Below are 55,287 nucleotides of genomic sequence, written 5' to 3' on the forward strand. Positions count from 1 at the left end.
CGTCGTGTTCGTCGGGCCGCCGTCCTGGAACGACACGTTCCAGTCGACGCGTTCGCGCAACACCGTCGTCCGCGGAGTACAGAACTTCTTCTCGTTCTTCGGCATCGTGCCGCCGGACGAGAACGACTTGGTCAAGCGCGTGGTCGCGGTCGGCGGTCAGACCGTGCAGTGCTGCGACCCGCAGGGTCGAGTCCTGGTCGACGGCAAGCCGCTGGACGAGCCGTACGCCCGCTACACCCTCCCGTACAAGCCGGGCCAGCCCTTCGGCGCCGGCGGCGGTCGCGAGTTCGCGCCGGTCAAGGTACCAGAGGGTTCGCTGTGGGTGATGGGCGACAACCGCAACAACTCGCGCGACTCGCGCGCACACATCACCGACGAGCTGCACGGCACCGTCCCGGCCGACAACGTCCGGGGCAAAGCGGTGTTCAAGATCTGGCCGCCGAACCGGATCGGGCCGGTGCGATCGCAGGACCCGCAATCGAAATAGTGTGACGCCGATCGCCTGGCGTCAGCCGAGTCTCAGGGTGCCGGGCTAATCTGTTCGGCGTGGCAGACGAAAGTGGGTCGGTGTCGGTGTCCGATTCGGACGACGAGCGGGTGCGGCGCAGCAGGCGGCGCCGCGAGAAGAAGCAGCGGCCGTTCTGGCAGGAGCTGCCGATTCTCGTCGTCATCGCGGCGGTGATCGCCGCGCTGATGGTCACCTTCGTCGGACGCCCCTACGTGATTCCGTCGCAGTCGATGGAAACCACGCTGCACGGCTGCGCCGGGTGCACGGGCGACCGCATCTACGTGCAGAAACTCAGCTACTACTGGGGTGATCCCAAGCCCGGTGACGTGGTCGTGTTCGTCGGCCCGCCGTCCTGGAACACGCACTACCAGTCGATCCGTTCGGACAACGCCGTCGCCCGCGGCGTGCAGAACTTCTTCTCCTTCTTCGGCCTGGTGCCGCCCGACGAGAACGATCTGGTGAAGCGGGTGATCGCGGTCGGCGGTCAGACGGTGCAATGCTGCGACGCGCAGGGCCGGGTGCTGGTCGACGGCAAACCGCTGGACGAGCCGTACGCGCGCTACCTGCTCCCGTACGTCCCCGGTCAGCCCTACGGCCCCGGCGGCGGACGCGAGTTCAAGCCGGTCAAGGTGCCCGAGGGGCATCTGTGGGTGATGGGCGACAACCGCAACGAGTCCGCCGATTCGCGCGCCCACATCACCGATGAGCTGCAAGGCACGGTCCCGGTGGACAACGTCCGCGGCAAGGCCGTGTTCAAGATCTGGCCGCCCAGCCGGATCGGTCCGGTCCGCTCAGAGAACGCCCAAGCGAACTGATCATCAGCGGCCGCAGCATAATTGGACGGTGGGGCAGAGCCGAGTGGTACAGAGCAATGGGTGGCCGCCGCGCGTGGTGATGCGAAAGGCGGGTGGATTACGCACGCTCGAAGCGGCGTTGATCCGCAGCGGGCTCGGCCCGGTCGCCGGCGTCGACGAGGCGGGCCGCGGACCGTGCGCGGGGCCCCTGGTCGTCGCGGCCTGCCTGCTCGCGCCCAAGGCCTACGACAAGCTGGCCGGGCTCGACGACTCCAAGAAGCTCACCGAGGCGGTCCGGGAAGAGCTGTACCCGGTGATCATCCGGTTGTCGCTGGCCTGGAACGTCGTGGTGATCCCGGCCTGGGAGATCGACTCGATCGGCATCCACGTCGCCAATATCGAGGGCATGCGCCGCGCGGTCGCCGGGCTCGGCGAGACGCCGGGATACGTACTGACCGACGGCTTCCGGGTGCCCGGCATCCCCGCGCCGTCGCTGCCGGTGATCGGCGGTGACGCGGCCGCGGCCTGCATTGCCGCCGCCAGCATCCTGGCGAAGGTCACCAGGGACCGGATGATGGTCGATCTCGACGAACGGTTCCCCGGTTACGGTTTCGCCGGCCACAAGGGCTACAACACGCCCGACCACCTCGCCGCCTTGCGCCGGCTCGGGCCCAGCGACGAGCACCGCCGCTCCTGGCGCAACGTGCGCGAGGTCGAGGGCCTGCGACCGGTCTCGGCGGTGGCCGAAGCGGCGGATGCGATGCTCTCCGGCGAGGAGACCCCGATGATGTCCGATGAGTTCCAAGACGGGCGTCCGGATAGCCGAGTGGCTACCGGCGCTACCCATGCGCGATGATGTCAGCACACGACGCAGCGCGGCGAGAAGGAGGACGTCCCACCCGATGAGTGCCGAGGACCTCGAGAAGTACGAAACCGAGATGGAGCTCTCGCTGTACCGGGAGTACAAAGACATCGTCGGTCAGTTCTCGTACGTGGTGGAGACCGAGCGCCGCTTCTACCTGGCCAACTCCGTGGAGTTGCGCCCGCAGAACGCCGACGGTGAGGTGTATTTCGAGGTTCGGATGAGCGATGCCTGGGTGTGGGACATGTACCGTCCGGCCCGGTTCGTCAAGCACGTCCGCGTGATCACCTTCAAGGACGTCAACATCGAAGAGCTGGAGAAGCCGGACCTGCGCCTGCCGGAGTAGTAGCACGGTCCACCGACAGTTCGGTGGTTTCGGCTAGCTGCGTCCCCGGGTTCTCCACAGCGACCCGGTTATCCCCAGGGCCGGTATTCGCCCAGTTCGGCGGCCGAGGCCGAGGTGCGCCGCCGGGCACATTGGCCGGGTGACGGATAAAAGGGCGCTCGGCGCGCGTGGGGAAGAACTGGCGGCACAGTTCCTCGAGACAGCGGGGATCGAGATCGTCAGCAGGAACTGGCGATGCAAATACGGTGAACTGGACATGATCGTCCGGGACGCCGGGGTCACCGCGTTCGTGGAGGTCAAAACCCGGTCGGGGCTCGGGTTCGGGATACCGGCCGAGTCGGTCACCTTCATCAAACAGCAGCGGATCCGGCGGCTCTCGCTGCTGTGGCTGGCCGAGCAAGACGGTCCGTGGCGGCAGATCCGGTTCGACGTCGTCTCCGTGCTGCTGGCCCGCGGGCACGAGCCGGTCATCGATCACCTCAAGGCGGTGTTCTGATGGCCCTCGGCCGGGCGCATTCGGTCGCGGTCACCGGGGTGGACGGGCTGATGGTCGAGATCGAGGCCGACATCGGGCAGGGGTTACCCGCGGTGCACCTGGTCGGGTTGCCGGATACGGCACTGCAGGAATCGCGGAATCGGGTTCGCTCGGCGGTGGCGAACTCGGGGGAGAAGTGGCCGGACGGGCGGGTGATTCTGGCGCTCTCGCCGGCGACGTTGCCCAAGATCGGCAGCGTTTACGATCTGGCCCTGGCGATTTCGGTACTCGACGCGTCGGGTGCGGTTCCGTCCGAGCGGCTCGCGAAGACGGTGTTGCTCGGTGAACTCGCGTTGGACGGGCGGGTTCGTCGGGTGCGCGGCATCTTGCCCGCGGTGATCGCTGCCCGTAATGCGGGATGGCCTGCGGTCGTGGTGCCGGAATCGGCGCTGGCCGAGGCCGGATTGGTCGATGGGATAGATGTTTTCGGCGCGCCGAGCCTGCGCACGGTGGTGGCCTGGTTGCGTGGGGAAGGCTCGCTTCCCGAACCGACCGGGCGGATGCCGGAACCGGTGCGGTCCGGCGGTGATCTGAGTGAGGTGGTCGGGCAGGACGAGGCGCGCTGGGCGTTGGAGGTCGCCGCGGCGGGTGGGCATCATCTGCTGCTCACCGGTCCGCCCGGGATCGGGAAAACGATGTTGGCGCAACGGCTTCCGGGGCTGTTGCCGCCGCTGTCGGAGTCCGAGTCACTGGAGGTGACCGCCATCCACTCGATGGCGGGCGTGTTGTCCGGTGACCACCCGCTGATCACGATGCCCCCGTTCGTCGCGCCGCATCATTCGACGTCGGTGACCGCCATGGTCGGCGGCGGCTCGGGCACCGCACGACCGGGTGCGGTGAGCCGGGCGCATCGCGGTGTGCTGTTTCTCGACGAATGTGCGGAGATCGGCACCAAGGTGCTGGAGGCGATGCGAACTCCGTTGGAGGAGGGCGAAGTTCGCATCGCGCGCCGTGACGGCGTGGCCCGGTATCCGGCGCGATTTCAACTCGTCCTGGCGGCCAATCCGTGCCCGTGCGCGCCGGCCCGGGACGTCGACTGCATCTGCGCGCCGCTTGCCCGGCGGCGCTATCTCGGGAAACTGTCCGGGCCGCTGATGGATCGCATCGACATCTGGGTGCGGATGCACGGTCAGTCCGGGGCCGCGTTCAACACCGACAAGGCCGAAAGCAGTGCGGTGGTGCGCGATCGGGTCGCGGTGGCGCGGCAGGCGGCGGTGCGGCGCTGGCAGGAGTACGGCTGGCTGACCAATGCCGAAGTGCCGGGCCATATTCTGCGTCAGAAGTTCCGGCTGCCGCACGAGGCGATCGCGCCGGTCGAGACGGCGTTGCGGCTCGGGCGGATGTCCGCGCGCGGTGCGGACCGGGCCATCCGAGTCGCGTGGACGATCACTGATCTGCGCGGCGCGGAGTTGCCGACCGCGCAGGATGTGCTGGCGGCGTTGAACTTTCGGCAGCGAGGTGCGCAATGAGCGCGGGCGTCGACGCGGAGTCCGTGCCATCTCCTACGGACGACGGGGACATCGAGCTCCCAGTGCTATCGGCTGGAAGCTGCTCCGAGGCCTTCGATCTCGACGCCTACGAGCGACGGCTGGCGTGGGTGTATCTGTCCCGGGTGGTGGCGGGGCCGTGTGCGGCGCTCTCGGCCTTGATCGAGTCGGTGGGAGTGATCGAGGCGGCGCGCGCGGTACGCGAGTGTGAGCTGCCGCAGTCGCTTCGCGGACCGACCGAGCAGCGGCGCGGAACGGACTCGGCGGCACGGGATCTGGAGCTGATCGAGCGGATCGGTGGACGGGTGGTGACGCCCGACGATCCGGAGTGGCCCGCGTGGCGACTGCTGGGTCTCACTCAGCTCGACGCGGGTCGTGACCGGGACGGTGCGGTACCGCTGGTGCTGTGGGTGCGCGGTCCGCGGTCGCTGCTGGAATCGAGCGACCGCGCGCTCGCGGTCGTCGGCGCGCGGTGCAGCACCGGGTACGGGAACCAGGTCACCGGTGAGATCGCGAGCGATCTCGCGGCCCAGGGCTGGACGATCGTGTCCGGCGCGGCCTTCGGGATCGACGGGATGGCGCATCGCGCGGCGTTGGCCGTCGGCGGCTCCACCATCGCGGTGCTGGCCTGCGGCGTCGACCGTCCGTATCCGGCAGAGCACGATCGGCTGCTGGCCGAGATCGCCGAAACCGGGCTGGTGGTCAGCGAATACCCGCCCGGCACCACCGCGCACAAACACCAGTTCCTGGCGCGGAACCGGCTCGTCGCCGCCCTGGCCGACGGCGTGCTGGTCGTCGAGGCGGGATTGCGCAGCGGGGCGCGCAACACGGTGAAATGGGCACGGCGCCTCGGCCGTCCGGCGCTGGCCGTCCCCGGCCCGGTCACCTCGGCGGCCTCCGTCGGCTGTCACCGGATGATTCGCGAAGGCGAGGCATTGCTCGTCACGCGAGCAGCGGAGGTCATCGACGAGGCCGGGCCGCTGCGTTTGCCGCTGCCCGATTCGGCCGGCGGCCCCGAGGATTCGCTGTCCGGTGACGAAGCCCTCGTCTTCGCTGCTCTCCCGAAGATCGGTTCGCGCACGCCCCGTGAACTGGCCCAGCAGTCCGGCCTGACCCTGCACGCCGTTCGCGCGGCCCTGCCCGCCCTCGAGCTCGCGGAGTTCGTCGGCACGAACGAAGGCGGCTGGTACCGGAAACCGACCACCCGCCGCCACCCCGAGGACACCTGACCGATGCCACCCACCCCCCAAAAGAAAGCTGACACAAATGTATGGTGCAGGTACCATAACCCCCATGCTGAAAAAGACGACAGTAATGGTCGACGAAGAGGACTTGGCCCTCATCAAGGCGGCCGCCGCGCGGGAGGGCAGGCCCGAGTCCGAGATTTTCCGCGAGGCATTCCACATCGCCGCACTGCGCACAAAACGCTGGACCGACAACTGGGACATCCCGACGATCAGCTCCGGCAGGTCGCGGACAGCCGAGGAAATGAATCAGGTGGTCCACGAGGAGATCGTGCGGCGGAACAGTTGATCGTCATCGGCGACACTTCCGCCCTGGTCGCCGCCTTCGACACCGATCACTCGGAACACGAAGGCGCCCGCGCCGCACTGGCCGCAGCGTCGCTGACGGTCGTCTGCCCGCTAGTACTGCTCGAGATCGAACACATCGTGACCCGGGACTTCGACCGGCAGACGGTAGGCGTCCTCAACGATTGGCTGCTCGCCCAGGAACCGCTCGGCCGCGTCGCGGTACCGGCGCTGCCGAGCGACCACCTGCGCAAGGCGCGCAGAGTGCAAGACCGATACGCCGATCTACGACTCGACCTCACCGACGCGGTAAACGTCGTGCTGGCAGCCGAATACGAGACCGACGTGATCCTGACCCTAGACCGCAAGGATTTTCGCGCGATCCGGCCACTGACCGGTGCCGAGGCCTTCCGAGTGCTGCCCGACGACCTGTGAGCGGCGCGGTGGCTTGCCAACCGAGACAACGGTAAGGACGGTGGTGAGATGGAAGAACTGCCCGAGGACCTGGAAGCGCTGCTGGCCGAGTACAGCAGGCACCTGCGGCTCGGCCGGAACCGGTCGGCGCACACGGTGCGCGCCTACCTCGGCGACGCGCGTTCGCTGCTGGCCCACCTGTACGCCAGGTCGGCGGATTCCGCGGTGCGCGAACTGGATCTGCTGCTGCTGCGCTCCTGGCTCGCCCAGCAGTCCCAGGCCGGCGTGGCGCGGACCACGATGGCGCGGCGGGCCTCCTCGGCCCGCACCTTCACCGCCTGGCTCACCCAGACCGGACGGCTGACCGTCGATCCAGGACTGCGGCTCGGTTCCCCCAAGGCGCACCGGGTGCTACCGGCCGTGCTCGGCCGCCAGCAGGCGCTCGGCGCCATGGACGCCGCCGAATCCGGCGCCGCACAGCATGATCCGATGGCACTGCGGGACCGGTTGATCGTGGAGCTGTTGTACTCCACCGGAATTCGAGTCAGCGAGCTGTGCGGCCTCGACATCGACGATGTCGACCGCGAACGCCGAGTGGTCCGCGTGCTCGGCAAAGGCAACAAGGAACGCTCGGCCCCCTTCGGCATCCCCGCCGACGAGGCGATCGGTAACTGGCTCCAGCACGGCCGCGCCGCCTTCGCCACGGCGGACTCCGGCCGCGCCCTGCTACTCGGCCGCCGCGGCAAACGCCTCGACCAACGCCAAGCCAGAACCGTTGTGCACGAAGTGGTCTCCTCCATCCCCGGCGCCCCCGACATGGGCCCGCACGGCCTACGCCACACCGCCGCCACCCACCTCCTGGAGGGCGGCGCCGACCTCCGCGTCGTCCAAGAACTCCTCGGCCACGCCAGCATGGCCACCACCCAGCTCTACACCCACGTGTCGATCGAACGGCTCAAGAAGGTCCACGACCAGGCACATCCCCGCGCTTGAGGCAAGCAGGGGCCGCGCACGAAGCGGTCCGCCCTCGACTCGCCGCGCGTCCGATGTCTAACCCGCAAAAGGTCTCGGCGGCAACCGTCTACGGGTTCGCCCCTCCGGTGCCTGCGCGGTACTGCGGTCAGTCATGTCCCGCCTTCCGACGAACAACCAGTCGCAGCATTCCGGGCGTCGCCAGGACGAATCGTTGTTCGTCTGCGCGACAAAGGCGATCCGCAGCCTGAGCTTCGAAGCAATCGGGCCGGAACAGTGAGTTACGCCCAGTGACGCCGCCTCTCCGACCGCATGGAGAGACGACGCCTCCGTTCCCTAGCCGACCTCGACCACAGGCTCCTGCGGCTGATCAGCCGCAGGTGTCCGCCGCGCCCGAAGCAGCGTCACACCGAGCAACGCGGCCGCGACGCAGAACCCGGCGCTGATCCACGAACCCGTCGACATGGCCGCGGTGAACGCCACCTTCGCCGGCTCGGCGAACCCGAGTTGGAATGCGGCGCCGATGGATTCGCGCGCCGCCTCGGGGACATCCGCCGGCATCTGCTCGGTGAACACGCCAGCCAGCACGCTGCCCAGGATGGCGATGCTGATCGCCATGCCGACCTGCTGCAACGTGTCGTTCATCGCCGAACCGACGCCGGCATGTTCGAGCGGAATGGCGCTCATGATCGCGGCATACGCGGCCGGGCCGGCCAACCCGCCGCCGACGCCCATGACCAGCATGCTGACCAGGATCCACAGGTAACTCTCGCTGACGGCAAGAATCGCGAACGCCCCACCCATGATCAGCAGACCCGACACGATGAGCGTCTTGTTGGTGAGCTTCTTGCCCAAGGTCGCGCCGAGCCCGTTGCACACCGCGGCGGCCACGGCATAGGGGAGCAGCGCCAACCCGGCCTTCATCGGCCCATAACCGAGCACGAACTGCAGGTACTGGGTGAGCATCAGCATCACCGCGCCCATCCCGAACACCATCAGCAGCAGCGTGAGCGCAGTGCCGGTGAAGTCCCGGTTGCGGAACACCGCCAGCGGCAGCATCGGATGCGCGGACCGGCTCTCCCACACCACGAACCCGATCGCGGTCAGCACGGCCAGCGCGATCATGCCGATGTTCCACTCGCGCTCGATGATCACGTAGACCGTGGAGACGAGCGCGACGATGGACAACAGCACGCCGACCAGGTCGACCGGCCGCTGCTCGCCGGTGGTTTCCGGCATCAGCACCAGTGCCGCGACGATGGCGAGCGCCGCGACCGGGATGTTCAGCAGGAACACTGATCCCCACCAATAGTGCTGCAGCAGTAGACCACCCAGCGTCGGCCCGGCGACGATGCCCACCATCGAGACGGTGGACCAGGCGGCCATCGCCTTGCGCCGTTCGTCCTCGGCGAAGGTGGTCATCAGGATGGAGATGGTCGAGGGCATCAGCAGCGAACCGCCGACGCCCATCAGCACCCGCGCGGCGACGACGTGCCACGGCTCGGTGGCCAGCACCGCGGCCAGCGAGGCCACGCCGAACACGGCCAGGCCGTAGATCAGCATCCGCCGCCTGCCGAATCGGTCGGACAGGCTGCCCGCGGTGAGCAGCAGTCCGGCGAAGACCAGCACGTAGCCGTCCAGGATCCACTGCACGTCCGACGGCGTGGCCCCGAGCTCACGAATCAGCGACGGGATAGCGAGGTTGAGCACAGTGCTGTCGAGCATCAGCACCAGCAAGGACAGGCAAAGGACCCCCAGAATCCACCAGCGGCGAGGGTCTCGTACAACGTTCGATTCCACTCGAACAGCGTACGATGAACTCGCACAGTGTGCGAACCAATATAAGATTGGCCCGTGACCAAGCAGTTCGACTCGGTATGGCTCCGCGAACCCCGGCAACCGAAGGCGTCGGGGTTACGCCTGGACCACATCGTCGGCGCGGCCGTCGATCTCCTCGACGCCGAGGGGCTCGATGCGCTGAGCATGCGCAAGATCGGCGCCAAGCTCGACGCGGGCGCCACCAGCCTCTACTGGTATGTCGCCAACAAGGACGAGCTACTGGAATTGGTGCTCGACGAGTTCTGGGGCATGGTCGAGGTCCCGGAGTCGGACGACGCGTCCTGGCGGGAAGTGCTGACGACGTTCGCCTACAACTTCCGCGACACGCTGCGCGCGCACGGTTGGAGCGCCTCGCTGATCGGTCAATTGCCCAGCATGGGGCCGAATGCGTTGCGGCTCACCGATCGGCTGCGCCGCGCCTACATCTGCGCGGGCTTCCGTGGCATCGATATCTATCTCGCCAGCGGCACGGTGATGTCCTACGTGCTCGGGATCGTGACCCCGGAGATCGCGTGGGCCAAGACGTATGGCGATGTCGATATCAACCGGGAGTCCATCGTGCAGATGATGGAAGAGGTGGCCGGGGACTATCCGGACATGTTGTCGGACTATCGGGCGCTCTCGCCGGTCACCCCCGACGCGGCGCGGGCGATGGCGTTCGATTTCGGCTTGCTGTGCCTGCTGGACGGTCTGGAGCACCGGCTGCCCGAGGGGGCGGGGGAACGATCGGAGGATAGGGACGCCGACGCCGACCTGTCTTGATAAACTGAAACGAGTTCTAGTTTGTCGACGGAGCATGCATGGCCCGGAGACGTGGTGTACCTCAACGATTCCGGCGTGGGTGCACGGGAAGGCGTTCGCGTGAGCACCCACACCGTCCTCGGCCAGGAAGTTCGCATGCCGGTTCGCATCCGGCTCGCGCACGCGTTCATGGCGAGCTATCTGGTTCCCGCCGGTGCCGCGCAGGAACTCATCGACTACTCCGGACTACATGTTCTGCGACTTCCGGGCGGCCGCGCGATGTGTTCGCTCGTTTTCGTCGAGTACGTCGACGGTGATCTCGGCCCGTACAACGAGTTCGGCGTCTCGTTCATGGTCCGGCACCACACCGCCGACCCGGCCGTTCGTTTCGGCGACCTCCGTGCCTTGGCGACGAACCGGGCCGGAGTCTTCATCCATCGCCTGCCGGTGGACGGCGACTTCACCCTCGCCGCCGGTCGCGGAATCTGGGGATTCCCCAAGGAACTTGCCGATTTCACCGTGCGCCACGACGCCGGACCGCGCCACGGCGCGCTGCGTCAGGACGGCAAGCTCATCGTCGATCTGACTGTTCAACAGGGCATTTCCACACCGCAACGCCGAAACACCGCCTCCTCGTTCGACGCCTACTCGCACATCGACGGCGTCACCCGATGCACGCCATGGCGAATGGAACCATCCGGCATGCGGGCCCGCCCCGGCGGCGCCACCCTCGCCCTCGGCGAGCACCCCATCGCCGACGAACTGCGCTCGCTGCGCCTCCCGCGCCGCGCCGTCATGACCTCCACCATCTCCCGTCTGACGATGACCTTCGAAGACGCAATCACCGTGTAGTTACAGCTACAACCAGCGGGAACACCTCCTCGAGTAACCGCATGATCACGGCCCGCGCGGTTCGTGGACGCCCCCAGGATGGCCGGTTAGGGTGACGTAGCGGGCTGTTTGCTCGCGACACGAAGCCGACCTGTATGGGAGAGGTGCCCGTGAATTCCGACGACCAGCGCCGGCAGCTGGATCCAGGCGACGGCCTGGCGGAATCACGCGGTGTGGTCGCGGAGATGTGGGGGAAGTTCCGTGCGATGCACGGACCGCAGCACCTGCTCGATGGAGCCGCTCCCGCGATCGGCTTTCTGATCGCCTATTCCGTGGCCGGCGCCGAGGTCGGTGTCTTCGTCGCGATCCTGATCGCCGTCGCGCTGGGCGCGGTGCGGCTGATACGCGGCGATTCGGTGCGGGTGGTGGCGGGCGCGGTGCTGGTGATCCTGGTGTTCTCGCTGTTCGTCGAGATCACCGGCGAGGGGCGCGGTTTCTATCTGCCGGAAGTAGCGTTGAGCGTCGTGATGACCGTGCTGTTCGGTGCGACACTGCTCACCGGCAAGCCGCTGAGCTACACCGTGACCCGCAAGATCCGGCTCGAGCCTGCCGAGCCCGCCGACCGCGCGGCCCGGCTGCGGCTGCATCGCCGAATCACCCTCGCTTGGTTCGTGTTCTGGGCGGCGCACGTGGCGGTGATGGTTCCGCTCTATCTGGCCGACAAGGTCGTCCTGCTCGGCACCTTCGCCCTGGTCTTCGGCAAGCCCGCGCTGGTCGTCCTGCTCGCGCTGACCTGGCTGTGGGTGCGCGAGAAATCCACCGCCCGAGCCGGGGCGGCATGACGCTGCCGAGCCCCGACGCCGAGTCGGAGGACGGGGAAGAAGAGGTCGACTACCGGTTCACGCTGGCCAATGAGCGCACGTTCCTCGCGTGGATGCGTACGTCGCTCGGCCTGCTCGCCGGTGGTGTCGCGGTGCACACGTTGGTGCAGCCGTTCCGGATGGGCGGCGTTCGGCGGGTGCTCGCGCTGAGTTGTCTCGTGCTCGCGGTGGTCATCGCGGTTGGTGCGTACGCGCATTGGCGGCGGGTGGGGGTGGCGATGCGGCAGGGGCGGCCGCTGCCCGACACCGTGCTGGTGCCGATCCTGTCCGCGGGCATCGCCGTCGTTTCGGTGCTGGCCGGTGTCGCGGTGTTGCTGCGATGAGCCGCGCCGGGCTCGCCGCGGAGCGCACCGCCCTGGCGTGGCGGCGCACGGCGGTCGCCTCGATGATCACCGGCGCACTGTTCCTGAACCATGCCGTGACCAGCGGGTGGCGTCCCGCGTTGATCGCGCCGATCGGCGCGGCGATCGCCATGGCGGCGCTGGCCGGCCTGAGTTACCTGCGCAACCGCAGCCTGCGCGAGGGCCGCCACGGCCACGGCGGATTCGTCGTCGGCGCGGCGGCTGTGGTGGTGGTGGCCGTCGCGAGTCTCGCGGCCGTTATCGAGCTCACCGATCCGTGGCCCTAGATCCCCACCGGCACAGCAACTTTGCACCGACTCCTAGGAGGATGACATGAGCGAACGATCAGTGCATGCCGGAGTCGAGCGCCAGCGCGGCGCGGGCATGAGCACAGCGACCGAGCCGAGCGATTTCATCGTCGCGGAGCAGCAGCGTTCCGCCGCCGCGCTGCCGTTCGCCGACACTGCCGATCTCGCGGACGCCGAGCGCGGGTTCATCGCCGCGCTGGAGCCCGGTGTGGTGACCGCCGCCGACGGAACCGTGGTGTGGGACAACGACTCCTACGACTTTCTGCGCGAATCCTGTCCCGCCTCGGTCAATCCCAGTCTGTGGCGGCAGGCCGGGCTGGTCACCAAGCAGGGGCTGTTCGAGGTCACCGAGGGGATCTATCAGATTCGCGGGCTCGACCTGTCCAACATGACGCTGGTCGAGGGCAAAACCGGTGTGCTGGTGATCGATCCGCTGATTTCCGCGGAGACCGCCGCCGCCGGGCTCGCGCTGTATCGGGCGCATCGCGGGGATCGTCCGGTGATCGGGCTCATCTATACCCATTCGCACGTCGACCATTTCGGTGGCGCGATGGGGGTGACCACCACCGAAGACGTTGCGGCAGGACGTTGTCCGGTGATCGCACCGGCCGGGTTCCTGGAACACGCTGTGGCCGAGAACGTGTACGCGGGCACCGCGATGTCGCGCCGGGCCGGGTACATGTACGGCGCCGTGCTGCCGCGCGGGCCGCTCGGCGCGGTGGGTGCGGGGCTAGGCCAGACCACCTCGGTCGGCACCGTGACTCTGATTCCGCCGACGGTCGACATCACCGAGACCGGGCAGGAGGAGACGGTCGACGGGATCCGGATCGTCTTCCAGGTCACCCCCGGCACTGAGGCACCCGCCGAGATGAACTTCTACTTCCCGGACCACCGCGCCCTGTGTATGGCCGAGAACGCCACGCACACACTGCACAACCTGCTCACCCTGCGCGGAGCACTGGTGCGCGATCCGCACGTCTGGGCGAAGTACCTGACCGAGGCGATCAACCTGTACGCGCGCCGGTCCGATGTGGTGTTCGCCTCCCACCACTGGCCCACCTGGGGGACCGACCGGCTGGTGGAATTCCTTGCGCTGCAACGTGACCTATACGGATACCTGAACGATCAGACCTTGCGCCTGCTGAACCAGGGCTACGTCGGCGCGGAGATCGCCGAGATGATCACCCTGCCGTCGGCCGTCGAGGGTAGCTGGCACACGCACGGGTATTACGGGTCGGTCAGCCACAACGTCAAGGCTATCTATCAGCGGTACATGGGCTGGTTCGACGGCAATCCGGCGCACCTGTGGGAGCATCCGCCGGTCGAATCCGCCATGCGGCATGTGGAGTTCATGGGCGGCGCCGAGGAAGTGCTGCGCAAGGCGCGCAAGTCCTACGACGCGGGCGACTACCGGTGGGTGGCCCAGGTACTCAACTACGTGATCTACGCCGATCCCACCAACGACGCGGCGAAAGCGTTGCAGGCCAGCACATTCGAGCAACTCGGCTACGGCGCGGAGAACGCCACCTGGCGCAACTTCTATCTCAGCGGCGCCTACGAACTGCGCTACGGCTCGTTCGGTACGCCGACCAAGGCCAACGCGCCCACCATGCTGGCCGCGCTGACCGTGGAGCAGGTCTTCGATGCCATGGCGTTGCGCGTCGACGGTCCGAAGGCGTGGAATCAGCGGGTCGTCGCGGATTGGCAGATCAGCGACGAGGATCGCGTGCACCGCCTCGAACTGCGCAACGGACGGCTGACCCACTACGACCGGCCGGACGGGGTGCCGCTGCCGGAACCGGACGCGGTCTTCACGCTGAGCAAGGCGACGCTCATGCGGGTGCTGCTGGCGGGTGAGGATTTCGGGGTCGCGGCCGCCGCGGGCGACATCCTGATCGACGGCGACGTCACCAAGCTGGCCGAGCTCGTCGGCGTATTCGATTCGCCGGACCCGGATTTCACCATCGTCACGCCGCGCGGAACGCTCGGATAGTCCGCCGCCCGACGAAAACTGTTCGACTCCGAAACCGACCCTCCCTACGGTGGTGCACATGTCAACCGAACCCTCGACCGATCGGCTACCCCTGCGCGAGCGCATGCGCGCCGCGCTGACCGTTGCGATGAAGTCCCGCGACCGGCAGGCGATCACGGCCCTGCGGTCCACCTTGGGCGCCGTCGACAACGCGGAGGCGGTCGACGTCGGTGAGCAGCGGGCGGGTGCGGTGGAGAGCAGCGCGGTCGGCCTCGGGGTCGCCGAGGTCGCGCGCCGCGAGCTGACCGAGGGCGACATCGAACAGATCGTGCGCGCCGAAATCGCCGAACGCCACACCGTCGCCGACGAGTACGACGGGCACGGGCGCACGGAACATGCCGAGGACTTGCGCGCGCAGGCCAAGGCGCTGACCGACCTGCTCTAGGTCGAAGGAAGTAGCGATCCGACGGTGTCCGTCGAGTGCCGTATCCGCTTGACGGACACCGCTATTCAGAACGCCCGATTTACACCGACGTGGGCAGCGTCTTGATGTACCGCCCGGCGATGAATCGCTGGATGACGCGCACCACCGGCCCGCCGAGCTTGGTGTACCAGGTCCCGGGCCGCGAGAACGCGGTCACGAGGCCGTACACCGACTCGTCGGCCGGGTCGTACTCGACCGCGAACAGTTCCTCACCGATCTCCGGATGCCCCGGCAATGTCCCGTAGGCGAACCCGCGCTGGTTCGGCGCGGCGAGCACGTACACCACTCGGCACGGCGCGATGATCGCCAACGGCCCGACTCCGAGCCGCACCGTCAAACGCGTACCGGGCTCGGCCTGCACGGTCGACGCATCGTGAAAGATCCCGGTGCCCTTCTGCATCCGATAGTCCAGAATCGCCGCCCCGGCATGCTCGAACAACGCCCGCCCATGCCCGATCCGGCGGCGAAGCCGAAACCGGTGATACCCCTCCGGCAATTCACTGGTCGTCGCCCCGACTTCCGAATACGTGAACGGCGGATCGCCCGGCGCTTGCTCCATCTCCCGATCTTCACCCGCGCCCGGCGCCATTGGGAAGCAATCCGCAGCGTCTGTTTCGACACTCCGCGCGCCGCGCGCGGACCGCCACTCGTCTCGGCGTGATCCGTGTCGAGGCGGCGCGCAGCGCCGGTGAACAGCGAAGAGCCGCAGGCGACTCAGGGCGGTGCGACCGGCTTCAGCCGTAGCGGAGCAAGGTGCAGTAACCGCAACGGATCCAGGTACTCCCGGCGTCGCCGGCCACCGCCCTCGCTCCGCAGTCCCCAGTGCAGGCACGTCCCGCAACCCTCGTGCCCGGCTTCCAGCGTGCCGATCCTGGTGCCCCGCGCGACCCGCCGCCCGACCGAAACCTCGGCGTGCACCGGCTCGTAGGTCGTCCGCAGCCCACCCGGATGATCGATCGACACCACCTGCTTGTCGGCCACCGTCCCCGCGAACACCACGATCCCGTCTCCGGCTGCCAGCACCGCCTGCCCGGACGTGCCGGCCAGATCGACCCCCCGATGCCCCGGCAGCCAATCCTGCGCGGGCTTGTCGAACCGTCGCACCACCGTCGGCCGCGGCTGCAACGGCCAGCCGAAGTCGCCGGCGGGCGCGGCCATCGCTACTGGTTCCGAACCGGTCAGCACCAGTGCGAATCCGACGAGAACGGCCCAGAGATTCGAACGTGCGCCGAGCATCACAAGGCATCACCGGATCGCCACCGACGGCAACGCCAGCGGAGCCGGCGAAACGAGCCCGCAGAACTCGGAATCGCTCGGCGACATGAAAAACGGTGCGGGACCGACATATTCACAGAACTCGGGATCGAGCGGAGAAACTCCGGCTGGCACCCGCAACGGCGCCGGACGCACCAACCCGCAGAACGAACCCGTGCACGCCCCGAGCACGGGTTCGCTCCGCAGCCCGCCGATCGAACCCGCGGGCTCCGGCCCCACCGCCGATTGCGCATCCGCCGCGACCGGCGGCGCCGTCAACACGGCAAGCGCGAAGAAAAGCGGTATGACCAGCGTCATCATCGATGAAATCGGATTCGAAGGCATGCCATGAAGCCTCATCCGCCCGGCCCGCCCGCGGAACCCCCACCACCCCGATTGTGGACAACTTTCTCGACTGTGGACATCCCTCGTTCCACCTGCCGCAACCACCCTCGCGTACCCCCTGACAGGCCGATTTAGAAGCTGAGCCCCCTACCCCGTAGACTGATCGAGCGGTCTGTGCGTGCATGGACCGACTTCGCGCGCCACCCCGTGCTTGTTCGCAACGGCGCTGTTCGAATCGAGTTCATCGTTTTTCGGTTCGCGGCAGAGCCTGTGCGGAGCAGGGAGTCGTCGGCTGGTCCCCACCCTCGCGGTCGGGTCCGACGATTCGGAGGCGCCAGGGCAACGAGTCACCGATTCGTTGCGTCAACCGGCAAATGAAAGAGAGATACGGGAGCTATGGCTGTCGTAACAATGAAGCAGCTGCTTGACAGCGGCGCGCACTTCGGGCACCAGACACGGCGCTGGAACCCGAAGATGAAGCGGTTCATCTTCACCGACCGCAACGGCATCTACATCATCGACCTGCAGCAGACGCTGACCTACATCGACAAGGCCTACGAGTTCGTCAAGGAGACTGTCGCCCACGGTGGCACCGTTCTCTTCGTCGGCACCAAGAAGCAGGCCCAGGAGTCGATCGCGGCCGAGGCGACTCGCGTCGGGATGCCCTACGTCAACCAGCGCTGGCTGGGTGGCATGCTCACCAACTTCTCCACCGTGCACAAGCGCCTGCAGCGCCTCAAGGAGCTCGAGGCCATGGAGCAGACCGGTGGCTTCGAGGGTCGCACCAAGAAGGAAATCCTCATGCTCACGCGTGAGATGAACAAGCTGGACCGCACCCTCGGCGGTATCCGCGACATGGCCAAGGTGCCCTCGGCCATCTGGGTCGTCGACACCAACAAGGAGCACATCGCCGTCGGCGAGGCGCGCAAGCTGAACATCCCGGTCATCGCGATCCTGGATACCAACTGCGACCCCGACCTGGTCGACTACCCGATCCCGGGTAACGACGACGCGATCCGTTCCGCCGCGCTGCTGACCAAGGTCGTCGCCTCCGCGGTGGCCGAGGGTGTGCAGGCGCGGGCCGGCCTGTCCTCCGGTGACGACAAGCCGGAAGCCGGCGCGGGCGAGCCGCTGGCCGAGTGGGAGCAGGAGCTGCTCGCTTCGGCCGCACCCGCCGCCGACGCCCCGGCCGAGACCCCGGCTGAAGCCCCCGTCGAGGCTGCCGCCGAGGCCGCTCCGGTGGAGACCCCGGCCGAGGCCTGAGTCTCGTAACTCGCTGTTCCAGCGGTGATCACCAACGCGTGCGATGGTGATCACCGCTGCCCAGTACTCAAGCACTTTCTCCGAAGGAGGCTCGCCACCGATGGCGAACTACACCGCCGCCGACGTGAAGCGGCTCCGGGAGCTCACCGGCTCCGGGATGATGGACTGTAAGAACGCGCTGGCCGAGACCGACGGCGATTTCGAGAAGGCCGTCGAGATCCTGCGCATCAAGGGCGCCAAGGACGTCGGCAAGCGTGCCGAGCGCACCACCGCCGAGGGCCTGGTCACCGCCAAGGGCGGCGTCATGGTCGAGATCAACTCCGAGACCGACTTCGTCGCGAAGAACGCGGAGTTCCAGGCGCTGGCCGACCAGATCGTGGCTGCCGCCGCGGCTGCCAAGCCCGCCGACCTGGACGCGCTCAAGGCCATCGACCTCGGCGGCCAGACCGCCGACGAGGCCGTGCAGGCGCTCGCCGCGAAGATCGGCGAGAAGCTCGAGCTGCGTCGCGTCATCTCGCTCGACGGCCCGGTCGCCACCTACCTGCACAAGCGTGCCTCGGATCTGCCGCCGGCTGTCGGCGTGCTGATCGAGTACCAGGGCGAGGGTGACGCGGCGGCCGACGCCGCGCGTGCCGCCGCCATGCAGGTTGCCGCGCTCAAGGCGAAGTACGTGACCCGCGACGAGGTTCCGGCCGACATCGTGGAGAACGAGCGCCGCATCGCCGAGCAGACCGCGCGCGAAGAGGGCAAGCCCGAAGCCGCGCTGCCGAAGATCACCGAGGGCCGGGTCAACGGCTTCTTCAAGGACGTCGTGCTGCTCGAGCAGTCGTCGGTCACTGATTCGAAGAAGACCGTCAAGGCCCTGCTGGACGAGGCCGGGGTCACCGTGACCCGCTTCGCCCGCTTCGAGGTCGGCGCCAACTGATCGCGCCCCGCGAGCGCTCCGGCCGAGGCCGGTGCGCACCCGCGGGACCGGGTCTAGCCGCACTCACAGCACCATAGCGAGCAGACCCCCTGTCGACCGATTTGCCGGTTGACGGGGGGTCTTCTTATGCCGCAGAACACGCATAGGGCAGGATAGGGGCCGCTCCGTGTTGAGGAGCCTTTCCGAGCTGCCGAATTCTGTGACGCACTTGCCTGCCGAGAACAACGTTGACCGCCGAAGGAGAAGAACACCCATGACGGACCCGGGGATCGATCGCCCAGGATATCGCCGGGTGCTTCTCAAGCTAGGTGGCGAGATGTTCGGCGGCGGCCGTGTCGGGCTCGACCCCGACGTGGTGGAGACGGTCGCCGAGCAGATCGCCGAGGTCGTCGCGACCGGCGTGCAGGTGGCCGTGGTGATCGGCGGCGGCAACTTCTTCCGCGGCGCCGAGCTGGAGGAGCGCGGCATGGAACGCGCCCGCTCGGACTACATGGGCATGCTCGGCACCGTGATGAACAGCCTTGCGCTGCAAGACTTTTTGCAGAAGCAGGGGATCGAGACCCGGGTGCAGACCGCGATCACCATGGGTCAGGTCGCCGAGCCGTACCTGCCGCTGCGCGCCAAGCGTCACCTGGAGAAGGGCCGCGTGGTCATCTTCGGGGCCGGCATGGGCATGCCCTACTTCTCCACCGACACCACGGCCGCCCAGCGCGCCCTGGAGATCGGCGCCGAGGTGGTGCTGATGGCCAAGGCGGTCGACGGCGTGTTCACCGCCGATCCCAAGGTCGACGAAGACGCCACCATGTACTCCGAGATCACCCACAAAGAGGTCATCGAGAAGGGGCTCAAGGTCGCCGACGCGACGGCCTTCAGCCTCTGTATGGACAACCAGATGCCGATGCTGGTGTTCAATTTGTTGACCAAGGGCAATATCGCCCGAGCGGTCGCCGGTGAGAAGATCGGCACATTGGTTCGGTCCTGACCCCGCGACCCGCGGATCATGACGATGACGACGCTGTGGAGGAAACGGTCGTGATTGAAGAAGCGCTCTTCGACGCCGAGGAGAAGATGGAAAAGGCTGTCACGGTAGCGAAGGACGATCTCGCGGGCATCCGCACCGGACGCGCCAACCCGGGGATGTTCACTCGGATCGTCGTGGACTACTACGGCTCGCTGACCCCCATTACCCAGATGTCCAGCATCACGGTGCCGGAGCCGCGCATGGTCGTGATCAAGCCGTACGAGCAGGCGCAGCTCGGCGCGATCGAAACCGCGATCCGCAACTCCGATCTCGGCGTCAACCCCACCAACAACGGTGACATCATTCGCATTTCGGTGCCGCAGCTGACCGAGGAGCGTCGCCGCGAGCTGGCCAAGCAGGCCAAGGGCAAGGGGGAGGACGCCAAGGTGTCGATCCGCAATGTCCGCCGCAAAGCCATGGACGAACTCTCGCGCATCCAGAAGGATGGAGAGGCGGGTGAGGACGAGGTCGGGCGTGCCGAGAAGGACCTCGACAAGACCACCGCCAGATATGTCGGCCAGATCGACGAACTGGTCAAACACAAAGAAGCTGAACTGCTCGAGGTCTGACGCCGCCGGCGGCGCGCCGCCGATCGACGCAGCAGGCCCGCCCGGGCGGGGGACGAACGGAACGACGAGTTGAGCGACGGGACAATCGTGGCCGAGAACGCCGCCGCGACCGGTGCGGCTGAGGAGCCGAGGCCGGTGAACGGCACAGCTGATACGAGGCAGGAGCACGTGCGCGATGCGGGAGCATCGGGTCACGAGCCGTTAGCCTCGGCTGCGGCGTCCGTGCACGACGCTCCGGCCGCCGACGGTGCCGCGTGGGCGTCGGCCGCGACCGCGCAGACGGTTCCGGCCGTCTCGGCGGCCGAGCACGACCCGGAGGCGCACGGTCCGAACGCGGTGCTCGCCGCGACCCCGCCGACCGGTTCGCGTGCGGGACGGAACCTGCCCGCTGCGCTCGCCGTCGGGTTCGGGCTCGGGTTGTCCCTGATCGCGATTCTGCTGTTCGTGCCGAAGGTGTTCATCGGTGTTGTCGGCGTCGCGGTGGGCGTCGCCACCTGGGAGGTCGCCAAGCGGCTTCGCGAGGCCGACGTCCTGGTGCCCCGGATTCCGCTCATTGTCGGTGGTCAGGCCGTGTTCTGGCTCGGCTGGCCGTACGGCGCGAGCGGTGTCGCGGGCGCGTTCGCCGCGACCGCGCTGACCTGCATGGTGTGGCGGCTCTTCGACCACGGGCTGCAAACCGCGCCGCGAAACTTCCTGCGCGACACCGCCATTGCCATCTTCACCCTGGCCTGGATCCCGCTGCTCGCCTCGTTCGCGACGCTGCTGCTGCTCGAACCCGACGGCAACCTGCGGGTGCTGACCTTCATGATCCTGGTCGTCTGCTCCGACGTCGGCGGTTATGTCGCCGGGGTGTTGTTCGGCAGGCATCCGATGGTGCCGTCGATCAGCCCGAAGAAGTCCTGGGAGGGTTTCGGCGGCTCGCTCGTCTTCAGCGTCATCGGCGGCCTGCTCACCGTCACTTTGCTGCTCGACGCCAACTCGATGATCGGCGTCGTCCTCGGCGTCGGCCTCGTCCTCGTCGCCACCTGCGGCGACCTGATCGAATCCCAGATCAAGCGCGAACTCGGCATCAAGGACATGGGCACCCTGCTCCCCGGCCACGGCGGCATCATGGACCGCCTCGACTCCATGCTCCCCTCCGCCTTCGTCTCCTGGCTGGTCCTCTCCACCCTCCTCTGACCAGCCCACACCCCGGCTACTCGGCGCGAATTCGGACCTCGCTACGCCTACTTCTTCGCGGCGCGGCGCAGTTGGAGGATGCGGACGCCGCCGACGAGGGCCATTACCAGTGCGCCGCCGATCACCGACAGCAGGACTGCGACGCCGAGGGGCAGGGAGAAGTGCCAGAAGAAGAGGCCGACCTGGACCTGGTCGAGGTTCTGCAGGATGAAGACCAGCAGGACGATCAGGATCAGTGCGCCCGCGATCAGCCCGACCCAGGTGTTGCCGGCCCGGGAGGACAGTGACTGGCGATGCTTGGCGGCGGGGGCGGCAGGCGGGGCGGTGGCGGCGGGCGGGTTGGTCGCCGGGGGAGTCTTGGTCATCGGCTCGTCCGGGAAGGCTGGATCGGGATCCGACAGGTGGTCAGCATTGGTGGACATATCCCGATCATTGCCCACTGCTATGGCAGTTACACGTATTTCCTTGCAACGAACTGGTCATGTCGGGCCCCCGGAGCACGGGCGGGTGTGCGGCACATTCGCCCAGATGGGAGAATGGCGGAACTATGACCGTCTCCCTGCCCCTCGTTTTCGATGCTCCGCGCCGTGGCATGCCGCCCCGGCACCTCGCCGACCTCGACGCCGAGGGCAGGCGGGCGGCCGTCGAGGAGCTGGGACTGCCCAAGTTCCGCGCCGACCAAATCGCCCGCCAGTACTACGGCAGGCTGCAGGCCGACCCGGAACTGATGACGGATCTGCCCGCGCCGGTGCGCGAAAAGATCGGCGAGGCGCTGTTCCCGCCGCTCATGTCGGTGGTCAAGCACGTCGCGTGCGATGCGGGCGAGACGCGGAAGACGTTGTGGCGTGCGGGTGACGGCACCCTGCTGGAGAGCGTGCTCATGCGCTACCCGGACCGCGCTACCCTCTGCATCTCCAGCCAGGCGGGTTGCGGGATGGCGTGCCCGTTCTGTGCGACCGGCCAGGGTGGGTTGAACCGTAACCTGTCTACCGCTGAGATCGTTGATCAGGTGCGCGCCGCGGCGGCTGCGATGCGCGATGGTGAGGTCGCCGGCGGCCCCGGCCGACTGTCCAACATCGTCTTCATGGGCATGGGTGAACCCCTGGCCAACTACAAGCGGGTGGTCGCCGCGGTTCGCCGCATCACCTCCCCGTCGCCGGACGGTTTCGGTATCTCCCAGCGCAACGTCGTCGTCTCCACCGTCGGCTTGGCTCCTGCGATCCGCAAACTGGCCGACGAAGACCTCTCCGTCACCCTCGCCGTCTCCCTGCACACCCCCGACGACGAACTCCGTGACACCTTGGTCCCGGTCAACAACCGCTGGCCGATCGCCGAAGTCCTCGACGCCGCCCGCTACTACGCCGACAAATCCGGTCGCCGCGTGTCCATCGAGTACGCGCTGATCCGCGACATCAACGACCAGCCTTGGCGCGCGGACATGCTCGGCCAGAAACTGCACAAGGCGCTGGGTTCGCGCGTGCATGTCAACGTGATTCCGCTGAACCCCACTCCTGGCAGCAAGTGGGACGCCAGCCCGAAACCCGTTGAGGCGGAGTTCGTCCGGCGCGTCAATGCGCAGGGTGTTCCGTGCACCGTCCGCGACACCCGCGGCCAAGAAATCGCCGCCGCCTGCGGACAGTTGGCAGCCGAAGGGTAGTTCCCGGTTCGGGGTTTAGTAGGGCGACGATCAGCCTGATAGGCGCAGATTCGCGATACCGATGATCATCCCGTGGCGCGGAACAGTTTCTGCTACAGCCGGATTCACTACGCGTCGCCAGCGGCCGCGTGGAGCTCGCTGGAATCGAACAGGGTTGTCCAGAACTCGTGCTGCACGGCGTTCCACAAGTCTTGATGCTGCGGCAGCTTCTCGCGCGCGTCGGCGAGATCCAGCGAGGATGTGTCGCTGTCGAAGACGATCGTTCCGGGCTGGGCCAGCGGCAGCGGCTTGTCCGGCCATTCGACGGCGGGGCCGGGGTCACTGAACAGCGTTATCCGCAGAATCCAGGGTCGGCGCCGAATCAGCTGCCAGTCAGCGGCTTTGCGGCCATCGGCCGTTGTGGTCGTGCGTAGCCCTCTGCGTCTCATCGCAATTCCCCTCGGCGGTGATGCTTCCCGATGCCGGGGGAAACGCCACCCCGGCATCGGGAAGATTCGTGCGCCGACCTGCGGGGCGCCAGCGCGCAGGCACTCGACCGGCCGGTCGAGGCCTTCGTGTTTGTCGATGCGGAATCCGAATTCGCTTGTCCGCCAGCATAAGTGGCGCAGTTCTCGCGCTCGGAGTGGCTCGGCCACGCTCGGGGATGCGCCGGCACTACCACTCGGCGGCAGCGCACCAGCGGATCGACATCGGTCTCCGGGGCAGGAGGCGATTCGGCCGCCTGTTCGTCGAGACGATCCATGCGTGTCCTTCTGTGGTGCAACAGCGTTCGGCTGCTCACGCTGCATGCCCCGAACGGGGCTATTGGGCGATCACAGTGTTTCAGACCTGGCGCGCAGATGCAACGGCACCTGCGCCTGCAGCTGCGAACGCACGTACATCTGCACGTGCGTTGGCGTGTACATTGATTGGTGAGCGGCGTTAACCAGAAAGTCGAGAGTGTCATGTCGGAGAGAATTGCGGCGCACGAGCTACCTTCGAGCGAAATCGTCTGGCGGAAGAGTTCATACAGTGGCCCGCACGGCAATTGCGTTGAGGTGGCACAGCTTTCGGCAGATCGGATCGGAGTGCGCAATTCGCGGCACCCACGGGGAGCGGTGCTGACGTTCGCCCGTGCGGAGTTCGATGCGTTCGTCGGGGCGATCAAGAACGGGTGCTTCGATGGCCTGATGCGGTAAAGTATTTCGTTGGTGTGGCTACTGGGACGTGGCTCCCCACGCACATCGGCGGCGATACAACATCGGAGACGACTTGATGGCAGTCAGGCCGGAACATGCAAATCCTGCGGTAGCGGAACTTTCAGCTGCAAGGGGCCCAACGGTTTTGCGGATCGCGCTCGGCGGCCAACTGCGCAAGCTTCGGGAAGAGCGCAATATCAGTCGGCGCGTCGCCGGCGAGGCGTTGCGGGCGTCCGAAACCAAGATCACGCGGATGGAGCTGGGGCAGACCGGGTTCAAAGAACGCGACATGGGGGACTTGCTCACCTTGTACGGCGTGCTCGACCTGGACGAGCGTGAGCGCTTTCTGGACTTGGCCCAGCAGGCGAACCAGCCCGGCTGGTGGCACCGCTACAGTGACGTGCTCCCCTCATGGTTCGAGACCTACGTCGGCCTGGAGCAGGCCGCCCAGCGGATCCGAATCTACGAAACCCATTACATCCCAGGCCTTTTCCAGACTGCCGACTACGCCCGATACATCTTCGGTCTCGACTCGGCGCAGGAAGCGCAGCGCCTGGTCGACATGCGGATGCGACGGCAGCGGATCCTGACTCGCGAACCGGACGCACCGTCGGTGTGGGCGGTCGTCGACGAGCACGTGCTGCGCCGGCAACCTCCGGATCCGCGAATTGCCCGCGATCAGCTGGAGCATCTGCTCGAACTGATCGAGCGGCCGAACATCACGCTGCAGGTGTTGCCGGAGACGGCAGGTCCGACTCCGGCCGAAGGCGGCTCGTTCAGCATGCTTCGCTTCCCCGAATCCGAGCTGCCCGACATCGTCTACCTCGAACAGCTCACCGGCGCACTCTATCTGGACAAGAGATCGGATCTGCAGCACTACCGGCAGCTGATGGATGTCCTGAGTGCGGCCTATGCCCGGCCGCCGGAGGAGACGGCGACCGTGCTGAACAAACTCCTCGAAGCCCTGCCGTAACTCCGGCGTCGACGATCGGTGGCACGCACCGCGTGTTGGACGCGCGGTGCGCTGGGTAACGCGGCCGGAGTCAGGGTTTGCGAGCGATTGCGCCGATCATGAGGCGTTCGGCGATGGTCAGCTTATCGCGGACGATGCGGTCCGGGCGCCACTGCGGCAGGTAAACCAAGCCGGGGTCGACCATTTCGAGGCCGGCGAACAACGCTGCGACTTCGTCGTGCGTGCGGAAGCGGCCGGTGCCGAGGAAGGTGAGGAACGTCTTCTCGAGCTCGCGGGCCTCGGGACCCGAATCGCAGAAATGGGTCAGGAACAGGTAGCTTCCCGACGGCACCGCACTCATGTACGCGTCGACGATGCCCTTCGGGTCCTCGTCGTCGTGCAGGTGATGCAGCATGCCCACCAGCATCACCGCCACCGGCTCGGTGAAGTCGATCAGTTTCCGGACGCGGGGTGCGCCCAGCACCGCCGCCGAGTCGCGCAGATCAGCAGTTTCCACGTCGGTGAGTCCATTGGTGGCCAGCAGAGCTCGCCCGTGCGCCAACACGATCGGGTCGATGTCGACATAGACCACCCGTGCTTGCGGGTCGACGCGCTGGGCGACCTGGTGGGTGTTCTCCATGGTCGGCAATCCCGCACCGAGATCCAGGAACTGCCGGATCCCGGCCTCGCCGGTCAGGTACCGCACACCGCGGCCGAGGATTGCCCGGTTGTACCAAGCGAGTTCGCCGATCTGGGGCATGGTCTCCCGAAGTCGATCAGCCACTTCTTGATCGACGTCGTAGTTGTCCTTGCCGCCCAACACTGCGTCGTAGGCCCGCGCGATGCTGGGCCTGCCCAGGTCGATCCCTTCGGGCACTTCGGGATTGGCCACAATCCACCTCTCTCGACGTATGACCCAGCGGTTCGCGATCGGGCACCACAGTTGGTAGTCCGCAACCGATCATGCTGCTGCTCAACAACATTAGCAAGGGATTGGATGCCTGCCGCGAATTTTTCGGGTGCAGGCGGTACGTCTGATCCCATGCACGGTGCGCGCGGTCGGGAGTTGGTACCTGACAATCCGTGATTGCCTGCCGGCGGTGCCGACGGAGAGGGGAGTGCGACGCGTCAGCGCACAAGCTGGAAGAACGCCCGAACATGACGTGGGATTCATGACCTTTCGGCCCAGGGGCGGGACCTGACAAGAGTGGTCGCTTGGTTGGTGGACAGGGTTCGGTGTGCGTGGAATGCTGTCGCGATCGCGGGGGACGCGACGGGAACCGAGGGGGATATGACGTGGATAGCTTTGTGGCGCCACCGGCAGCGCCGAGTACCGAAACTGCAGGGGCTGCTCTTCGGCAATGTGCGGGGGTGGCCTCGTCTGCGAGTTGGCCGTCCGGCGATCATCGACCGGCACTGCGCGACGAGCAGTCTCGGCGGTCAGGAAGATCAGGTCCGCGTCGCCTGCTGCACGCTGGGTACATCGGGTCACCGTCGATCGCCGAACCAGACAGCGCGGCAAGGGAATTCGCTCACGGAGCGTTACGAATCGCCCTTGAGGTTCTCGATCACCGCCGACCGATCGCCCACCTCGACGCCATAGCAGAACCGCCGGTGGTCTCAGCGATTCGCACCTTGGTCGCGGGCGATTACGTGCCCGGCCGCGCATTAGGCACCGCAGTACTGACCCGAGTCAACGTAGTGATGGTCAACAGTGACGCCGCGGAACTGTGCGCCGCGTACGACCGAGGCCACCGCCATTTCGCCCTCGCCGCACACATCGCCCGCACCCGCGCCGATCACTGGCGCATGACCGCCCTCCGAGTGCTGTGACCGCATTTCACCATGCATCGAACCGCAGTCCGGCCGCCGTCCCGATGCTCCCGTTTAGAACAGGTTCATTCGCAACTGGATTGAGTGGCTGGGCGCTTAGTGTGCTCGCATGGGGTCGCGAGCTGAGATCGTAGTCATCGACGCAGGGACACAACGGAAGTTCTATACCCATTGGGGTGCTCGAGCGTTACACCTGGATCTTTTGCCGGGAGCGCTGAGCGCATTGCGGTTCGCTACTGCGCAGGAAGAGGTCGAGAACTGGATTTACGACCTCGAAGCGGTGGCGGTGATCGATGTCGACAGCCGGATGTTGTTGTGGCACTCCAGCGCGTGTAAGGAAGACGCGATTCGCTGCGCTGTCTTCGAGACGATGCGGGAAACCTGGCCGAATTGGTCTATCCAATGGGCAGAATTCCAAGAACGGGACCTGATCGACTATTGCACCGGGCGTTGGCCGCAATGCATTGTCACGGTTGTTGCTCCCGGCAAGCCCCGGTTGTACACGCCCGCCATCGATTTGATGCATTTACTGGAGCAGGGACCTGCACTGGTCGAGGTCATCGCGGGTTGGAAGCGGGCCGACCGTTTGCCCACCCTGCCGCCCTACGGCCTCCATCTCGACCCCGCGCAGAAGTGCGGTGCCTGGTGGGCATTCGACAACAATTCCAGTGTCCTGGATGCGATCGCCGAGCACTGGCGCGATTGGCGCTGGGAAAACTGGAACAACCGGATGGCCAAGATACTGACCATGACCGACCCGGGTCCACCCGCAGACGTGATGAAGGCGTTCCAGTCCCTCTCCGAAAGTTTCGAGCAGCACCAGCTGCTAGACGCGGGCACCGAAGCCTCAGCGGCCCTGCTGAACATGACGGACTGGCTCCAAGATCTCACCCGCTCGGCGGGCCAAGCACCGACCACCATCGAAGACAACGCCTTCACCCACCGCCCCATCGAACTCTCACCAACCGAGTTGAACGACACCCGCGAAGCAATCGCCAGAGCCGCCCTCCGCTCGGCACCCTGAGCACGGGATCGCAATCAGTCCCCTCACCTGGCTGTTTTCGATTTATTCGAAAATAGGGCACAATGGATACCTACGAGGGAGGCTGTTGTGACCGATACGCTGAGTGAGCGCACGCTCTTGCCTGAGCACCCGGACCAGCTTGCCGAGGTTCGGCGGTTCCTTGACTCGACGCCGGCACCTGTCGAAGCAACCATCCTGCGGTCGGCGCAGGGCGAGGTAGTGGCCTTGCCCGCCGAGCTCTTCGAGGGCCTTCGGCTGTTGGCGCTGGCCCTCGCCGAAGGTAAAGCAGTAACGGTCGCCCCGCTGCACACCACGCTGACGACGCAGGAAGCGGCCGAACTTCTGGGAATGAGCAGGCCAACCTTTGTGAAACTGCTGGATGCCGAGGAAATCCCGTTCACCCGCCCGGGTCGGCATCGTCGTGTTCGCCTCTCTGACGTGCTGGCGTTTCGTGAGTATCGGCGCGCCGAGCGAGCTGCCGGTCTGTCCGAGTTGACGAGGATCTCTGAGGACCTAGAACTCTATGACGATGTTCCGTCGGAACCGCTGCGACGGCATGACTGATGCAACGAGTCTTTCTCGACACCTGCGTTCTGTATCCGGGCCATTTGCGCGACTGCGTGCTGCGTCTGGCGGAGGCCGATCTGGTTCAGCCGCTATGGTCTGCTGAGATTCTGGCGGAACTCAGACGGAATCTCGCAGTCCGAAACGGTAATGATGAGACCACGTCGATGCAGGTCGATCGCTTGATCGGCACTCTGACGGGATTCTTCCCGGATGCAATGGTCAGCGGGTACGAAGAGCTCGTCGAGAGGATGGAGAATCATCCGAAGGACCGGCACGTCCTGGCTGCGGCATTGCAAGGGAACGCGGATGTGCTGCTCACTTTCAATCTCAGAGACTTCAAGGTGCGGCCTATCGGTGACGGCTTTCCGGAGTTGTTGCACCCCGACGAATTCCTGTTGGACGTATTGGACTTGGCTCCTGGGCAGGTAATCCGGCTGCTGCGTAAACAAGTGGCCGAGCACAAGCGGCCACCCAAGCACATCGAGGGACTTCTCGATGTGCTTGATCGCTCCGGCGTCTCGGGCTTCGCAGCGGAGGTTCGTCGCCGTCTCGACTGATCGGTCTGCCAACCTGTCAGCGGCCGCCCACGCACGCATCACACGTCGCAATGATCGACGATTCCGCAATAGAGCTCTTCGCCGCTTACGCCCGAGGCCACCGTCGTTTCGCGCTCGCCGCCCGCATCGCCCGCATCGCGCCGATGGCTGGCGTATTACCGCCTTACGAGTGCGATGACCGTGAGCCGCATTCGGTTTCTGCGTGCCCGAGCTGGCTTAACCGGCCAATGCTCCACCGAGGAAGATCCCGCCGATGATGATTGCGGGGACGCCGAAGACGATGGTGCCGACGATTGCGCCTAGGGCGGCGCCGGGGATGGCGGTGACTATGCAGCCGCCGAGGAAGCCGGGGATGGTGAGGGCGCCGAAGGTGGGGATGGTGGCGGCGCCGCCGACGAGGAGGCCGCCGAGCAGGCAGCCGAGGGTGGCGCCGACGAGGGTGCCGATGATCGTGCCCAGTGCGGTGCCGATGCCGACGATGGTGGAGAAGGTCGACAGTGCGGCGCCGAAGGCGGGGGACATCGGGTCCAGGGCGATGTCGTTCAACTGGTCGGTGGTGCCGGGCGCCGGTGTCGCGCTGGCGGGGTCCACGCTCGGCGTCAATGTCGCGGTGTTGCCGTCGATTCGGGCGGCGATCGGAAAACGCTGGTTGTCCCGGTAGTAGCCGAGCGGGAACGCCGCCATCAGGTTACCGCTGTCGTCGCGGATCTCGAGCTTGTCGTCGGCGGTGTCGAGGGAGCCGGAGTCGGTGGAGAAGACCATCGAGCCGCCGAGGGCCTGCGCGGTGTAGTGCAGGCCGGCCGGCTCGGGGTCGGCCTGTGCCGTGCTCAGCGAACCTGCCACGATCGCTGCCGTCAACACTGACACGGCAACGAATTTGGTCGAAACATTCATGCGCACACTGCCTTCGATTCGGCCTGCTGGCACGGCGGCACCGCGCATCAGAACGGGGTTGTCGGACAAGTCGCGGGACGTCATGGACGCCTCGCGGTCCCGCTGACGATAGCTATCCCGCATGAAGATATGCCTCAAAGGTAAGTCGGCGAGTCGCGCGAGGCAAGACTAGCTGAGTGTTAGCTGAGGCACATCAAGGCTGCTGAGCGGGCATGCCGGCGTGTCCAACTCGGTCTGTTCAGCGCGACTCCGATCCGGAATGGCGCTCGTAGCGGGAACGGGCGCGGTCGTAGGCCGTGTGGAGCAGCTCACGTGTCGTTGTCCCGGTACGGGTGCCGGGATCGACCACGGCGAGCCAGCCGGCGGAGCTGTAGGTGGGGTGCGGGAGGACGGTGTCGGTGACGCTGTAGTCCACGTCGATGGCCTGCTGTCGTGGTGGGTGGCCGGTCCATTCGATGAACGCTTCTTTCCCGGCGGCGATGTTGACTCGGAAAGCGTTGGGGCGGTTCAGATCCGAGCTCGGTTCACCGGGGTAGTCCTTCGTGACGATCGTCGCGAAGGGCTGGGTCTTGGTGGGGACCACTCCATCGGGGGAGTAGTAGAAGAAGGTGTCGCCCCAGCTGATCTCCGGCCATTCGGTTCCCGCGGTTGGGCTGAGGGTGAGAACGCCGTCGAGGCCGGCCACGAAGTCGATGATCTCGTCTATGGTCATAGGTTCCAGCGTCTCATTCAAGTGCTTGTGTGGACTTGGCATGCATTCACGAGGAGATTTGATTGACAAACCTCAAATCGCAGATGAAGCGCACGGTCGACATCGCACGATCCGCGGGCTACTCGGTCCAGCAGGTACGCAATCTCGAACGGGCCGGCGTGTTGCCGCCAGCGACGCGCACCGCGACCGGTCACCGGATCTACGGGGACATCCACCTGCACTCGGCGCTGGCCTATCGAGCACTCGCGGCCGGCGCGGGCCCGACCGAGGCCAAGCGGATCCTTCGAGCGTTCCACAACGGCCCGATCCCCGACGCTCTGGCCTTACTCGACGCGGCACACGCACGGTTGCACACCGAGCGAATCGAACTCGGACACGCCAAGCAGGCCGCAGCGTCGATCTCCCTCGAACCGATCGATGACGTGCACAGCTCCGACTCGATGAGCATCGCCGAACTGGCCGACGCGCTCGGCATCCGCCCCTCGACGTTGCGGCATTGGGACGCAGAAGGTTTGGTCATCCCGGAGCGCAACCACACGCAACAGGGAGCCCGGCACTACCCGCCGAATCAGGTCCGCGACGCCCGCATCGTCCATCAACTCCGAAAAGCGGGCTACCCGATCGCGCACCTACGCACTGTGATGCCGGACTTGCGGAGCGTAAACCGATCCGAAGACCTGCACTCCGCCCTCGCCGCCCGCGACGCCAGTATCGCCACCCGCTCCGCCGCGTTCCTCGACGCCGCTGCGGAACTGCGCGCGGTAGTTTCGCTCGCCGCGAAAATCGAATCGACGCAATAAGATCCACGGCTCGGGGCATGGAGCGTCCGCCAACGGTGCCTGCCCCGCGGCAACTTCGGGCCCGCCCGCGCAGTCGGTGCTCCGTAGCTGAAAAGAGTTGAAAATTCACGGAATTCGATCGACACCGGCGATATCGCGCTCCCACAACTTGCGGTCGCTCAACGGCAGTGGCACGATTCGCACGTTCGGGGGGGCCGTTCGGCAGCGCCGAACTCTGTGTTCGACAAAAACGTTGATGGGGGAAATCCGTGAATCTCGACTTCGACGCCGACCCGCAGTTCTCGTGGTACGTGGTCCTACTGCTGGTGAGCGGCTTGGCGATGCTCGCCTTGTCCTTCGCTAAATCCCAGGGCAATGTGGGCCAAATCCTCAACGCCGTCTTCGGCACCCTGTTCGTGGGCTACGGCATCTATCTCGCCTTCCTCTTCGAAGGCGGCTCGTACTGGATGTTCTTCCAGGCGTTCATCCTGCCGGTGCTGCTGGTGTTCCAGTGGGCCAAGTCGCTGGGCGGTTCCGGTAATCGCTCCGCGTAGCGCGCGATTGTCAGCTCCGGCCGCTGACCGCTAGCTGAACGGATGCGGTAAGCGTCACAATTCGCCTCTGACCAGCGTGAACAGCCATCACGCCGAGAAAAGTAGTTTCGCGAAGCAGCATGTGGCTACCCCTTGGAGAACGCCGATACTGGTCGTCGGCGCGGATATCGCGCAGACGGCCGGTCGGCGGAACCGCAGCTCGCCAGCACTTGGCGGGCTGCCACGACAGCGGGAAGGAACGAATACATGCTGATGCTCACCCCCACCGCCATCGAGGTCGTCCGCAACATCACGTCCGCGGAAGGCGCGCCGGATGAGGCCGGTCTACGCATCTCCACCGCGGACGGCGCCGAAACCCTACAGCTCGAAGTGGCCGCCATTCCGGCCGAGCAAGACCAGGTCCTAACCGCCGAGGGCTCGCGAATCTTCCTGGATCGGGAGGCCGCCGCGTTCCTGGACGACAAGGTCCTCGACACCGGAACGGACGCCAACGGCGCCGGCGGCTTCGTAATTGCGTTGCAGGGCAAGTACTCCTAGACCCGAACGTCTAACGGACGCGTGGCCACAGCTGTGGCCACGCGTCCGTTCTATGCGACGAGCGTGAGGTGGGCGACCCGGCGCTGACCGGTACCACCCGCGCGCGTCAGCAGACGAGCGACAGCCTCGGCCACCCGCCCGGGCTGCTCCATGATCACCGAATGCCCTGCGCCCTCGACCATGACGAAATCCGCGTACTCGACCGCGGCAGCCATCGCGACGGAATGCGAAGCCGGCGTCATCAGGTCGGCGGAACCGCACAGCACCAGCGTCGGGATCTTCGACAGCACCGCGAGCGCGTCGGTCCGGTCGTAGCTCATGAAGCCGCTCAAGAAACTCGCCATGGTGACGATCGGCGTCTCGTTGTGCATCGCGTTGGCCAGCGCGAGCACCCGCGGACTGACCTTGCGATCGCCGAACTCCGCCATCCGGATGACCGGGGCGAAAACCTTGCAGGCCAACAGCTTCGCGTGCTGCATCAGCACCGGAGCCCGCCGCACCGCCGCCTGGAACACCGAAACGACCGGGTTACGCAGCAGCCGTCCGAACCCCGCGTCGGCCAGCCCGCTCGCCGCCGTCGCGATGAGCCCGACACCGACTATCCGCGAACCGATTTCGTGCGGCCGCTGACCGACGTAGGTGAGCACGGCCATGCCGCCCATCGAGTGACCGACGAGAATAACCGGACCTCTGGGGGCGACGGAATCGAGCACGTCGCGCAGATCGTGGCCGAGCTGCTCGAGATTGTAGGTCTGCCGAGCTGCCGCGGCCGAATCGCCATGACCCCGATGGTCGTAGCAGACCACCCGAGCCCCGCTGTACTGGCGAAGCAGCGCGTCCCGCACGTAGGTCCAGGACTCGGTGCGCAAGCAATGTCCGTGCAGGAGGACGACAGTGAGCTCCGCGTTGCGCGGCCCGTATTCGCGAACCGCCAGCGCCACACCGTCTTCGGTCGAAACCGTGGCACGGCGTTCGGCCGAGGTGACGAGGGTGCTGGAGTTCGGCATCGGAGGCTCCGGATTCGCTGGCGGTGACACGTCCAACTTTCCGGCATCCCGGCCGCCGACATCAGGACCCCGAGTGCTGAGCCCCGGCCACCGAGGTGGAGCAGATCACCACCCAGGGTGGCGTCACGAGCGTTCCACCTGCGGTCGCAGGAGTCGTTCGTTGAGGTGTCTGCGCACTCCGTCGACGTCGATCGGCTCGCCCGAGGCCATGATCCGGTCCAGGTCGGCGCAGGCCTGGGCGGCCGCGGTGGAGCGGGGCAGCATGACGGATTCGTACGCGCGGACCGCGTCATCGAGGGTGGGGTGGGTGGCGATGGCCGCGGCGAGGTCGGTGCCGTCGAGCATGGCAAGGTTGGCGCCGATGCCGAACGGGGGCATGAGGTGGGCGGCGTCGCCGAGCAGCGTGCGGCCGGGGTGGTGGTCCCAGGTGTGTCCGACGGGCAGGACGAACAGCGGACGGTTGACGAATCCGCCATCGCTGCAACGGAATAGGTCGAGCAGGCGGTCGTGCCAGCCGTCGAACGCGGTCAGCAGGTACTCCCGCACGGCCGTAGTGTCTTCGAGTTCCAGACCCGCGGCGATGTACCAGTCGTGCGGAATCTGCAACCCGGCATAGACGCGGATGTGGCCGCCGCTGTTGCGTTGCGCGGACAGCATTGTGCGGCCGGACTTGGCGATGAGCGTGCCGTCGCCGATCAGTCGTGCCAACGCGGGGTGACGGGTGTCGGCGTCGTCGAGGAAGGTTTCGATGAGGGTGCTGCCGGTGCGCGTGGGGACAGCGGCGGACAGCGCCGGCCGGACCCGTGACCAGGCGCCGTCCGCGCCGATGACGAGATCGAACTCCTGGGTTGTGCCATCGCGAAACCACAGGGTCGAGCGGTCGATGACCGACTCGACGGCTTGCCCTCAGCGGACGGTCCCAGGAGCGAGTGATTCGAGGAACAAGCATTCTGGATAGTCCATGATCAGTTCGGCCACCCCGAATCGGACACGGGTTATGCTGCCTCGATCCGAATGCTCGATGGGAAGGGGGCGTGGTGCTTGGGGTGGGGGACTCGTTCGCCGGTTATCTCGTCGAGGGTGTGCTCGGCCAAGGCGGGATGGGTACGGTTTATCGGGCCCGGCATCCGCGGCTGCCGCGCCTGGTCGCGCTCAAGCTGCTGAACCGCGCGGTGTCCGAGGACGAGGAATTGCGGCGGCGCTTCGAATTGGAAGCCAATGTTGTTGCGCGCCTGGATCATCCCGGAATCGTCGGGGTGTATGACCGCGGCACCCAGGACGGGCACCTCTGGATCTCCATGCAGTACATCGCCGGCACCGATGCCGCGCGGCTGGATCCCCGTGCGGCGCCTCCGGGACACGTCGTGCAGATTGTCGCAGACACGGCGGACGCGCTCGACTATGCCCATGGCCGCGGAGTCCTGCATCGGGACATCAAGCCCGCGAACATCCTGCTCGCCGAATCGAAATCCGGGCATGGGCCGCGCGCGATCCTCACCGATTTCGGTATCGCCCGGTTGCTCGACGCCGACACCAAGCTGACCGCCACCGGAACATTCACCGCCACCCTCGCTTACGCGTCGCCGGAACAATTGTCCGGCGAACAAGTGGATCATCGCGCCGACCAATATTCACTGGCCTGCACGCTCTTCACCTTGCTGGCCGGACAGACCCCTTACCCCGCAACCAACCCGGGTCAAATCGTCGCCGGGCACATCACCAAACCGGTCCCACGGCTCAGCGAGCGACGACCCGACCTACCGGCATCGCTCGACGAGGTCATCGGCCGCGCGATGGCCAAGCAACGGCACGAAAGATTCGCCAGCTGTAGCGAATTCGCGGAAGCGGCGAGAGACGCGTTGTCCGGCCGACCTGTTGTCACGGGGTATCGGACGGCACCGACCGTGTACAACACGCGACCCGAGCCGTCCCCCGCCGTCGACATCGATCCACGACGCCGCACTGCTCCGACGATGCTGAATCAACACTCGAATCCGGTTGGGGCATCGGTGTATCCGGGACAGATGTCGCCGGTGGCCGATCCGCCACCGCCGTCGGGTCGCACAGCCAAGACCGCCGCTGTCCTTGCGTTGCTGTTCGGCCTGATCGCCGAAGTGCCCGCGGTCGGCGCGGTGATCGAGTTGACCAGCGGGCATGGCACCGACGCGGCGACGGAAATGATCGCCATAGCGGCCGCTGTCACCGCACTATCGGCGCTGCTGATCGGCGGGGCCTTGGCACTACTGTTTCGAAAACGCGGCGGAAGGCTGGCAGTCGCAATCGGTTCGGCGATCGTCACACTCGCCGGCTTGGCTGCGGTAGGCGCGGTGCTCATCGACCGCGACTACTCCGGTCTGGCGATTTTCGGTCCGGTGCCGGTGTTTTCACTCACCGCACTGTGGTGCGCGACCTCGCATTCGACCGCGCGGTGGCTCGCGCACCGGCCGCTGGACGGCAGCGAACTGTGACACGGCAAAGGTGGGCCTCGTAAAACGAAGCCCACCTTCACCTTCCAGCTTTCTACTTCAGCGTGATGTCATCCACGCTGTACGACCCTTGGCCGTACCAGCCGTGCACCCATACGGTGACCTTCGTGGTCGAGGCACCGGTGCTGAACTTGGTCGAAAGTTGCTGGTACGCACCGCCGGTACCCGGCGTCCAGGTGGACGTGTCGGTGGTGCCCGAACCGGTGACGCCGAGGTAGACGTAGTTGCCGTTCACCCACGCAGACAGCGTGTACGCGCGATTCGGCTCGACGGTGATCTCCTGCGCGCACTGGGCGGTATCGCCGCTGCTCGCCGCCGCGGTGAGGGCGCCCTTGCCGCCGTGCACCGGGCTGGTGACGAGGGTGCCGAGGTTGCCCGCGCAGGACCACGGGGACAGTGAGCCGGCTTCGAAATCACCGTTGACCACACCGTTTCCGGTGGGTGGCGTGGTGGTTGTCGTGGTCGGCGGAACTGTCGTGGTGGTGGTTGTCGTGGTCGTCGTCGTGGAGGTGGGCGGAGTCGTCGGTGTGGTGGTCGGCGGCGTGCACGTGGAGGCGCTGCCGTTCACGGTCTTGACCACCTGGTTGAACAGTGTCGAGGCCGCGTCCAGGTTCTCCAGCGAGTACATCATCGCGCCGCCGAGTCCCTTGCAGTGCAGGTAATCCGACTTGGCCTGGATGGATTGCAGCGAGTCGCCGCCCCAGAAGTTGGTGCCGTCGTAGAAGTAGGCGGCCTGCGCTACCGGGTCGTAGAACGTGCGGGACGGATTGTCGACGACGCCGGCCAGTTCCTTGTACATCCGGATGCCAGGGACGTTGCCGGAGGACGGTCCGCCCGGCGCCGGACCCGTGGCGGGTTGGAACAGCCCATTCTTGTTGCCGGGCTGCACACCCGTCCAGCCGCGGTAGTAGAACGGATAGCCGATGGTCAGCTTGGTCGGCGGGAAACCACCGGGGATGCCGTAGGAACTGTCACCCGTGGTCCACGCGGTGATCGCCTCATCGATGTTGTACTTCGCGTTGCCCGGCGGCACCGGGTTCATCGGGTCGTCCGGCCGACTGTAGATCGGATCCTGGAAGTTGGTCGGGCCCTTGGCATCCCACGCGCCGTGCATGTCATAGGTCATGACGTTGACCAGGTCGAGGTAGTTGCCGAGCTTGTCGGTCTCGTAGTTGCGGATCTTGTCCTGTCCCGCTGCCACGGCCGCGGTCAGCGAGTAGCGCTTGTTGTCCACCAGGCCTTGCGCGTCCAGCTGCTTGCGCAACTCGGCGGTCAGCAAGGTGAAGTTGGCCCGGTCGGCCGGTGAGGCGTGGTTGCCGAGATGGCCGCCGCCACCGGGATACTCCCAGTCCAGGTCGAGACCGTCGAACACGCCCTTGCCGGTGCCCGGGCCGCCGTAACCGTCGGCCTTGGGCAGGTTGCCCTTGATGAACATGTCGATGCACGAGGACGCGAACTTCTTGCGCGAGGCATCGGTCGCGGAGATGTCGGAGAAGAACTTCGAGTACGTCCAGCCGCCGATCGACAAGAGCACCTTGAGGTTCGGGTGCTTCGCCTTCAGCTGCTTGATCTGCTTGAAGTTGCCGACGATCGGGTCGTTCCAGGCGTCGGCGGTGCCGTCGACGCTGATCCCCGCGCCGAATGACTTGCCGTAGTCGGCGAACGAATCACCCGCGCCGTCACCGGCATTCGGGTTGTTCTCGTCCTGGCTGGCCGCCTTGTTCGCCTCGAAGCAGGTCAGATCGGTGGGATGGATGTTCGCGAACGCGTACATCATGTAGTCGAGCTTGCCCGCCATCCCCGAGGTGTCGACGTTCTTGAGGTAGAAGGCGTTTTCGTAGACCGACCATTGGTTGTAGTAGCCGATTTTGACACCGCCGGACGTCGGGGGAGCCGCGGCCGCGGTCTGGGCCGGTGCGTTGGTGAATCCCACCAACACCGCGGCTATGCCGATCAATAGACTCGCGACCATTGCGACGAGCCCGGTAGATTTCGCCGTTCGCATGGGGTCCTCCCTATGGGGACGTTGGATCGGTCCCCGATGAACGGAATCGCATAAAGGTCAGCGAATCGTTCACCGCGACATTTCTGTGCGCGCGGCGATGGCCCGAAGATCGTAGGCGAACGAGAACCGAAATATATTGTGCTGATGGTTGACCCGGCCGATGGGGGTGCCGCCGAGTCCGGCCAACCGTTTGAATCATGACATGTTCGGCGACGTCCGCATCCCCAGTGCCAGAGTGGGGAGCGCGGCTGGTCAGCGCCGTTTTTCCCCAGTTCCGAAGGGGTAGACGCGGCGCAGATTGCAGGAGGTGCAATCGTCGGAAAATGCCTGATTCCGGCCGGCGGCGCGGCCGGCAGGAATCAGGACTTCGCACTACACATGACGTGATAGATCATCCGGTGACAAGTCGTCCCATCGAGTGAATTTCATCGACGTCGCCGCCGGTGATGAAGGACCACGGCGCGGTGAAGAATCCGTTGTCACCCCAACTCGCTCCCCAGGAATTCTGGATGGTGACGCCATTCTGGTCGTATCCGACGATCGTCACCTCATGGCCACCGACCGTGCGCTCGTTGCGCGACGGGTTGTAGCGGGAGTTGCTCTTGCTCAGGTTCATGAAGCTCTGCCTGACCTCGAATCCGATCGGGACCGGCAGACCGGCCGAGATCGCATTCTTGATGTTGGTCACGCGATCGCCGGAATCCAGATCCTGTGCGCCGGAAAGCTTGTAGTGCGCGGCATTCGCGCGCTCCGACGCATCGGGCTGGGTGGTGTAGTCGAAATCGCCCTGCCAGTAGTGGGATTTGGTGTCGATGCCCTGGCTGCGCTCCATCGGTAGCGCGACGCCCGCCCAGGTGCCCTGGTCATTGCCCTTCGCGATCTGCGCGTAGATGTACATCGGGGCCATCGGGCCGCCGGTGATGCCCTGCTCGTTCATCAGCACGCCGTAGCCGGTGTAACCGGTCGCCCAGGCCACACACGACCCGACCGGCCCCTGGTCGCCGGCCGGCGCCGCGAACTGCTTGAGCGAGTAGGACGGCGGCGCGACGGCGGAGCCGACCCGCACCGGCAGCGCGAAACCGGTGCTGGTGTCTTTGTCCTGATTGGCCTTCGCCGCTTGCACATCGAAGCCGAAGGAATGGTGCTTGAGTTCGGGGCCCGCGGTGGGCGGATCGGCTTGGGCGATTCCCACCGAGACGAGTCCGATACCCACCGCGAATGCCACTGCGGCAGGCAGAATTGAATAACGCATGACAACTCCTGGTTGATTTGTCCGTTTTGTCGATTTAGGGCAGTTGCCCGATGTGCATCGGACGCCGAAATTGTTGAACTGTTGAACAGCCCGGGCTCTCCGTTGCTACTTGCGAATGCTCCTCGCAAAACATCAGTGCGGCAACAGCATTGGGTGTTGTTATCGTGTTTCGGATTGGGGACGTTCCCCACTTGCTGCTGTCGGAAGTCGCGGCGTAGTTTTTCCTGAAATTCAGCAACCCGAAAGTGGGTGCCCTCGTGCTGCCGCGAAGAAAACTTCATGCCTGGACAATCGCCGCGACAGTGGTGATCCTGTTGTTCGGCCATGGTGCGTCCATCGCCGAACCGCTCTCTCCTGGAAAGGATTTCACCGCGCGCCCGACCGGACTGAAGGTCACCCACGGGCTACCCGGCGTCATCGAACCCCGGGTTGCCGTCGTCGGCGCGAAAACACTTCCCTACGCGCAACAAGTGCAGGAGTGGAATCAATGGTGCTGGGCCGCAGACGGTGCCGCGATATCCACCTACCTCGGTCACCGAATCGCGCAGGCCGACTACTGCAAACTCGTGCACGCCACCGCGCAGGGTAAACAGTGTGCCAACGAGAGCGCCTCGCTCGAGGAGATCGCCGCCGCATTCCAGAAGATCGGCTTCAACGCATCGGTCGGTTCCCCGTTCTCCATGACCAGAATCGCCGCCGAGATCTCGGCTAATCGGCCCATCCTCACCGGAATAGCCTGGACCGCGGGCGGCGGGCACGCCCAGGTCATGTACGGCTACGACGCAGACAACGGCACCGTGACCTACGGCGACCCCTGGCCGACGTCCCAGCGAATCGTCACCCGGACCCTCACGTCATATACCCAAAACCCCGAATGGGCTTGGTTCGGCGAAGATTACGGAATATCGAAAAAGAAATGAGCCGGCCCACCGCAGCACTCTTGCTCGCCGCCGCACTGGCAATTTCCGGTTGCGCCGCAGCACCCCACACCCCGGCAATCGCCGACACCAGCTGGGCACCCACCCCCGACGCCGAAACGATCGATCGAATCCTCGATTCCCCCGAGGCAACCCGACTGGCCGCTTCATTCCTCCGATCCCAGCACCCACCCCTCACCACCGAAACCCCACACCCACTCCACCGCAACGGCACCCAAATCCTGATCTACGCAACCAACCCGAATTTCGCGACCGACCCCCGATCCCCCCTGCAAAACGCCGGCACCCCCTCCTACATCGCCGTCCCCGCAACAATCACCCCCCGAACCACCCCCGACACAATCCAACTAACCCCAACCCCACCCCATACCCCCCAAGCCATCGCCACCGGAACCGAAGAATCCCAAGCCGCCCAATCCCTCCCCACCAACGCCCGCCTCCTCCTCGACTACCCCACCCACACCTGGTTCGCCTGGACCCAAACCCGAATCACCACAATCTCATCCAGCACAAACCCCACCCTGAACGGAAAAGAGTTCGACTCGAACCAGTTCAAACAATGGCTGACATCGCGGTGAGGCAGACGAGGGATCCGACTGTGTCTCGGGTGCTGGAGAACTGAATCGGACCCGCAGGTTACGACCTCAGAGACGTCGAGAGCCGCTACGCTCGACGGACAACACTGTGCGGGGAGGGCGCGTTGCGGGACGTCGGATCGTTGTGGAAGGCACTGGACGAGCAGCTGCTGCCGTTGCTCCGCCGATACCGTCGTAATCTCGCGTCGCTACAGGTCGACACGAAAGCTGACAACACGCTGCTGTCCGAGGCCGACCTCGCCACCCAGACGGCCATCATCGAGACCATCGGGCGGCATTTCCCCGGGTCGCGATTCGTTGCGGAAGAAGACGAGGCGGAGTTACCCAGTGCGGGTGAGCCGACCTGGATCATCGATCCGATCGACGGCACGAGCGAGTTCGTCGCACCTCACGGACGCGAATTCTGCAGTGTCGTATGCCTTCTCGAAGGCGGCGTACCGACTGCGGCCTACGTTCTCGCTCCCGAATTGGGCGTCGACCGCTCACCGATAACGATTCACTGGTCGGGAGAAGTCACGGTGAACGGCCAGACGGCCAAGCCTCTCAGTCCGACAATGTCACCGAGACGCGCGTCGGTGACACGAAGCAAGAACGCCAGCGCCCGGAAGTTCGAAATCGATCTCGCCGACGCCGGTTGCCTCATGAAGATCCGCACCACATCCCAAACCCTCGACATGGTCAGAACCTGTGTCGACCTGTCCGCCTGGACGCAGGCTCCGGAATCCCAGTTCGACCTGTTCTATCGCCCCAACCAGAAAGTATGGGACGGAGTCGCAGGCATCGGACTGGCGACAGCGATGGGTCGCACAGCCACCGATGGCCGCGGGATCACCCCATTGCCGCTCGCCGAGGAGTTCTTGAACCAACGCGAGCCGATCTTCCCCGAAACGATTGCCGGCGACCCGAATTGCGTGCGTTGGTTCGTCGAGTTGCTCGCCGAGTCCCGGAGTGGTTGATGTCGAATCGTGTCATGGTGGACATCACGACGTTCATCAGCGCCGAGGAGTTCATCCTCTCCCAAAATCACAGCTCCCCATCCCGGCCTCGCGATCCCTTTGCGCAGCAGTGCTATGCGGAACTCGTCCAGTCACTGATCTACTTCGATGAGGTGCTCGTCCCGCACCCGACCAAGCTGAACCCGATTCCTGCCGACTACGGCGACTTTCCTCGAATCCTTCGCCATCTCTTCGATCTGCGAATCGCCGTGCCGATGTCGATCGACCCCGGTGAAGAGGCAGCCTTGGTCACCGCCGAGCACACCGCTATGGAGACGCTCAAAACCACCGGCGTCGAGACCATGCTGCGGTTCATCGACAAGACCCGCCGCGCCGATCGCGAGGTGCAGGAGCGCGGCGGTGGGCAACGGATGTTGGCGAATATCGCGGCTTGGGCGGACTACCAGTGGGAGAACGTGCGGATCGAAGGTCATCACCGCGCCCGGATCAGCGGCGCCGATGGAGTGGAACTCGACCCGTTCGGCCAATGGGCGCGTGCGTCGTCGTTCGCTATGGAGGGACAATTCCGTAGTTTGATCGCGGACAGCGAACAACAGCTGTGGCTGATCGCGACACTGGTGCGATCGCTGCGCTACTCGGCGCGGGCGAAGGTGAAAAGTGTTGCCTACACTCCACATCCGTTGCGCCGCGACTTCTCGGTGATGTTCGACCTCTTCGACGATGGCGTCGCGGAGAGCGCGATCGAGGAAGTGATTTCGGCGGTCCGCGGGATACCCAGTGAGATTCGCAAGGTCGCCGGGGCCCGGCAGGGGCGTCGCCTGCAAATGCTGGAATACCAATTGCCGCTGCTGGGCGGGCGATTGTGGTCACTGCGCGACCGCGGACGGTTTACCGATGAGCGATGGCTGCAGATGATCTGCGGCCGCATCGACGAATACCGCTCGCGTGCAGTCGATTTCCGTCGAGCGCTGTCTCGCTGCGACACCGAAGAAGAAGCGCGTCGCCTAGAACTCGACGTGGAAGGCGTCCGCGATCAACTACTCAGACGATTGGGTCTCGAATCGGCCGAACCGAACGAGACGGAGACCACCCTGATCGAGGCCGCCGCATCGGTCGCGGAGCTGGTCGGGCCGGGGATACCGATCACCCGGCCGCTTCGGCTCGCCATGGTTCCCTTCCGGCGGTATTCCGGAACCTTGGAGAGCCTGCACCAGAAGTTTCTCTACCGCGAGTTCGTCAGCGGTATGTGAGGCCAGCGGGAAACGCTACGTGCGGTTCTTGGCGGGGCGGTTGGTGGCGGCGCGGCGCTCGGCTTCCTTGGTGGCGATTCGCTCGTTTTCCTTGACGACCTCGGCGTAGTTTTCGCGCTCGCGGATCAACCATTGTGGGGGGTCGGCGAGGAGGGTGGCGATTTCGTCGGCGGTCAGGGCGTCGGAGACTTCGGCGCGGGAGAGGCCGGAGTTGGAGACGCCGAGTTTGCGGGCGGTGACGTCGCGGGGGAAGGGGCCGGTGCGGCGGAGTTCGGTGAGCCACTCCGGGGGGTTGGTGCGGAGGGCGTCGAGGTCGGCGCGGGAGAGCGGGGTGTTGCGGAAGGATTCGGGGGCCGCGGGGAGGTAGATGCCGAGCTTGTTGGCTGCGGTCAGGGGCTTCATCAGCTGAGGGTTCGGGTCCGGGCTCACTGAAACAGCGTATCCGGTGACGATATGGTTCCTGGCATGAGCCGGTTCGAGTCGATCGATGTCGCGCACCTGCGGTGGTTTGTCGCGGTTGCCGAGGAGTTGCATTTCGCGCGGGCGGCGAAGGGATTGAATATTTCGCGGCAGCGGTTGAGCCAGACGGTGATCGATCTGGAGGGGGAGCTGGGGACGAAGCTGTTCGTGCCGGGGGCGCAGCCGACCCAGTTGACCGCGGACGGCGAGGCGTTGCTGGGGGAGGCGCGGGAGTTGATCGCGCGGGCAGCGGCGGCAGCGGTCGAGGAGCGACCGGACGGCCCTGCGGCATTGCGGGTGGGGTTCGTGCCGGGGGTGACGGTGTCGAAGTGGACGCGGATCTGGAGTGAACGTTTTCCGGATACGCCGCTAGAGGTGGTGGGGGTGCCGATGGGCGAGCAGGAAGTGGCGCTGCGCGAGGGGCGGGTCGAGCTGTGCTTCGTCCGGCTGCCGATCGATCGGGACGGGATGAGCGCGATTCCGCTGTATCGGGAGCTGCCGGTGGTGGTGGTGCCGAAGGATCATCCGATCTCGGTGTTCGAGCAGGTCAGCATGGCGGACCTGGCGGACGAGCGGATGCAGGACGCGTCCGATATCGATGCGGTCGAGGGCGCCATCGAGCTGGTCGCGGCCGGCGTGGGTGTCGCGGTGGTCCCGCACTCGATCGCCCGGCTGCATGCCCGGCGCGACCTGGTGTACCGGACGGTGACCGATGTCGCCGACACGGAGATCGCCTTGGCCTGGCCGACGGATCGGACCAGCGATCTGGTCGAGGATTTCGTGGGCGTGGTCCGCGGACGGTCCGAACGCAGTTCTCGTTCGCCGTCCGCCCGCGCCAAAAGCCCTGAGCCGCAGAAGAAGTCACCGGTGAAGCGGACCGGCCGACCGAACCCGGCACGGAATACGGCCGCGAAGAAGAAGCCGGCGAAGCGCCGAGGCCGCTAGCCCTGGGTGAATCCTTTTGCCGTGTCTGCCCCTCTCATGTCCGTGCCGGCGACGACGTCGGCCGGAACTCGGGAGGTTGTCGTGATCATTACCGCGATTGTTGTTGCCGTACTGCTTGTTTGTGCATGCAGCATTGCCGTGCTGCGTCGCCGGAGTTCGAAATGAGCTGGCCCGACGAGCAGTTGGTGGCGGCGGCGCGCGCGGGCGATGTGGAGTCGCTCACCGCGCTGGTGTCGGGGACGCATCCGCACATCAGGCGGTTCGCGTTCTCACTGTGTGCCACTGCCGAAGACGCGGAAGACGCGGCGCAGGAGGCGCTGATCATCTTGTATCGCAAGATCGGCACGCTGCGGGCGTCAGGAGCGTTGGCCTCGTGGATGTTTCGGATCGTCCGCAACGAATGCCTGCGCCAGGTAAGGCAATTGGCGCGCCGAGGTGAGCCGATACCGGACGTCTCGACGGTATCGGCGGAGGACGAGGCGATGCGTCGGTTGGAGGCCGAGCGGGTGGCGTCGGCCATCGCGGCCTTGCCGCTGGATCAGCGACAGGTCCTGATTATGCGAGATATCCAGGGCCTCGGCGGGCGAATAGTGGCCGAGCGGCTCGGTCTCAGCACGGCGGCGATGAAATCGCGGCTGCACCGGGCTCGTTCGGCCGTGCAGTGCTCGTTGCGCGACGGCTGGGACGGTCGCGAATGAACGAACAGACCTTCGCGAGCAGTTCGGTACCGCGACATCTGATCCGCGGCGTTGTCGGATTCGGCGCCCTGATCGGCGCGTTCGCACTGCTGCCGTGGGCAGGAGCGGCGAGTCTGCTGCTCGCTCCGCTCGGCTTCGTCGCACTCCGCGGCTGCCCCACCTGCTGGGCGATCGGATTGCTGCAAACGATATCGAGGGGCCGGCTGCAGCGTTCCTGCACAAACGGGCAGTGCGAACTGATCCGGCCCGTCGAGCGGGAGACGACTGCGGCAAAACACGAGTAAGCCCGCAGTGATGTCCCGCTCGACAGGGGGCGAAACTCAGCTATTGGCCCCGCATACGCGGTTGAGTTCGTTGGTGGCCGGGTCCAAGTCGGTGATGTTGTCGTCGGCCAGCGCGTTGGCGTACCCGATGATGACGTCCTTCTCGGCCCGCTCGCCACCGCTCGCGGCGATGGACAGCAGGGTCACGTGCAATGCCTGAGCGACCGGGTCTTCCAGAATGCCGTTGGGGGATCCGGCGACCGCCTTGTTGATCGCGTCGACGGCGCGGGCGCAGGTCTCGGACTGAGCGTGCGCCGTGGCGGCGGGCAGCAGTATCAACGAACCGACGGCACTGGCGGTCAGCAGCGCGGCGGCGAAAATCTTGGGCATAGCGTCCTCACGATCTGGTCAGCGAAGGTCCGCGACTCAACCGAGTCGCGGACCTCTCGACGCACACCGTACTTGGCCGTACTCGCCCAGCGAAAGCCAATACCTATCAGGGCATTCCGCCCAGGTCGGCTAGCGTGGCTTGCGGCGCAGGAACGAGTCCCGGACCAGGATGCCGACGATGGCGGCGGCGAAACCGATGAGGTAGATGTCCTCGACGTGGCCCTTGTGGTTGCCGATCACCATCGCAACCAGGACCAATGCGACGATCCAGCCGGCGATGCGGAAGGTGCGGGGCGACTCGCCGCTCCATCCCCATGCGGCGGAGGGAACCTCGGCGGTGTCCACGTGAGTGACGATGCCGCGCTCGGTGCTGGCGGGTTCGAGTTCCGTGGCGGCCACGATTCGCTCCTTAGCTGGTTCGGGATGGACTGCTGCTCGATATCGTGACATACGACGGTGCGTCGTTGTAAGTCGGGCCACGCCGGTTCTTCGTACTTTCTTGTGCGCCACAATGAACCTGTGTCCGACATCGTGAGAGTCCTGCTCCTCGGCAGTACCGGATCCATCGGTACCCAAGCGCTCGAGGTGATCGCCGCCAACCCCGACCGGTTCGAGGTGGTCGGCCTGGCCGCGCGCGGCGGCAATACCGAGCTACTCGCCGCGCAGATCGCGGCCACCGGGACGCGCAATGTCGCGGTCGCCGATCCGAAAGCGGCCCAGCAGCTCGACATTCCGCTGGCCGGCCCGGACGCGGCGACCGAACTCGTGCGCCGCACCGAGGCTGATGTCGTGCTGAACGCGCTGGTCGGCTCGCTCGGCCTGGAACCGACCCTGGCCACCCTGCAATCGGGTACCCGGCTCGCGCTGGCGAACAAGGAATCGCTGGTCGCGGGTGGTTCTTTGGTGACTCGCGCCGCCGCGCCCGGCCAGATCGTCCCGGTCGATTCCGAGCATTCGGCGCTGGCCCAGTGCCTGCGCGGCGGTCGCGCCGAGGAGGTGGACCGGCTGGTGCTCACCGCGTCCGGCGGCCCGTTCCGCGGCTGGACCGCCGAGATGCTGGAATCGGTGAATCCCGCTGAGGCCAAGACCCATCCGACCTGGTCCATGGGCCCGATGAACACGCTGAACTCGGCCTCGCTGGTGAACAAGGGCCTGGAGCTGATCGAGACGCACCTGCTGTTCGGCATTCCCTACGACCGCATCGACGTCACCGTGCACCCGCAGTCGATCGTGCACTCGATGGTCACCTTCACCGACGGCTCCACCCTCGCCCAGGCCAGCCCGCCGGACATGAAACTGCCCATCGCACTGGCCCTGGGCTGGCCCGATCGGGTCCCCGGCGCGGCCCTGGCCTGCGACTTCGGCACCGCCGCCACCTGGACCTTCGAGCCGGTCGACAACGAGGTCTTCCCGGCGATCGAGCTGGCCCGCCGGGCCGGCGAAGCGGGCGGCAGCGTCACCGCCGTCTACAACGCCGCCAATGAGGTTGCGGTGCAAGCCTTCCTGGACGGCGCCATCCGCTTCCCCGACATCGTCCGCACGGTGGCCGCCGCGATCGAGGCCGCCGACCAGTGGCGCACCGAACCGGATTCGCTCGAAGAAGTATTGGCCGCCGACTCCTGGGCCCGCGATTTCGCCCGATCCCGCGTGCACGCCTGAACGACCTCGTCGAGCGGCGCAGGGCACGGCGGCATAACGCGAGAGCCGCCGCCATGCGCCGCGCGATGTGGTGAGCCGGGCATATGGTCCGCTCCCGGCACCGGGAAAGCGCCGGACTCGCCTGGCGACCACCACCTGGCACACTGAACACGTAGTGCCGCGCGGTGTCCGGTTACTGTGGTCGGGGTGCTCGCGGCCGTGACGGGATGTGCGGGCCAGGTTTGTGGGCGGCCGATCCGGCGGTCGCACTTCATCGAGGCGAGCTGCGCTATGCAGGAGGGCTGCTAAACACATGGTCTACGCGTTGGGGTTCGTGCTGTTCGCGCTAGGCATCACGATTTCGATCGCGCTGCACGAATGCGGGCACATGTGGACCGCCCAGGCCACCGGCATGAAGGTGCGGCGGTACTTCATCGGTTTCGGGCCGAAGGTGTTCTCGTTCCGGCGCGGTGAGACCGAGTACGGCCTCAAGGCGCTCCCGCTCGGCGGGTTCTGCGACATCGCGGGCATGACCGCCCTGGACGAGCTCGCGCCGGAAGAAATCGACCGCGCGATGTACCGCCAGGAAACCTGGAAGCGGATGGTCGTGATGTCCGGCGGCATCGCGATGAACTTCCTGCTCGGTTTCATCCTGGTGGTCTTCCTGGCCATCGGCTGGGGCCTGCCCCGGTTCGACCAGCCGCCGGCCACCGCGCTCGGCAACATGAGCTGTGCGTCGCAGCAGAATCCGGATGGCAGCATCCAGCCGTGCTCGGGCCCGGGTCCGGCGCAGCGCGCGGGTCTGCAACGCGGCGACATCGTCAAGTCGGTCAACGACGTGAAGGTGGCGACCTGGAAGGACTTCCAGGTCGAAACCCAGAAGCAGAACGGCCCGTTCACCTACACCGTCGAGCGCGACGGCAAGACCATCACCATCCCGGTCACCCCAGAGCGTGTCATGCGTTATCCCGAGGGCGGCGGCGCCGGTCGCGAGGTCGGTGCGGTCGGAGTCAGCCCGGACATCTATGGGCCGGTAAAATACAACGTGCTGAGCGCCATCCCGGCATCGGCCTCGTTCACCGGCGACATGTTCGTGCGCACCTTCCAATCGCTGGCCCAGCTGCCGCAGAAGGTGACCGCGCTGTGGTCCGCGGTGACCGGCGGCGAGCGCGACCCGGAAACCCCGGTCAGCGTCTACGGCGCGAGCAAGATCGGCGGCGAGACCGCCGAACGCGGGCTGTGGGGCGTATTCATCCTGGTCCTGGCCAGCCTGAACTTCTTCCTCGGCGCGTTCAACATCCTGCCGCTGCTGCCGCTGGACGGCGGGCACATGGCGGTGGTGCTGTACGAGAAGGTCCGCAACACCATCCGCGGCTGGAAGGGCCTGGCCCCCGGCGGCCCGGTGGACTATCTGAAACTGCTGCCGCTGACCTATGTCGCGGTGGTGATCGGCGGCGCCTACATGGTGCTCACCTTGGTCGCCGACATCGTCAATCCGATCAAGTTGTTCTGATTTCGCACGGACGCGGTACCCTGTCGCCGGCACTTGGGGGACAGCACGTTTGTCGTGGGCGTCACAGGGTGGGTTCGGCGTGCGCGACTAAGCTCGGAAAGCGAACGGCCCACAATGTACGTACGAAAGTAGGCAGCCGAAAGTGACCAGCACAATCGGATTGGGGATGCCCGCCGCTCCTGCGGCCGTTCTCGCTCCTCGACGCAAGACCCGCCAGTTGAAGGTGGGCAATGTCGGGGTCGGAAGTGATCATCCGATCTCCGTGCAGTCGATGACCACCACCAAGACTCACGACATCAACGCCACGCTGCAGCAGATCGCCGAGCTCACCGCTTCCGGCTGCGACATCGTCCGGGTGGCGTGCCCGCGTCAGGAAGACGCGGACGCGCTGGCGACGATCGCGCGCAAGAGCCAGATCCCGGTCATCGCCGACATCCACTTCCAGCCCCGCTACATCTTCGCGGCCATCGATGCCGGTTGTGCCGCGGTGCGGGTGAACCCGGGCAACATCAAGGAATTCGACGGCCGGGTCGGCGAGGTCGCGAAGGCGGCGGCCGCCGCGGGCATCCCGATCCGGATCGGCGTCAACGCCGGTTCGCTGGACAAGCGGATGCTGGAGAAGTACGGCAAGGCCACCCCGGAGGCGCTGGTCGAGTCCGCGCTCTGGGAGGCGAGCCTGTTCGAGGACCACGGGTTCGGCGACATCAAGATCTCGGTCAAGCACAACGACCCGGTGATCATGGTGGAGGCCTACCGGCAGCTGGCCGCGCGCAGCGACTATCCGCTGCATCTCGGCGTGACCGAGGCCGGTCCGGCGTTCCAGGGCACGATCAAGTCCGCGGTGGCCTTCGGCGCGCTGCTGTCCGAGGGCATCGGCGACACCATCCGGGTCTCGCTGTCCGCGCCGCCGGCCGAGGAGATCAAGGTCGGCGATCAGATCCTGCAATCGCTGAACCTGCGCCCGCGCAAGCTCGAGATCGTGTCCTGCCCGTCGTGTGGTCGCGCCCAGGTGGACGTGTACAGCCTCGCGAACGCGGTCAGTGCCGGTTTGGAGGGCATGGAGGTGCCGTTGCGGGTCGCCGTGATGGGCTGCGTGGTGAACGGGCCCGGCGAGGCGCGTGAGGCGGATCTGGGCGTCGCGTCCGGTAACGGTAAGGGACAGATTTTCGTCAAGGGCGAGGTCATCAAGACCGTGCCGGAGGCGATGATCGTGGAGACCCTGATCGAAGAGGCGCTGCGCATCGCCGAGCAAATGGGCGTGGACGCGGGCGCCGGTGAGCCGGTCGTCACGGTCGGCTGACGCCGCCGCCGGTGGGTAGCCGGACTTCGCCTGGTTCAGGTGAACACATCACGAACTGTTGCGTTCGGCATAGCCGTACCACATCGTCGATTTTCGTGGCAGGCTAGCAACGTGCGGAGTCTGCTGGAGCCGACGCGTAGGGCGAAGTACGTTCCCGCGCGTCAGCTCGCGAACCGGGACCTGGGACAGGTCCTCCGAGTGCTGGATGCCGATCCGGTGGCCTCGTGCATGGTCGCCGCCCGGCTGCAGGAATTCGGCTTGGACAGCTCGCGCTGTGGGCAGGGTGAGCTGTGGAGCCGCGGCGGTCCCGCGGAGTCGCTGTGTTTCTCCGGCGCGAACCTGGTTCCGTTGCGTGGCGATCACGACGCGCTGCGGGCGTTCGCGGACCGGGCGCTACGGTGGCCGCGGATCGCGTCGTCGGTGGTGGGACGCCGTGAGCTGGCGTTACCGCTGTGGGAGATGCTGTCCGGCCACTGGGGTCCGGAGCGGGAACTGCGCGGCGAACAGCCGCTGCTCGCGCTCGCGCAACCGCCGCTGGCCACGCCCGATCCGCATGTCCGCCGCGTGCGCCCGGACGAACTCGACCGCTACCTCAGCGCCGCGATCGCCATGTTCATCGAGGAAGTCGGCGTGGATCCGCGCGCGGGCGACGGTGGCCGCGGCTACCGTCGCCGCATTCAGAGCCTGATCGAATCCGGCCGTGCCTGGGCACGTTTCGAGGACGGCGAGGTCGTGTTCAAGGCCGAGGTCGGGTCGTTGTCCCGGCGCACCGGCCAGATCCAGGGCGTCTGGGTGCATCCCGAACACCGTGGTACCGGGCTCGGCACCGCGGGCACGGCCGCCATCGCCAACGCGGTGGTCGCCTCCGGGCGCACCGCGAGCCTGTACGTGAACGACTACAACGAAGTCGCGCGCCGCGCCTACAGCCGGGTCGGCTTCCGGCAGATCGCCACCTTCTCCACCATCCTGCTCGACTGACTCCGGTCAGGCTGAAAGCTGTTTCAGTGGAATGCAACACGGAGCGGCGCGGAGGTTTGCTCAACATTGGCTATTACCATCGGTGCCGATGTCGACCAGGATTGAATCGCTGCGGAAACCGCTCATCGTCACGCTGGCTGTCGCGCTGCTCGCCGTGCCCGCGGCCGGTTGCGCACGCGGTCCGCAGGGGCCGGTGCCTGCCGCCGACGACTTCGTCGAGGCATTCGCGAAGCACGACCTGACGGCCGCCGCGAGCTTCACCAATCAACCCGAAAAGGCCAGTGCCGCACTGAATTCCGCCTGGGACCACTTGCAGGCGGAAAAGCTGAAAGCGAGTACCGGCTCGGCCAGGGTCTCCGGCGACACCGCGACCGTCGACTACACCTACGAGTGGCAGCTGCCCAAGGACCGGACCTGGCGCTACACCGGGCAGTTGCAGATGGGTCGCAGCGGCGGTCGCTGGAAGGTGCGCTGGACCTCGTCGAACATCCACCCCAAGCTCGGCGACACCCAGACGATGTCGTTGCGCGCCAACCCGGCGCCCCGTGCGCGAGTGAACGAGCAGGCCGGCAGCGATGTGCTGGTGCCGGGCAAGGTGTCCCGGGTCGCGTTCACCGCGACCGATGCCGCCGACCCCGGCGCGGTCGCCACCTCGCTGTCGGCTGCGCTGAGCCCGTTCGATCCGGAGTTGACCCCCGAATCCGTCCGGGACGCGGCGCTGGCCGCCAAGGGCGCGTACACCGTCGCGATGCTCAACGAGAGCGAATTCGACCAGGTGAGTACCGATGTCATCGGCCTGCCCGGGGTCGTGGTCACTTCGGAGTGGGACCTGGTGCCCACCGATCGCGCGTTCGCGCCGGACCTGCTCGCGCAGATCCGCAAGACGGTGATCGCCGAGGTGGACGGCAAGGCGGGCTGGAGCGTGGTCACCATGAACGCGAACGGCGCCGACACCGACGTGCTCACCGAGGTGCCGTCGCAGCCGGCCCCGTCGTTCTCGCTCAGCGTGGATCGCAACGTGCAGAACGCCGCGCAACGCGCCGTCGACCTGCGCGAAGAGCAGACGATGATGGTGGCGCTGCGCCCGTCGACCGGCGCGATCCTGGCCATCGCGCAGAACAAGGCGGCCGATCGGGACGGGCCGGTCGCGACCATCGGCCAGTATCCGCCGGGTTCGGTGTTCAAGACGGTGACCGCGGCCGCGGCGATGTCCACCGGCCTCGCGACGCCGGACACGGTGCTGCCCTGCCCGAGCCGAATCACCATCGGGGACCGCACGATTCCCAACTACAACCTGTTCACCATCGGTGACGCGCCGATGATCACCGCCTACGAGCGGTCCTGCAACACCGCGTTCGCCAATGTGGCGAGCCGGCTGCCGGGCGACGCGTTGCACAACGCCGCCGCGAAACTCGGTGTGGGACCGGGCTATACGGTGGCGGGGCTGCCGACGTTCACCGGCTCGGTGCCGCCGTCGGACGAGCTGATCCAGCGTACCGAGGACGGCATCGGCCAGGGCAAGGTGGTGGTCAGCCCGCTCGGCATGGCACTGATGGCGGCCACCGTCGCGCACGGCTCGGTGCCGGTTCCGTACCTGATCGCCGGGCGCGCCACGACGGTCGACGAGGCGGCGCCCGCCCCCGCGCCGCAGGTGATCACCGGGCTGCGGGCGATGATGCGCAGGGTGGTCACCGGCGGCACCGCCGAGCGGATCGCCGATCAGGGTGAGGTGTACGGGAAAACCGGTGAGGCCGAGGTCGACGGTGGGTCGCACTCGTGGTTCGTCGGTTATCGCGGGGATATCGCGTTTGCGACGTTATTGGTCAAGGGTGGCAGCTCCGACAACGCGGTCGCGGTCACGCGCGACATGATCGCCGCGCTGCCACCGGGTTACTGAGCCGCGTCGTCCGGTGCGGACGGATTGCTGGTCGAGGCGGTGTGGTCCATGATCACGGCGCCGGCGTCGCCGCCGTCGAGGATCTGGACGGTCGCGGCGCCGCCGAGGATGATGGCCACGCTGGCCAGAATTGTAGTGGAACGCTTCATTGTCCGGCTCCCTCAGGTCAGGGGTGTCGACGGGGGAAGGGTTCTAGCTGGTCCGCGCAGGGATTACCCGCACATTGTTTTCTGAAAGTTTGCTGACTTCGGAACCGTAAACCGGGATCGATTCACCGAACAAGCTCGAGTGGCTGACCACACTGTGCAGCAAGAAAGTGTCTCAGGTCACATTTCGGACGAATCTCGGAGAGACTACCTCCGCGTGGGTGGGTAATTTCGCGGAATTCGCCGAATACGAAAACAACTCCAGGGAACGCGCCATTCGGTCAGGTAATGTTCCGGATCCTGCCCGGCGGGAACGGAGGGTGTCCGATCTTGCCGGAGTGCGACTGTGCGCTAGGTCCGCACTTCGTAGCGGATGTCGTAGGCGGCGGCGATCGGGTTGATCTTCGCGGGGTCCAGGCGACCGTCGGTGAGCACCGCGGGTCCGGCTTCGAAGAGGTCTTCGAGGTAGTGCTCCCAGCCGCCGGGCGACGAGATCTGCAGGACGCGGGGCGGAGGGGTCGAGACCGGATGCAGGGCGTGCGGCACGCCGCGGGGGAGCAGGGTGAAGCAGCCCTTTCCGGCGGTATAGCTGCGGTCATCGAATTCGATGCCCAGTTCGCCGTCCAGCACGTATATGCACTCGTCGGCCGCATCGTGGATATGGCGCGGAATCGGCCGGGCGACAACCACTTCGAGTAGGGAAAACCGTCCCTCGGTGTCGGCGGTCATCGTCTTGACCGCGAACGCGGGCGGCAGTGATACCCGGCCGGGGCGGGCCTCGGTGGGGTCGAGGAAGAGGAATCTGTCCTTGGGCATTGGCGGGCTACCTTCCTGGATGCAATAATGGAACCGGAATCCGCTTCCGTTTCAATTAGCGCCGAGGAGTGTCGCATTGTCAACCCCGTTGCCGCCCAACCGAACTGGGCGTACCGATGCCCGGCGCAACCGGGAGCGGGTGCTGGAAACCGCGCGTGCGTTGTTCGCCGAGCGCGGCGACGAGGTGCAGATGCCCGAACTCGCGAAGGCGGCCGGGGTCGGGGTCGGTACGGTGTATCGGCACTTCCCCACGCGTCGAGCGCTGGTCGAGGCGGCGGCCGAGCAGCGGTTTGCCGAGCTGGCCGAATACGCGCGCACGGAATGTCGCCGGGTGCCGGAGCGCGGGGTGGAGGTCTATCTCGTGCGGGTCGGCGAGGTGCTGGCGAGCGACCGCGGGTTGTCCGCGGCCATCGAGGCTGCGAGAGGGACTTCGGAGACCGAACCGCGGGGCGAGGCGAGGGTGGAACTCGAAGCGGCCGTGCGTGATCTGCTCGACGACGGTCGCGCCGCCGGCACCATCCGGGCCGATGCGACAGTCGCCGACGTGTACATGCTGGTCGGTGCCTTATCCGCGACTATCCGCACTGGCAGCGGTGATTGGCGGCGGTTCCTCGAACTGGCCATGAACGGCCTGGGCGCATAGCGCTTTTCAGTCGGCCCGGCGCAGGGTGGCGGCGAGGTGGTGTTGCAGCGGCTCGCCGACCGCCGCCATGCGCAGCGTGTAATCGATGGTGTCGCCCTTCAATTGAAAGGTGCGACCCAGGGCAGTAACGAGTTTCGCGGTGCTGGAGCGGCCGATGCTGGTGGAGTCGAATTCCATGTGCAGTGCACCGTCGGCGGCATTCAATGCGCCCTCACATATTTCGGTGATTCCGGTGGGGTGCGCCAAGATCAATTCCACCCGGTCCGGGCTCGGGCAGCGCAGATAACCGGTTTCGGCGTGCATCGGGCGACTGCCGTCGGCGGCCCGGGTGCGCTGCCGATAGGTGAGGAACGGGCGGCCGAGATGGCCGAATCGGATTTCCTCCAGGTAATCGAACGACTGGATGGTCGGATATTCGCCGTGCCCGTCGCCGCGCCAGGTGCCGAGCAGTGGAGCCAAGGGGGCGA

65 protein-coding genes (2 of these 65 running past the window's edge) are annotated in these 55,287 nt (G+C 66.3%); 46 read left to right on the plus strand and 19 right to left on the minus strand.

The genetic code is table 11. The features are described from left to right. From lepB (F3087_RS30750) to F3087_RS30795, 10 genes are all read left to right on the plus strand, one after another. Positions 1–487, plus strand: partial view of a signal peptidase I gene (gene lepB / locus F3087_RS30750; RefSeq protein WP_150405568.1) — the 3' portion only. Its footprint begins 287 nt before the window's first position; 487 of the gene's 774 nt are visible here — the last part of the coding sequence; its start codon lies off the left edge, out of view; it ends in the stop codon at positions 485–487. Positions 488–567: 80 nt separating this feature from the next. Further along, positions 568–1,323: a signal peptidase I gene (lepB, locus tag F3087_RS30755; RefSeq protein ID WP_150405671.1), complete on the plus strand. Its 756-nt coding sequence runs from the start codon at positions 568–570 to the stop codon at positions 1,321–1,323. A gap of 79 nt (positions 1,324–1,402) precedes the next feature. Continuing rightward, a complete protein-coding gene (locus F3087_RS30760) occupies positions 1,403–2,158 on the plus strand; it encodes a ribonuclease HII (RefSeq protein ID WP_150405672.1) in 756 nt (251 codons plus the stop codon). A gap of 46 nt (positions 2,159–2,204) precedes the next feature. Next, positions 2,205–2,510, plus strand: coding sequence for a DUF2469 domain-containing protein (locus F3087_RS30765; RefSeq protein ID WP_011210678.1), 306 nt, complete (start codon positions 2,205–2,207; stop codon positions 2,508–2,510). A gap of 139 nt (positions 2,511–2,649) precedes the next feature. After that, positions 2,650–3,006, plus strand: coding sequence for a YraN family protein (locus F3087_RS30770; RefSeq protein WP_150405569.1), 357 nt, complete (start codon positions 2,650–2,652; stop codon positions 3,004–3,006). Continuing rightward, on the plus strand, positions 3,006–4,514 hold the full coding sequence (locus tag F3087_RS30775; protein ID WP_150405570.1) for a YifB family Mg chelatase-like AAA ATPase: 1,509 nt from the start codon (positions 3,006–3,008) through the stop codon (positions 4,512–4,514). Before F3087_RS30770 ends, F3087_RS30775 begins: the two co-directional genes overlap by 1 nt. A gap of 119 nt (positions 4,515–4,633) precedes the next feature. Next, a complete protein-coding gene (gene dprA / locus F3087_RS30780) occupies positions 4,634–5,761 on the plus strand; it encodes a DNA-processing protein DprA (RefSeq protein ID WP_223885484.1) in 1,128 nt (375 codons plus the stop codon). A 64-nt stretch (positions 5,762–5,825) separates the two neighbouring features. After that, positions 5,826–6,065: a ribbon-helix-helix protein, CopG family gene (locus tag F3087_RS30785; RefSeq protein WP_150405572.1), complete on the plus strand. Its 240-nt coding sequence runs from the start codon at positions 5,826–5,828 to the stop codon at positions 6,063–6,065. Beyond that, positions 6,062–6,496: a PIN domain-containing protein gene (locus tag F3087_RS30790; protein WP_150405573.1), complete on the plus strand. Its 435-nt coding sequence runs from the start codon at positions 6,062–6,064 to the stop codon at positions 6,494–6,496. The genes F3087_RS30785 and F3087_RS30790 overlap by 4 nt, the downstream gene beginning before the upstream one ends. 48 nt (positions 6,497–6,544) lie before the next feature. Next, positions 6,545–7,468 (plus strand): tyrosine recombinase XerC, encoded by a 924-nt coding sequence (locus F3087_RS30795; protein WP_150405574.1) that lies wholly within the window; start codon positions 6,545–6,547, stop codon positions 7,466–7,468. 315 nt (positions 7,469–7,783) lie between these two features. Here the strand turns inward: F3087_RS30795 and F3087_RS30800 are convergent, their stop codons facing one another. Then, positions 7,784–9,247 carry an MFS transporter gene (locus F3087_RS30800; RefSeq protein WP_223885465.1) on the minus strand — a complete coding sequence of 488 codons (1,464 nt, stop codon included), beginning with the start codon at positions 9,245–9,247 and terminating at the stop codon, positions 7,784–7,786. 54 nt (positions 9,248–9,301) lie between these two features. Between F3087_RS30800 and F3087_RS30805 the strand changes: the two genes are divergently transcribed. The 7 genes from F3087_RS30805 to F3087_RS30835 all read left to right on the plus strand — a co-directional run bounded on the left by F3087_RS30805 (position 9,302) and on the right by F3087_RS30835 (position 14,805). Beyond that, on the plus strand, positions 9,302–10,048 hold the full coding sequence (locus F3087_RS30805) for a TetR/AcrR family transcriptional regulator (RefSeq protein WP_150405575.1): 747 nt from the start codon (positions 9,302–9,304) through the stop codon (positions 10,046–10,048). A gap of 99 nt (positions 10,049–10,147) precedes the next feature. Continuing rightward, positions 10,148–10,879: an acetoacetate decarboxylase family protein gene (locus F3087_RS30810; protein WP_150405576.1), complete on the plus strand. Its 732-nt coding sequence runs from the start codon at positions 10,148–10,150 to the stop codon at positions 10,877–10,879. A gap of 149 nt (positions 10,880–11,028) precedes the next feature. Beyond that, positions 11,029–11,700 (plus strand): DUF3159 domain-containing protein, encoded by a 672-nt coding sequence (locus F3087_RS30815; RefSeq protein ID WP_191094219.1) that lies wholly within the window; start codon positions 11,029–11,031, stop codon positions 11,698–11,700. Continuing rightward, the gene (locus F3087_RS30820) at positions 11,697–12,062 is read left to right on the plus strand and encodes a YidH family protein (protein WP_150405578.1); all 366 of its coding nucleotides are present in this window, start codon (positions 11,697–11,699) and stop codon (positions 12,060–12,062) included. Before F3087_RS30815 ends, F3087_RS30820 begins: the two co-directional genes overlap by 4 nt. Then, on the plus strand, positions 12,059–12,367 hold the full coding sequence (locus F3087_RS30825) for a DUF202 domain-containing protein (RefSeq protein WP_150405579.1): 309 nt from the start codon (positions 12,059–12,061) through the stop codon (positions 12,365–12,367). Before F3087_RS30820 ends, F3087_RS30825 begins: the two co-directional genes overlap by 4 nt. 97 nt (positions 12,368–12,464) lie before the next feature. Further along, complete coding sequence (locus F3087_RS30830) at positions 12,465–14,381, plus strand: alkyl/aryl-sulfatase (RefSeq protein ID WP_150405674.1); 1,917 nt, start codon at positions 12,465–12,467, stop codon at positions 14,379–14,381. A 58-nt stretch (positions 14,382–14,439) separates the two neighbouring features. Beyond that, the gene (locus tag F3087_RS30835; protein WP_150405580.1) at positions 14,440–14,805 is read left to right on the plus strand and encodes a GatB/YqeY domain-containing protein; all 366 of its coding nucleotides are present in this window, start codon (positions 14,440–14,442) and stop codon (positions 14,803–14,805) included. A gap of 79 nt (positions 14,806–14,884) precedes the next feature. Here F3087_RS30835 and F3087_RS30840 read toward each other — a convergent pair whose 3' ends face one another. From F3087_RS30840 to F3087_RS46115, 3 genes are all read right to left on the minus strand, one after another. Next, the gene (locus F3087_RS30840; protein ID WP_150405581.1) at positions 14,885–15,403 is read right to left on the minus strand and encodes a DUF1990 family protein; all 519 of its coding nucleotides are present in this window, start codon (positions 15,401–15,403) and stop codon (positions 14,885–14,887) included. Positions 15,404–15,558: 155 nt separating this feature from the next. Next, entirely contained in the window at positions 15,559–16,080 is a 522-nt protein-coding gene (locus F3087_RS30845) for a M23 family metallopeptidase (RefSeq protein ID WP_150405582.1), read from the minus strand. A gap of 9 nt (positions 16,081–16,089) precedes the next feature. After that, on the minus strand, positions 16,090–16,443 hold the full coding sequence (locus F3087_RS46115; protein WP_191094220.1) for a hypothetical protein: 354 nt from the start codon (positions 16,441–16,443) through the stop codon (positions 16,090–16,092). 396 nt (positions 16,444–16,839) lie between these two features. Between F3087_RS46115 and rpsB the strand changes: the two genes are divergently transcribed. From rpsB to F3087_RS30875, 5 genes are all read left to right on the plus strand, one after another. After that, positions 16,840–17,706: a 30S ribosomal protein S2 gene (rpsB, locus tag F3087_RS30855; RefSeq protein ID WP_150405584.1), complete on the plus strand. Its 867-nt coding sequence runs from the start codon at positions 16,840–16,842 to the stop codon at positions 17,704–17,706. Positions 17,707–17,806: 100 nt separating this feature from the next. Beyond that, complete coding sequence (tsf, locus tag F3087_RS30860) at positions 17,807–18,631, plus strand: translation elongation factor Ts (protein WP_150405585.1); 825 nt, start codon at positions 17,807–17,809, stop codon at positions 18,629–18,631. Between the two features lie 253 nt (positions 18,632–18,884). Beyond that, on the plus strand, positions 18,885–19,613 hold the full coding sequence (pyrH, locus tag F3087_RS30865) for a UMP kinase (RefSeq protein WP_150405586.1): 729 nt from the start codon (positions 18,885–18,887) through the stop codon (positions 19,611–19,613). 50 nt (positions 19,614–19,663) lie between these two features. Next, positions 19,664–20,221, plus strand: coding sequence for a ribosome recycling factor (gene frr, locus F3087_RS30870; RefSeq protein WP_150405675.1), 558 nt, complete (start codon positions 19,664–19,666; stop codon positions 20,219–20,221). Between the two features lie 222 nt (positions 20,222–20,443). Further along, on the plus strand, positions 20,444–21,400 hold the full coding sequence (locus F3087_RS30875) for a phosphatidate cytidylyltransferase (protein ID WP_375904421.1): 957 nt from the start codon (positions 20,444–20,446) through the stop codon (positions 21,398–21,400). A 47-nt stretch (positions 21,401–21,447) separates the two neighbouring features. Here the strand turns inward: F3087_RS30875 and F3087_RS30880 are convergent, their stop codons facing one another. Continuing rightward, on the minus strand, positions 21,448–21,822 hold the full coding sequence (locus F3087_RS30880) for a LapA family protein (protein ID WP_191094222.1): 375 nt from the start codon (positions 21,820–21,822) through the stop codon (positions 21,448–21,450). 125 nt (positions 21,823–21,947) lie between these two features. On the opposite strand from F3087_RS30880, the gene rlmN reads away from it, so the two are divergent. Further along, entirely contained in the window at positions 21,948–23,057 is a 1,110-nt protein-coding gene (gene rlmN / locus F3087_RS30885) for a 23S rRNA (adenine(2503)-C(2))-methyltransferase RlmN (protein ID WP_150405587.1), read from the plus strand. Positions 23,058–23,164: 107 nt separating this feature from the next. On the opposite strand, the gene F3087_RS30890 is transcribed toward rlmN, so the two are convergent. Further along, complete coding sequence (locus tag F3087_RS30890; RefSeq protein WP_150405588.1) at positions 23,165–23,485, minus strand: hypothetical protein; 321 nt, start codon at positions 23,483–23,485, stop codon at positions 23,165–23,167. A gap of 516 nt (positions 23,486–24,001) precedes the next feature. Between F3087_RS30890 and F3087_RS30895 the strand changes: the two genes are divergently transcribed. Further along, positions 24,002–24,235, plus strand: a complete 234-nt coding sequence (locus tag F3087_RS30895; RefSeq protein ID WP_150405678.1) for a DUF397 domain-containing protein — start codon at positions 24,002–24,004, stop codon at positions 24,233–24,235. 145 nt (positions 24,236–24,380) lie between these two features. Continuing rightward, positions 24,381–25,208, plus strand: a complete 828-nt coding sequence (locus tag F3087_RS30900) for a helix-turn-helix domain-containing protein (protein ID WP_223885466.1) — start codon at positions 24,381–24,383, stop codon at positions 25,206–25,208. Positions 25,209–25,278: 70 nt separating this feature from the next. On the opposite strand, the gene F3087_RS30905 is transcribed toward F3087_RS30900, so the two are convergent. Next, positions 25,279–26,079 carry an SAM-dependent methyltransferase gene (locus tag F3087_RS30905; protein WP_223885467.1) on the minus strand — a complete coding sequence of 267 codons (801 nt, stop codon included), beginning with the start codon at positions 26,077–26,079 and terminating at the stop codon, positions 25,279–25,281. A 479-nt stretch (positions 26,080–26,558) separates the two neighbouring features. Here F3087_RS30905 and F3087_RS46800 point away from each other — a divergent pair, with 479 nt between their 5' ends. The 4 genes from F3087_RS46800 to F3087_RS30925 all read left to right on the plus strand — a co-directional run bounded on the left by F3087_RS46800 (position 26,559) and on the right by F3087_RS30925 (position 29,168). Next, positions 26,559–27,020 carry an Rv3235 family protein gene (locus tag F3087_RS46800; protein ID WP_223885468.1) on the plus strand — a complete coding sequence of 154 codons (462 nt, stop codon included), beginning with the start codon at positions 26,559–26,561 and terminating at the stop codon, positions 27,018–27,020. A gap of 109 nt (positions 27,021–27,129) precedes the next feature. Next, positions 27,130–28,044 (plus strand): hypothetical protein, encoded by a 915-nt coding sequence (locus F3087_RS30915; RefSeq protein ID WP_150405592.1) that lies wholly within the window; start codon positions 27,130–27,132, stop codon positions 28,042–28,044. A gap of 87 nt (positions 28,045–28,131) precedes the next feature. Beyond that, positions 28,132–28,608, plus strand: coding sequence for a helix-turn-helix domain-containing protein (locus F3087_RS30920; RefSeq protein ID WP_150405593.1), 477 nt, complete (start codon positions 28,132–28,134; stop codon positions 28,606–28,608). After that, entirely contained in the window at positions 28,608–29,168 is a 561-nt protein-coding gene (locus tag F3087_RS30925) for a PIN domain-containing protein (protein WP_150405594.1), read from the plus strand. Before F3087_RS30920 ends, F3087_RS30925 begins: the two co-directional genes overlap by 1 nt. 216 nt (positions 29,169–29,384) lie before the next feature. Here the strand turns inward: F3087_RS30925 and F3087_RS30930 are convergent, their stop codons facing one another. Beyond that, complete coding sequence (locus tag F3087_RS30930) at positions 29,385–30,035, minus strand: hypothetical protein (RefSeq protein WP_223885469.1); 651 nt, start codon at positions 30,033–30,035, stop codon at positions 29,385–29,387. A 265-nt stretch (positions 30,036–30,300) separates the two neighbouring features. Continuing rightward, on the minus strand, positions 30,301–30,774 hold the full coding sequence (locus F3087_RS30935) for a DUF6194 family protein (RefSeq protein WP_150405596.1): 474 nt from the start codon (positions 30,772–30,774) through the stop codon (positions 30,301–30,303). 62 nt (positions 30,775–30,836) lie between these two features. Between F3087_RS30935 and F3087_RS30940 the strand changes: the two genes are divergently transcribed. The 3 genes from F3087_RS30940 to F3087_RS30950 all read left to right on the plus strand — a co-directional run bounded on the left by F3087_RS30940 (position 30,837) and on the right by F3087_RS30950 (position 32,644). Next, positions 30,837–31,574, plus strand: coding sequence for a MerR family transcriptional regulator (locus tag F3087_RS30940; protein ID WP_150405597.1), 738 nt, complete (start codon positions 30,837–30,839; stop codon positions 31,572–31,574). 248 nt (positions 31,575–31,822) lie between these two features. Next, positions 31,823–32,107 carry a hypothetical protein gene (locus tag F3087_RS30945; RefSeq protein WP_150405598.1) on the plus strand — a complete coding sequence of 95 codons (285 nt, stop codon included), beginning with the start codon at positions 31,823–31,825 and terminating at the stop codon, positions 32,105–32,107. Positions 32,108–32,353: 246 nt separating this feature from the next. Then, positions 32,354–32,644, plus strand: coding sequence for a hypothetical protein (locus F3087_RS30950; protein WP_150405599.1), 291 nt, complete (start codon positions 32,354–32,356; stop codon positions 32,642–32,644). A gap of 50 nt (positions 32,645–32,694) precedes the next feature. On the opposite strand, the gene F3087_RS30955 is transcribed toward F3087_RS30950, so the two are convergent. Then, positions 32,695–33,651: an alpha/beta fold hydrolase gene (locus F3087_RS30955; RefSeq protein ID WP_150405600.1), complete on the minus strand. Its 957-nt coding sequence runs from the start codon at positions 33,649–33,651 to the stop codon at positions 32,695–32,697. Positions 33,652–33,774: 123 nt separating this feature from the next. Next, complete coding sequence (locus tag F3087_RS47345) at positions 33,775–34,359, minus strand: FAD-dependent oxidoreductase (protein WP_150405601.1); 585 nt, start codon at positions 34,357–34,359, stop codon at positions 33,775–33,777. A 338-nt stretch (positions 34,360–34,697) separates the two neighbouring features. Here F3087_RS47345 and F3087_RS30965 point away from each other — a divergent pair, with 338 nt between their 5' ends. Then, on the plus strand, positions 34,698–36,119 hold the full coding sequence (locus tag F3087_RS30965) for a serine/threonine-protein kinase (RefSeq protein ID WP_317983942.1): 1,422 nt from the start codon (positions 34,698–34,700) through the stop codon (positions 36,117–36,119). A gap of 52 nt (positions 36,120–36,171) precedes the next feature. Here the strand turns inward: F3087_RS30965 and F3087_RS30970 are convergent, their stop codons facing one another. Together F3087_RS30970 and F3087_RS30975 are read right to left on the minus strand one after the other, a co-directional pair. Further along, a complete protein-coding gene (locus tag F3087_RS30970; protein WP_150405602.1) occupies positions 36,172–38,142 on the minus strand; it encodes a glycosyl hydrolase family 18 protein in 1,971 nt (656 codons plus the stop codon). 391 nt (positions 38,143–38,533) lie between these two features. After that, positions 38,534–39,394 (minus strand): C1 family peptidase, encoded by an 861-nt coding sequence (locus F3087_RS30975; protein ID WP_150405603.1) that lies wholly within the window; start codon positions 39,392–39,394, stop codon positions 38,534–38,536. 302 nt (positions 39,395–39,696) lie between these two features. Between F3087_RS30975 and F3087_RS30980 the strand changes: the two genes are divergently transcribed. The 4 genes from F3087_RS30980 to F3087_RS30995 all read left to right on the plus strand — a co-directional run bounded on the left by F3087_RS30980 (position 39,697) and on the right by F3087_RS30995 (position 43,134). Beyond that, positions 39,697–40,314 (plus strand): papain-like cysteine protease family protein, encoded by a 618-nt coding sequence (locus F3087_RS30980; RefSeq protein WP_191094223.1) that lies wholly within the window; start codon positions 39,697–39,699, stop codon positions 40,312–40,314. After that, entirely contained in the window at positions 40,269–40,910 is a 642-nt protein-coding gene (locus F3087_RS30985; RefSeq protein ID WP_150405605.1) for a hypothetical protein, read from the plus strand. The genes F3087_RS30980 and F3087_RS30985 overlap by 46 nt, the downstream gene beginning before the upstream one ends. A 122-nt stretch (positions 40,911–41,032) precedes the next feature. After that, the gene (locus tag F3087_RS30990; protein ID WP_150405606.1) at positions 41,033–41,884 is read left to right on the plus strand and encodes an inositol monophosphatase family protein; all 852 of its coding nucleotides are present in this window, start codon (positions 41,033–41,035) and stop codon (positions 41,882–41,884) included. Between the two features lie 14 nt (positions 41,885–41,898). Beyond that, entirely contained in the window at positions 41,899–43,134 is a 1,236-nt protein-coding gene (locus F3087_RS30995) for a hypothetical protein (protein ID WP_223885470.1), read from the plus strand. Positions 43,135–43,149: 15 nt separating this feature from the next. Here the strand turns inward: F3087_RS30995 and F3087_RS31000 are convergent, their stop codons facing one another. Beyond that, positions 43,150–43,536 (minus strand): DUF5997 family protein, encoded by a 387-nt coding sequence (locus tag F3087_RS31000; RefSeq protein WP_396897592.1) that lies wholly within the window; start codon positions 43,534–43,536, stop codon positions 43,150–43,152. A 63-nt stretch (positions 43,537–43,599) separates the two neighbouring features. Between F3087_RS31000 and F3087_RS31005 the strand changes: the two genes are divergently transcribed. The 3 genes from F3087_RS31005 (at position 43,600) to F3087_RS31015 (ending at position 45,520) form a co-directional block, all read left to right on the plus strand. Then, complete coding sequence (locus F3087_RS31005) at positions 43,600–44,538, plus strand: LysR family transcriptional regulator (RefSeq protein WP_150405609.1); 939 nt, start codon at positions 43,600–43,602, stop codon at positions 44,536–44,538. Between the two features lie 161 nt (positions 44,539–44,699). Then, a complete protein-coding gene (locus tag F3087_RS31010) occupies positions 44,700–45,236 on the plus strand; it encodes an RNA polymerase sigma factor (protein ID WP_150405610.1) in 537 nt (178 codons plus the stop codon). Next, positions 45,233–45,520, plus strand: coding sequence for a hypothetical protein (locus F3087_RS31015; RefSeq protein WP_150405611.1), 288 nt, complete (start codon positions 45,233–45,235; stop codon positions 45,518–45,520). Before F3087_RS31010 ends, F3087_RS31015 begins: the two co-directional genes overlap by 4 nt. A gap of 36 nt (positions 45,521–45,556) precedes the next feature. Here the strand turns inward: F3087_RS31015 and F3087_RS31020 are convergent, their stop codons facing one another. Together F3087_RS31020 and F3087_RS31025 are read right to left on the minus strand one after the other, a co-directional pair. Then, entirely contained in the window at positions 45,557–45,889 is a 333-nt protein-coding gene (locus F3087_RS31020; protein ID WP_150405612.1) for a hypothetical protein, read from the minus strand. Positions 45,890–46,018: 129 nt separating this feature from the next. Continuing rightward, positions 46,019–46,288, minus strand: a complete 270-nt coding sequence (locus F3087_RS31025; RefSeq protein ID WP_150405613.1) for a DUF2631 domain-containing protein — start codon at positions 46,286–46,288, stop codon at positions 46,019–46,021. 120 nt (positions 46,289–46,408) lie between these two features. Here F3087_RS31025 and dxr point away from each other — a divergent pair, with 120 nt between their 5' ends. From dxr to F3087_RS31050, 5 genes are all read left to right on the plus strand, one after another. Continuing rightward, positions 46,409–47,548 (plus strand): 1-deoxy-D-xylulose-5-phosphate reductoisomerase, encoded by a 1,140-nt coding sequence (gene dxr, locus F3087_RS31030; protein ID WP_150405614.1) that lies wholly within the window; start codon positions 46,409–46,411, stop codon positions 47,546–47,548. A 292-nt stretch (positions 47,549–47,840) separates the two neighbouring features. Beyond that, positions 47,841–49,040: a M50 family metallopeptidase gene (locus F3087_RS31035; RefSeq protein ID WP_150405615.1), complete on the plus strand. Its 1,200-nt coding sequence runs from the start codon at positions 47,841–47,843 to the stop codon at positions 49,038–49,040. A gap of 142 nt (positions 49,041–49,182) precedes the next feature. Further along, complete coding sequence (gene ispG / locus F3087_RS31040) at positions 49,183–50,340, plus strand: flavodoxin-dependent (E)-4-hydroxy-3-methylbut-2-enyl-diphosphate synthase (RefSeq protein WP_150405616.1); 1,158 nt, start codon at positions 49,183–49,185, stop codon at positions 50,338–50,340. Positions 50,341–50,451: 111 nt separating this feature from the next. Next, entirely contained in the window at positions 50,452–51,318 is an 867-nt protein-coding gene (locus F3087_RS31045) for a GNAT family N-acetyltransferase (RefSeq protein WP_150405617.1), read from the plus strand. Between the two features lie 88 nt (positions 51,319–51,406). After that, positions 51,407–53,215 carry a penicillin-binding transpeptidase domain-containing protein gene (locus F3087_RS31050; RefSeq protein ID WP_150405618.1) on the plus strand — a complete coding sequence of 603 codons (1,809 nt, stop codon included), beginning with the start codon at positions 51,407–51,409 and terminating at the stop codon, positions 53,213–53,215. Here F3087_RS31050 and F3087_RS46120 read toward each other — a convergent pair. Both F3087_RS46120 and F3087_RS31055 read right to left on the minus strand, forming a co-directional pair. After that, a complete protein-coding gene (locus F3087_RS46120) occupies positions 53,209–53,364 on the minus strand; it encodes a hypothetical protein (RefSeq protein WP_191094224.1) in 156 nt (51 codons plus the stop codon). The two genes, F3087_RS31050 and F3087_RS46120, sit on opposite strands and share 7 nt — an antisense overlap. A 348-nt stretch (positions 53,365–53,712) precedes the next feature. After that, entirely contained in the window at positions 53,713–54,177 is a 465-nt protein-coding gene (locus tag F3087_RS31055; protein ID WP_150405619.1) for a cupin domain-containing protein, read from the minus strand. Between the two features lie 76 nt (positions 54,178–54,253). On the opposite strand from F3087_RS31055, the gene F3087_RS31060 reads away from it, so the two are divergent. Further along, positions 54,254–54,820, plus strand: a complete 567-nt coding sequence (locus tag F3087_RS31060; RefSeq protein ID WP_223885471.1) for a TetR/AcrR family transcriptional regulator — start codon at positions 54,254–54,256, stop codon at positions 54,818–54,820. Between the two features lie 6 nt (positions 54,821–54,826). Here the strand turns inward: F3087_RS31060 and F3087_RS31065 are convergent, their stop codons facing one another. Beyond that, a protein-coding gene (locus F3087_RS31065; protein WP_223885472.1) for a peroxynitrite isomerase crosses the window boundary here: on the minus strand, positions 54,827–55,287 show its 3' portion. 40 nt of this gene lie beyond the right edge of the window; the window shows 461 of its 501 coding nt (coding positions 41–501); its start codon lies off the right edge, out of view — the gene reads right to left on this strand; the stop codon is at positions 54,827–54,829.

This window comes from Nocardia colli, assembly GCF_008704205.1.
GTDB lineage: Bacteria > Actinomycetota > Actinomycetes > Mycobacteriales > Mycobacteriaceae > Nocardia > Nocardia colli.

Bases quoted from the DNA above. Each gene is read 5' to 3' on its own strand.
- F3087_RS31020 (WP_150405612.1), bottom strand. From the start codon at position 45,889: ATGCCCAAGATTTTCGCCGCCGCGCTGCTGACCGCCAGTGCCGTCGGT.
- F3087_RS30915 (WP_150405592.1), top strand. From the start codon at position 27,130: ATGGGGTCGCGAGCTGAGATCGTAGTCATCGACGCAGGGACACAACGG.
- F3087_RS30840 (WP_150405581.1), bottom strand. From the start codon at position 15,403: ATGGAGCAAGCGCCGGGCGATCCGCCGTTCACGTATTCGGAAGTCGGG.
- F3087_RS30895 (WP_150405678.1), top strand. From the start codon at position 24,002: ATGTCGGAGAGAATTGCGGCGCACGAGCTACCTTCGAGCGAAATCGTC.
- F3087_RS31050 (WP_150405618.1), top strand. From the start codon at position 51,407: ATGTCGACCAGGATTGAATCGCTGCGGAAACCGCTCATCGTCACGCTG.
- F3087_RS30760 (WP_150405672.1), top strand. From the start codon at position 1,403: ATGCGAAAGGCGGGTGGATTACGCACGCTCGAAGCGGCGTTGATCCGC.
- F3087_RS31015 (WP_150405611.1), top strand. From the start codon at position 45,233: ATGAACGAACAGACCTTCGCGAGCAGTTCGGTACCGCGACATCTGATC.
- tsf (WP_150405585.1), top strand. From the start codon at position 17,807: ATGGCGAACTACACCGCCGCCGACGTGAAGCGGCTCCGGGAGCTCACC.
- F3087_RS30995 (WP_223885470.1), top strand. From the start codon at position 41,899: ATGGTGGACATCACGACGTTCATCAGCGCCGAGGAGTTCATCCTCTCC.
- F3087_RS30835 (WP_150405580.1), top strand. From the start codon at position 14,440: ATGTCAACCGAACCCTCGACCGATCGGCTACCCCTGCGCGAGCGCATG.
- pyrH (WP_150405586.1), top strand. From the start codon at position 18,885: ATGACGGACCCGGGGATCGATCGCCCAGGATATCGCCGGGTGCTTCTC.
- F3087_RS30880 (WP_191094222.1), bottom strand. From the start codon at position 21,822: ATGTCCACCAATGCTGACCACCTGTCGGATCCCGATCCAGCCTTCCCG.
- F3087_RS30765 (WP_011210678.1), top strand. From the start codon at position 2,205: ATGAGTGCCGAGGACCTCGAGAAGTACGAAACCGAGATGGAGCTCTCG.
- F3087_RS31055 (WP_150405619.1), bottom strand. From the start codon at position 54,177: ATGCCCAAGGACAGATTCCTCTTCCTCGACCCCACCGAGGCCCGCCCC.
- F3087_RS31005 (WP_150405609.1), top strand. From the start codon at position 43,600: ATGAGCCGGTTCGAGTCGATCGATGTCGCGCACCTGCGGTGGTTTGTC.
- F3087_RS30785 (WP_150405572.1), top strand. From the start codon at position 5,826: ATGCTGAAAAAGACGACAGTAATGGTCGACGAAGAGGACTTGGCCCTC.
- F3087_RS30950 (WP_150405599.1), top strand. From the start codon at position 32,354: ATGCTGATGCTCACCCCCACCGCCATCGAGGTCGTCCGCAACATCACG.
- F3087_RS30975 (WP_150405603.1), bottom strand. From the start codon at position 39,394: ATGCGTTATTCAATTCTGCCTGCCGCAGTGGCATTCGCGGTGGGTATC.
- F3087_RS30775 (WP_150405570.1), top strand. From the start codon at position 3,006: ATGGCCCTCGGCCGGGCGCATTCGGTCGCGGTCACCGGGGTGGACGGG.
- F3087_RS30820 (WP_150405578.1), top strand. From the start codon at position 11,697: ATGACGCTGCCGAGCCCCGACGCCGAGTCGGAGGACGGGGAAGAAGAG.
- F3087_RS30845 (WP_150405582.1), bottom strand. From the start codon at position 16,080: ATGCTCGGCGCACGTTCGAATCTCTGGGCCGTTCTCGTCGGATTCGCA.
- F3087_RS30985 (WP_150405605.1), top strand. From the start codon at position 40,269: ATGGGCTTGGTTCGGCGAAGATTACGGAATATCGAAAAAGAAATGAGC.
- F3087_RS30925 (WP_150405594.1), top strand. From the start codon at position 28,608: ATGCAACGAGTCTTTCTCGACACCTGCGTTCTGTATCCGGGCCATTTG.
- rlmN (WP_150405587.1), top strand. From the start codon at position 21,948: ATGACCGTCTCCCTGCCCCTCGTTTTCGATGCTCCGCGCCGTGGCATG.
- F3087_RS31035 (WP_150405615.1), top strand. From the start codon at position 47,841: ATGGTCTACGCGTTGGGGTTCGTGCTGTTCGCGCTAGGCATCACGATT.
- F3087_RS46115 (WP_191094220.1), bottom strand. From the start codon at position 16,443: ATGCCTTCGAATCCGATTTCATCGATGATGACGCTGGTCATACCGCTT.
- F3087_RS30955 (WP_150405600.1), bottom strand. From the start codon at position 33,651: ATGCCGAACTCCAGCACCCTCGTCACCTCGGCCGAACGCCGTGCCACG.
- F3087_RS30825 (WP_150405579.1), top strand. From the start codon at position 12,059: ATGAGCCGCGCCGGGCTCGCCGCGGAGCGCACCGCCCTGGCGTGGCGG.
- F3087_RS30935 (WP_150405596.1), bottom strand. From the start codon at position 30,774: ATGACCATAGACGAGATCATCGACTTCGTGGCCGGCCTCGACGGCGTT.
- F3087_RS46120 (WP_191094224.1), bottom strand. From the start codon at position 53,364: ATGAAGCGTTCCACTACAATTCTGGCCAGCGTGGCCATCATCCTCGGC.
- rpsB (WP_150405584.1), top strand. From the start codon at position 16,840: ATGGCTGTCGTAACAATGAAGCAGCTGCTTGACAGCGGCGCGCACTTC.
- F3087_RS31010 (WP_150405610.1), top strand. From the start codon at position 44,700: ATGAGCTGGCCCGACGAGCAGTTGGTGGCGGCGGCGCGCGCGGGCGAT.
- F3087_RS30795 (WP_150405574.1), top strand. From the start codon at position 6,545: ATGGAAGAACTGCCCGAGGACCTGGAAGCGCTGCTGGCCGAGTACAGC.
- F3087_RS30830 (WP_150405674.1), top strand. From the start codon at position 12,465: ATGAGCACAGCGACCGAGCCGAGCGATTTCATCGTCGCGGAGCAGCAG.
- F3087_RS30890 (WP_150405588.1), bottom strand. From the start codon at position 23,485: ATGAGACGCAGAGGGCTACGCACGACCACAACGGCCGATGGCCGCAAA.
- F3087_RS30970 (WP_150405602.1), bottom strand. From the start codon at position 38,142: ATGCGAACGGCGAAATCTACCGGGCTCGTCGCAATGGTCGCGAGTCTA.
- F3087_RS31000 (WP_396897592.1), bottom strand. From the start codon at position 43,536: ATGAAGCCCCTGACCGCAGCCAACAAGCTCGGCATCTACCTCCCCGCG.